This is a genomic window from Chryseobacterium lathyri, assembly GCF_003290185.1.
GTDB classification, from domain to species: domain Bacteria; phylum Bacteroidota; class Bacteroidia; order Flavobacteriales; family Weeksellaceae; genus Chryseobacterium; species Chryseobacterium lathyri.
Genome location: NZ_QNFY01000018.1, coordinates 1 through 57671, shown reverse-complemented (window position 1 = coordinate 57671; position 57671 = coordinate 1). Strand labels below are relative to the sequence as shown.

Here is a 57671-nt window from a genome sequence, read left to right as displayed (position 1 = left end):
CGATTTCAGAAGTATGCTTTTAGCCGTAGGAGGAGCACTTATCGTTCTCTGGATTTACGGAATGGCTACTAGGAAAGGCTAATACGAGTAGATAAAAAATAAAATCCCGGAACTGAATTCAGTCCCGGGATTTTTTGTACAATATAATTTAGTTTAGTTGATTTTGATCTGGTAAGGCATTTCCATTTTCACCTCAGACTGCAGTTTTTGATCTGTAATCTGCTGAAGAATTTCATAGTTGGCTTTACCTATTTTATTTTTAATGATTCTTGCAGAAATATCTTCCTCATTCAGATCTTTGAAAAATTGCTCAAATGGAGACATTCTTTTAGGATAAGAAGACACATGATAAGATTTCAATCCTGCTTTCTGTGCTGCAAACTTTACCGCATCATTCAGAGTTCCAAGCTCATCGACAAGACCGATCTCCTTAGCACGTGCCCCACTCCATACTCTTCCTCCGCCAACATTGTCAATCTGCTCGAAAGTCTGCTTTCTGTTCTGCGTTACAAAATATACAAACCTTTTATAGGTTCCTTCCACACTTCTGGTGATCAGATTTACTCCGTAAGGGGTAACGCCGTTCAGAGGTGAATAATATTGAGAATTGGCATTGGTAGCAACAATATCAGAACGGATACCATTTTTGTTTGCAATATCCTTATAATAAGGTATCACTCCGAAAACTCCGATAGACCCTGTCAGCGTATTAGGCTCTGAATAAATTTTATCTGCAGCCATCGCAATATAATATCCTCCTGAAGCTGCATAGTCTCCAAAAGAAACTACCAATGGCTTTTTCTTTTTAAGCTGCTGTAATTCAAATAAAATTTCATCTGAAGCATTAGCACTTCCCCCCGGAGAATTAATTCTGAAAACAACCGCTTTTACTTTATCATCATTCTGAAGATCTTTGATGTATTTTATATATTTTTCAGAATAGATCTCGTTATAACCATCACCATTGTTAATTCCTCCTGACGCATACAATACAGCTACTTTCTCTCCGGACTTATCTTCATCTGCATAAGAACTGATATAGCCCGCTAATGATACTTTATTCAGCTTTTCCTTTTCTTTAAGGCTAAGTTTTGATTTTATCATCTGATCATACTCTGTTTTCTGGATCAGTTTGTCGGCAAGCTTGTACTTTAATCCTAATTCAGGGATCATCCCGTATAAGCTGTCAACAACCATTTTAAACTGTGCAGTATCAATTTTTCTTGAAACTGCCATTTTAGTGGATGTATTTTTCCAGATATCATTTAAAAGAGTACCCAGCTGTTCTTTATTTTCAGGAGAAATATCATTTCTTAAAAAAGGTTCAACCGCTGATTTAAATTTCCCATGTCTTATCACTTCTATACCAATTCCATATTTATCAGCAAAGTCTTTAAAGAATGTCACCTCAGTAGCCAGCCCTTTCAGTTCTATCATTCCTGATGGGTTAAGATAATACTTGTCGGCAACAGAACCTAAATAATAAGAGGCCTGGGAAACAGCATTTCCATAGGCATATACAAATTTTCCGCTCTTTTTAAAGTCTTCAATAGCATTTCTTATATCATCAATCTGGGTCATGCCTGCATGAAAGTTATCAGCTTCAATACTTATCCCTTTAATATGATCATCTGTCTTAGCCTTTTTAATAGCTTCCAGCACATCATAAAGCATTACGCTCTTGCTTTTGTCACTGATATTGAAGAGGCCCATTTCCTCTTCAGTAGGACTGTCTATTATATTAGTCTTTAAATTAATCGTAAGAACAGAATTATTTTTCACCACAACAGATTTGTCATTCCCCATAGAACTGAACACAAGCATCATAATGAAAAAGACGAAAAATAAGGCACATAATAGGACAATAGCCACTATATTTGCCAATACGTTTTTAAAGAAACTTCTCATAAAATCAATCAATTTTCCAATATGTCGCAGCATAAGGTAGTTTTGTTACTAGGAAGTAACCTAGGAGATCAAAAAAAAAATTTAGAACTGGCTTTAAAAAAAATCAGTGAGGGCGGTAATTACATTTCACAAACAAGCGAATTTTTAATAACCGAACCTGTAGAATTTGTTAGTTCCAATATTTTTTGTAATATTGCATCAGAAATATTCACGTCTTTCTCGCCAATACAACTGCTTGATTTTATTAAAAATATAGAAGTTGAGATGGGAAGAACTAAAGATTCATCTGCATCTGGCGGTTATAGCGATAGAATAATAGATATTGATATCATTAAATATAACGATCTGAAATTCAGATCAGAGAAATTAGAGATACCCCATCAAAAGCATTTATATGAAAGGGAATTTTCTAAAATATTATTGAAAGATTTTATCTAAAATAAAACATAAAAAACATATATGAAATTAGGTTTATTATTATTGGCCACACTACCTATCGCGGCTTATGCCCAGGATAGTACCACAGTAAACTCATCTAGTGAGTACCCTAATACCTTCTCTTCAGGTTCCGCTAATGTACAGCGTTTTGACAACAAAGCCAGACGTTTCAACGACTGGTCTATTTCCGTTGGTGGAGGTGCTGCATTCATGGCGCATTCTGATCTTAGATCTTTTTATGACAAAAAGGTAAACTGGGGGTATAATGCTTACGTAAGTATTGATAAGCAGATCACTCATGTTTTTGGATTAAGCCTTATCTATCAGAGAGGTGAAACAAAGCAGAAAGCAATGTTACCGGGTTCAGCAGGTGCTGCAGCCGGAGTAGGTACGGCAACTACCAAGTTTGATCAGGTTGCTTTAATGGGAGATGTTAATTTTTCCAATTTATTGAGAAGAGTTGATAATCATTCTCCTTACAGATGGGCACTACACGGTTATGCAGGAATAGGATTCCAAGGTTACAACACTTCTTTGCATGACGGGAATGAATTCAGATGGAGCGAAAATCCGAAGAGAATTCCTTTATTTATTAATAAGGAGTTCGACATTAACTCTTTATACTATCAGTTTGGAGCAGGATTAAAATACAAAGTATCTAAACTTATCGACATTGAAGCAAGAACAATGTATATCATAAGTGGTGATGATGAATTCGACGGAGGCGGATGGGCTGATCCCAACGACTACGATCCGGCAACTCCAGGTTCAAAGTATAATATGATCAGTGATTCAAGATCTGATAATGCCTGGACTGTGACTTTAGGAGTTTCTTTCAAATTAGGAAACAAATTATCACACTTGGCATGGCATGACCCACTTCAGGAAGCATACTACAGAACAAGCGTTTTAGAAAATGCAGCTACAGAACTTGTAGTATGCGAAAAAGGAGACGCGGATAATGACGGTGTATGTGATGACTGGGACAGACAGCTTGATACTCCTGCAGGAGCAAGAGTAGATGGCGCCGGTGTAGCATTGGATATGGATCTTGACGGAGTGATTGATCTGTATGATAAATGCGTAACGGTTCCCGGACCTGTTGAAAACAACGGTTGTCCTACAAAATAAGAAACAACTGTTTTTATTACAATAAAATCATTTAATTAACTAAAATAAAAAAATACACTATGAAATTAAGTTTAGCAATTGTAGCATTAGCAATGGCAATTCCAGCCGCTAGCTATGCGCAAGACTCAACAGCAGTTTCAAATGGAGAATATCCAAACACATTTTCTTCTGGTTCTGCGAATGTTTCTCCGTTTACCAATCAGTCAAAAAGATTCAATGACTGGTCTATTTCAGCCGGTGCAGGTGTACCCCTGTTACAGTCAGGTGATTTAACATCTATCAAGAATGGTAACGGTAAAAACCTTTTCGGTTACTCTGCTTATGTAAGTATTGATAAAGCGATCACTCATGCGTTCGGTTTAAAATTACAATATGACAGAGGTGAAACAAGACAAGGATGGTTCAACACTAAAGATGCTGCTCCAGATGCAACAGCTGTAGGTGCAAGAACTCAGTATGATGCGATCTCTTTATTGGGAGACATCAACTTCTCTAATCTATTGAGAAGAGTTGATAATCATTCACCTTTCAGATGGGCGCTTCACGGGTATGCAGGTATAGGTACTATTGCTTACAGAGCTTATCAGAAAGATATTAACGGGCAAAGACTTGCTACTGAAGTTAAACCTTTCAAATTAGGTTCAATGTTCATGCAGGCTGGTACCGGTTTAAAATACAAAATCAACAACAGACTTGATCTTGAAGGTAGAGTAATGTATGTAGTAACTGGTGATGATGAATTCGATGGAGGAGGTGACAAATACAGTGCGATCAACAAACGTGAAGAGCAGGTATCAGATAACTTCTTTAATGCTACTTTAGGTCTTACCTTGAAATTAGGAAAACACGAATCTCACCTAATGTGGCATGATCCGTTGCAGGAAATCTATTACAAACTTGATGTTTTGGCTAACAAAAACCAGGATATTGAAGTATGTAAAAAAGGTGATGCTGATAACGACGGAGTTTGTGACGATTGGGACAGACAGCTTGATACTCCTGCTGGTGCAAGAGTGGATGGTGCTGGTGTTGCTCTTGATACTGACCTTGACGGTGTAATTGACCTTTACGACAAGTGTGTAACTGTTCCTGGACCTGTTGAAAACAACGGATGTCCTACAACAACTGCAGGACCTGTAGTAGAAACAGAAACTAAGCTTGAAGGAATTGAGTTTGATTTAAATTCTGACAGAATTTTACCTTCAAACACTCCGATCTTAAATAATGCTGTTTCATATATCAACTCTTCAAACGGTGCGTATAACGTAATCGGAGCTACAGATACAAGAGCTTCTGATGCTTATAACCAAAAGCTATCTGAAAGAAGAGCGAATAGCGTTAAAAACTATTTGATCAAAAACGGAGTAGAATCTTCTAAACTGAACGCAATCGGTAGAGGTGAAAAAGACCTTAAATACCCTGAGTGCGAACCAGCTACTAAATGTCCTGAATGGAAAAACAGAGCTAACAGAAGAGTATATTTCGAAGCTAAATAATACAATTATTAGTAAATATATCAAAGCCGTGCCATGCACGGCTTTTTTTGTTGTAATAGTTTTATTACTTTTACCTTATGATTTCTCAGCAGGATTTCCAAAAATTAAAATACGATACCCTAAAATATTTTTGGGGCTACGATGCTTTCAGAGATTCTCAGGAAGGAATTATCGATGCTGTCATTAATGAAAAAGACTGTCTCGTCCTTCTGCCTACGGGAGCAGGAAAATCTCTTTGCTACCAGCTTCCAGCCTTATTGAAAGAAGGAACCTGCCTTGTGATCTCTCCCCTTCTTGCATTGATGAAAGATCAGGTAAGCCAGCTTAAACATCGGGGTATCGAAGCAGAATACCTGTCCTCCGAGCTTGATGAATATGACGCAGAAGCTGTCTACGACCGCTGTAAAGACGGGCTTACCAAACTTCTTTATGTATCTCCGGAAAGACTGACCAATATACAGTTTCTTCAAAATATTGACGAAATTAAGTTATCATTTATAGCTGTAGATGAAGCCCACTGTATTTCAGAATGGGGACAGGATTTTCGTCCCAGTTATCAGAATATCAAAGAATTCAGAAAAAATCATCCTAAAATTCCCTGTCTTGCCTTAACAGCCACTGCAACTCCCAAAGTTTTGGAAGAAATCAAGAATAAACTGGAACTTAAAAATCCGTTTGTTTTTCAGAAAAGCTTTAGGAGAGAAAATATCAGGATATTTTTGGATGAAGTTTCTGACAAATTTCAGCGTGTTTTTGATATTTTAAAGCATAATAACGATTCCGGAATTGTTTATGTAAGAACCCGAAAGGATGCAGAAATGCTGGCCGAATTTCTCAAAAAAAACCAGATAAAAAATGTAAATTATTTTCATGCCGGTTTAACGACGAAAGAGAAAAACGCCAAACAAACTCACTGGAATAACAGTGACAACCAAGTTCTTATCTCAACCAATGCTTTCGGGATGGGAATAGACAAAGACAATGTCCGCTTTGTGATTCACTTCTCTCCTGCTCCGTCACTGGAAAATTATTATCAGGAGATCGGAAGGGCAGGGAGAGATGGTAAAGACAGTTTTGCGTTTCTTCTTTGGAATAAACAGGAATTACTTAATTTTGATGAAATCCTAAAAAACCAGACCCCCAGCAAAGCTGAATTTTTAAAAATCACCACCTATCTCTACTCTATTTTCCAGGTTGCAGAATTTGAACTTCCGGAAAAAGTTTTTCAACTGAACATTCAGGGGATACAGAATTTTACCAGGCTGTCGAAAGCCAAGATCAGCAATGTCCTTAATTTTCTGCATAATCAGGAAATCATCTATCATAATGACAACAAAAGCCTGTCTTCATTGGAACTTCTCTTCAATGCTGAGGAAATAGACCAGCTGCCTCAGAAAGATGCTTACTTCATAGAACTTCTGCTGCGTACGATATCAGGAATTACTACGCATAAAGTAATGTTCAGTGAACTACAGGTCAGCAATAAGATTGGGGTAAGTGTTCCTCTTATTAAAGAAAGACTTAAAGAACTCCAACAAAAAAATTATCTGGAATATGTAGACGGTGCCCTCTCAAGTATTAAATTCCTGAAACCACGTGATGAAAGAGCTATTAATGCAGCTTATTGGAAACTTTTTGAACATATTCAAAAAAACAAAATTCAGAAGTGGGAAGAAATTAAGTTTTTTATAGAAAATAATGATTACTGTAAGATGAAACTTATTCTCGCTTATTTTGGAGAAAAGAATACAAAGAACTGCGGCCAATGCTCAGTCTGTGAAAAAAACAAGCAATCCATTTTCGGGAAAAATATTTCCCAACAGATCATTAATCTGCTAGCTAAAAAACCTTCCACCATTGAAGACCTTTCGGTACAGCTTAATTATCATTCTAAAAACAACATTTTAGAAAACCTGATTTTTCTTTTAGATTCAGGGAAGGTAAAGATGTTGAATTTCAGGACATATGCGCTGAACATGGGCAATGGTGAATCGTGAATTTTACTTCGCAAGTGAATAGTAAATTTTAGACCTCAGATATCATACATGAGATTCCAGACTCTTTAACTCTTACTTATTCACCGTAAAATTCTCAAACCCTATCCTATTACTCTCCAACTCCCAAAAACCCTTATCTTTGCAGTATGAAATCATTGAAAGTCGTTTTTTTAGGAACCCCGGAATTTGCAAAAACTTCTTTGGAAGCTATCCATCAGTCGAATCATGAAGTTGTAGGTGTTGTCACTGTTGCCGATAAAGCCAGTGGCCGCGGACAAAAAATCAATCAGTCACCTGTAAAGATCTATGCTTCAGAAAATAACATTCCTGTTTTTCAGCCGGAAAAATTGAGAAATCCTGAATTTTTAGAAGAACTCAGAAAACTGGATGCTGATGTTTTTGTGGTGGTAGCTTTCAGAATGATGCCCAAGGTTCTTTTTGAAATGCCTAAAATGGGAACTTTTAACCTTCATGCGTCTCTGCTTCCTGATTACCGGGGTGCGGCTCCTATTAATTATGCAGTGATCAACGGTGAAGAAAAAACCGGTGCAACGACATTTTTTATTAACGAAAAAATAGATGAGGGAAATATCCTTCTTCAGGAAGAGATGGAAATTTTACCAAATGAAAACGCGGGAAGTCTTCACGACAGATTAATGGTAATGGGCTCAAAGCTGGTCGTAAAAACACTTGACGGTTTAGCTGAAAACTCAATTGTAGAAAAGCCTCAACCGCATGTTGAACATCCTAAAAATGCTTTCAAAATTTTCAAAGAAGATACCAGAATCGATTGGACAAAAGCGTCAAAAAAGGTTCATCAATTTATCTTGGGAATGTCGCCCTATCCAGCTGCTTTTACAACTTTAAAAATCGGAGAAGAAGAAAAAGGATTAAAAATATTCGGTGGGAAATTTGAAATTTCAGATCATGGAAAACCTTCCGGAACTTTGGATATTTCTAAGAATGAGTTTAAAATCTATACAGAAGACGGCGCTTACTTTCCACAGGAGCTTCAGCTTGAAGGCAAAAAAAGGATGAACGTGAAGGATTTCCTTAATGGATTTAGAAATTTTGAAGATATAAGTTTGTAGGAGTTTCTGAGTTGGAGAGGATTAGGGTTGGAGAGTTTTAGAGTATGTGAGTGGGGTACTTGCTGGTTGTCAGTTTGGATTTTGAAACCTGTAACTCGGTCTTTGTTTTGCTAAAATCCACCATTTACTTGCGAAGCAAAATTCACCATTGACGTAAGGGTTAAACCTCTCAATTCCCACTTACAATTTTCCGGCGGCTTCTGCTGATAAATTCAGGAGTTACTCCTAAATAGGCAGCGATCTGGATATTTGTCAAGCGGTGAGCCGTTTTAGGATATTCTTTCAGGAAGTCCTGATAACGTTCATCGGAAGGTTTGCTTAAATTATCAACAATCCTTCGTTGCAGGGCAATGATTGACATCTGAAACTTCAGCCTCATCAGCCTTTCAATTTCAGGAATTTCCCGGTAGAGTCTTTCTTTGTCTTCTTTAGAAATCAAGAGGATCTCACTGTTCTCAATAGCCTGGATATTGAGCTGGGACGGGATCTGATTAATGAAGCTGTCTATATCAGAAATCCACCAGTCTTCCACTCCAAAATATAAGATCTGTTCATCTGCATTCTTATCTGTACGGAACACTTTAAAACATCCGCTCAATACAAATCCTTCCGCTTCGCAGATGTCTCCTTCTTTTAAAAGAAAATCTTTTTTCTTTATTTTCTGAATACGGAATGCACTGCAGTATTTTTCAAGCTTTTCATCTGAAATCTCAATATACGTTCTGATGTGTTTCTTTAAAGACTCTGTCATAGTTTAAAAATAAAAAAAGGTTTAGAAAAATCCTAAACCTTTTTATTAATTTTATTTCTATAAATGATCAGTAATGTTCATTCACAACCGACCATTCACAATTCACTTTTACAGCTGAACCAACTCCGTCACCTCTACATCATATCCACCAACCTGTGGCTTGATATTAGGGTTTTGTGTGATCACTTTGAACTTATTGATTCCCAGATTTTTCAGGATCTGTGTTCCGATCCCATAATCTCTGTAATTGTATGCTAAAGTAGGATGCTGCTCCTGTCCGTCCTGGTAATTCAGGAACTGCTGAAGTTTTCTCAATGTATTTTCGGAATTTGAAACGTTATTGATGAAAATAACAGCTCCTTTTCCTGCTTCATTTACCATATTCGTTACTTTCTCCAGTAAAGGTTTTTCACCGTTATTCAGTCTTGTCAGTACATCAAAATATGAATCTGAAGACTGAACTCTTACCAAAACAGGCTCATCAACCGTCCATGAACCTTTTGTCAGGGCAAAATGAATCTGGTCATTGGATGTTTCTCTGAATGCAAAAAAGTCAAACTCTCCATAAGCAGTTTTTACTTTTCTTTCTTCCAGCCTTTCGATAAGGTTTCCTTTTTTAAGCTGATAATGGATCAGATCTTCAATGGAAACGATCTTCATATCATGTTTTTGAGCGAAAGCATGAAGTTCAGGCAAACGTGACATGGTACCGTCATCATTCATAATCTCACAGATTACCCCACCTTCTTTCAATCCTGCTAAATTGGTAAGATCAATAGCAGCTTCTGTATGTCCTGCTCTTTTTAAAACCCCTCCTTTTCTTGCACGAAGCGGGAAAATATGGCCAGGTCTCATAAAATCTGTAGGCTTGGATTTTTCATCCATCAAAGCTAAAATTGTTTTGGCTCTGTCACCTGCAGAAATTCCTGTAGATGTTCCGTTACCAAGAAGGTCAACAGAAACGGTAAAAGCGGTTTCCTTAGGATCACTGCTTCTGCTTACCATGACCTCAAGGCCAAGCTCATCGCATCTTTTTTCAGGAAGCGGCATACAGATCAGCCCTCTTCCGTGAAATGCCATAAAATTGATAATTTCCGGCGTTGTCAGTTCTGCAGCACAAAGAAAATCGCCTTCGTTCTCTCTGTCTTCATCATCTACTACTATGATTATTTTACCATTTTTAAGGTCTTCAATAGCCTCTGGAATGGTATTCAATTTAATATCAGACATGTTTACTTTTTATTTGTGCAAAGATACTTATAAAAATGAGCATCTGCCAATTAATATGGATGGTTTGTTAGGCTTTGGATAAAGAGTTTACTGCCTCTCTGAAAATCTCATAAGATCTCAGCCTCTTCTGGTGATCGTAGATATGTGAGTTGATAATTAATTCATCTACATTGAATTTTTCCTGAAAATTTTTCAGTTTTTCTTCAATTTCTGCCTGATCTCCTATCAATGTATATTTTAACTTCTGAAGCACCATCGATTTCTCCATGGGCGACCAGATGCCATCCATATCCTCCACGGGAGGAGCAAAAGGTTTCCTGTCATTTCTTATGATATTGATGAATGCCTGGAATAAAGTAGTGGAAATTTTATGCGCTTCCTCGGAAGTTTCTGCTGCCACTCCATTAACACACGCCATCACGTAGGGTTTATCTAATTGTTCTGAAGGCTGAAAATGTTCTCTGTAAATTTTAAAAGCCATTTCCATCTGTTCAGGAGCAAAATGTCCCGCAAAAGCATATGGAAGCCCAAGTTCCGCAGCCAGCCACGCACTGTCTGTACTGGATCCCAAGATGTAAAGCGGAATATCCAGACCTTCACCGGGAATGGCACGAACCAGAGCATCAGAATTTTCTTTCGAGAAATACGTCTGTAGTTCTAAGATCTGTCTCGGAAACTGCTGATTGATGATCGCTGGGTTTCTTCCTAAAGCCTGGGCAGTAAGACCATCGGTACCGGGAGCTCTTCCCAAACCAAGATCTATCCTTCCCGGAAAAAGAGATTCCAGGGTACCGAACTGTTCTGCAATGATCAACGAACTGTGGTTCGGGAGCATGATTCCGCCGGATCCCACTCTTATTGTTTTTGTTCCGTTGGCAATAAAACCGATCAGAACTGTGGTAGCCGAGCTGGCAATACTTTCCATATTGTGATGCTCAGCCAGCCAGAATCTTTTATAGTTTAAATTTTCAGTATGGTTTGCTAAAGACAAACTGTCCTGAAAGGTATCGTGAATACTTTTTCCCTGCTTTACGGGAGCAAGATCAAGTACCGATATTTCAAAATTTTTCATATTTTAAATTTTAGGTTTAAAACCAGACAAATTTAAACCTAATAAATCGCATTAGTTACTTTTTGTAATTGATAGGATGGATTAGCTAGTTCAGGAAAAAACTATTGGAAAAATTTTTATTTGAATAATTTCAATTACTCAATTTATTTAGTTTTATGTAGATTTATAAAAATCGAATATAAAAAATGGGAATAATTGTAAGCTATCGAATAGTTTCAGATGAAAATGCAATTAAAGCAATTGAAAAGAATATAAATACAGAAGTTGATATTGAAAGTATTCTTAACCAATACGCTCATTGCATAAAGTCATTTACTTCATTTGTAAAAACTTGGGATCCTTTATATTGTCTTCTCAACAAAATATCTGGTAATAGTATTTTTACTAAATTAAGAGAAAATAAGCAAAGTGAAAACATCAATGAATATTCTAAAATTTTTCATAAAGACGAAATAAAAATATTATATGAAGAGCTTCAAAAGATCTCCATCGAAGTTCTAAATAATAAGTTGAGTAATGAATCTTTAAAATTGGATATCTCCCAACAGCAAGGATATTCTATGATATCTATTTATGATGCAGACTGCATTATCATTGAATTTCAAGAACTAAAAAAGGCCGTAAATACAGCATTTAATAATAATTCTAAGATTGTTCAAATATTATTTCCTTAAAATATTTTTATTATCTCTCTTTTTCTTTCTTAAAATTATAATGATTAATTAAAATCCTGATTTCATTAAATTCAAAATCATTAGGCAAAGCATTCTTCCATTCCGTTAAGGTTTCATGAGGATTTTCATAGAATTCTTTTTCAAAAGCTTTGATTTTATCCGAAGTGATCACTCTTGAAATATCCAGTAAGCCCTGCTCTGCAAATTTTGCTAAATGGCCGATCACGGTTTCTTTTACCAGGCCTCTTTCCATAGCAATTTCACCAATGGTTTTTCCTTGTTCAAATAATTGGAAGGTCAGAACCTGGGAAGGAACTTTTGCGATCTTTAAATTGATTTCCTTGTCATTTTTTTCATCTAAAAGCTTCGTTTCCAACAGATGGATCTCTTTCAGGCTGTTCAGGTATTCTTCAGTATCTTCCAGCCAGTTTCTGAATTCCTCATTATACTGTTTCAGTCCTTTTGCCCCTTTAATTTCAGCATAGAACTCCTTCAGCGGATTAAATACTTTGTCTCTGATTTCTGTGAAAAAGAAATTAACTGCTCCTTTGGTTTTGCTTTCAATCTCAGACCATTCTTCTTTATTTTCAATAAAATTATTAACCTTCTGGGAAATTACCCTTTCCAATTTTTCAAAGATCTTTCCAAGATTGACAATTTCGTGTTTCAGCTGAAGATACAGCTGATTTGTTTTTACATGATCAATACTTTTTGTGGTAATGGACAGTTTGTTCCACTCTTCCACTTCATTCAGGAACCACAAACAGTTGACGGTACGGAGTACTTTTTTGATGCTGTAGTCATATTTTTCGCGGTTCAGAATGGCTTCTACATTATCATTAGCAAGGGTGCTTCCCTGGAACTGCAGAATTCTGTTGTCTTTAAAAATAACTTCAGGAGTAATTTTAGATTTCAAAACAATCCCTTCCAGCGTACGGCATCTTGACAACGCTACATAAACCTGTCCGGCCGTAAAACTTTTACCTGCATCAATGATTACATTATCGAAGGTCAAACCTTGGCTTTTGTGAATGGTAACTGCCCAGGCAAGCTTTATAGGAAACTGCTCAAAGCTCCCTAAAACTTCTTCTTTGATATTTTTTTCGGTATCCAGAAAATATTTTTTCTGTTCCCAGACTTCTCTTTTCACCGTAATTTCTCTTTCACTGCCATTAAGAACAACTTTGATCTCATTATCATCTAAAGCAGAAATTTCACCCAGCTTTCCGTTGAAATATTTTTTCTCACCGGTAATATCATTCCTGATGAACATGACCTGTGCCCCGACTTTCAATTCTAAAAACTGCTCGTTCGGAAACTGGTTTTCTTTGAAATCGCCAAAGAGTTTGGCTTCATAGGTTTTAACGGTCAGATCAATTTCTTCCAATTTTTCCTGGTTGATCTCATCCGCCATCTTATTGTGTGAACACAGATAAACGTAAGATTCAGTTCCTGCCTTAAAATCAGGATCATATCTTTTATTAAGCTCGTCAAAATTGATATTGGCAACATCGCCGTCACGGATTGCATTCAGAATATCCAGGAACTTTTCATCCGATTGTCTGTAAACTTTAGTTAATTCAATGGTCAGAAGCGGAATATCTTTAATGGCAAGACTGTCGAAAAAGAATGGTGACTGGTAGCACATCTTTAAAATATGTTCATCTCTTACCACCGGCGGAAGCTGGTAAAGATCTCCAATGAACAGCATCTGCACCCCACCGAACCGCTGATTATTTCTTCTGATAAATCTCAGCGAGAAATCCATCATATCGAGAACATCAGCTCTCAACATGGAAACCTCATCAATGATAAGAACCTCCACTTCTCTTAAAAGTTTAAGCTTATCTTTTCTGTATTTGAAATGAGGCATTAGGTCGGCAATATTATTTGCCAAGCTCCCATCAATACGGTCCGTGGTCGGTAAAAAAGTCCTTAAAGGCAATCCAAACATAGAATGGATAGTCACTCCTCCTGCATTAATCGCAGCAATTCCGGTAGGGGCAACCACAATATACTTCTTCCTTGTTTTCTTTACAAAATCATTAAGGAAAGTCGTTTTACCTGTTCCTGCCTTTCCTGTAAGAAAAACGCTTCTGTTCGTGTGCTCTATTAAGTCAAAAAAATGATTGTTCATTGTGCTTCAAAATTACGGAAATGAATTTGATTTTCTTACCTTGGCATAACTTTTGAAAATTCTTTAACAGAAAAGAAATTATAATGAAAAAAAATTTCATATATACTCCACTATTAGCATTATGCACTATGTTTACCTTGGTTTCATGCAATACATCCAAGAACGCGAATACCAATCTTCCAAAAGATATTTCTGAAAGACCTGCTGATGAGGACAGTCAAAAATATGAGCAGGCCCAGCTGGATAAGTTGAAAGCATCCATTCAATCTGAAGTATCCAAAGAAAAATGTACGGCCGCTTCGGAATGGACGTTTGCTCCAATGGGAGCCAAAGCCTGTGGCGGGCCTCAGCAATACATTGCTTATCCTAAAAAAATAGAGACCATCATTCTTCCAAGAATTGAGGAATATACACAGAAAGTAAAAGCTTTCAATGAAAAATATAATATCACTTCTGATTGTATGATGGTGATGCCACCAACATCTGTGAAATGTATCAATGGAAAAGCACAGCTTATAACGGCAGAACAATAAGAAGAAAAAATCAAAGCAAAGGTTATATATCCTGTTGAAAAATCAACATAAAAACTCGTTCAGGAGTTTATACTAAGGATTGAAAAAAGCTCTATCAGTATGATGGAGCTTTTGTTTATTTGTGTTTGCTTCAAGATTTGAGAACCAAGATGCAAGAGCCAAAAATCAAGATTTTAGATTACAGGCATGAGACTTTTTCCCAGTGAAGTTTAGCAAGTAAAAAAGTTTCGGCATGACGGATTCGCGGTTCGAACCAGCAACTATCAACCAGAAAATCAACTACATAAACTCTCAAACCCGAAAACTCTCCAACTCGAAAACTCTAAACTAGCTCCCCACTTTCAGGTTTTCTTTATACCATGAAGAGTATTTCACGTAATTATCTGCGATCCTGTTGACTTCTCCTTCTAATAACTGAGCAGAAATATCTTTAATTTTCTTTGCAGGGACTCCGCCCCAGACTTCTCCTGATTTAATATGGGTTCCCTGTATCACTACAGAACCTGCTCCTACAATGGAGTTTTCTTCTACCAGGCAGTCATCCATAACGATAGCTCCCATACCGATTAGTACGTTATCTTTGATGGTACAGCCATGAACAATCGCATTATGTCCGATGGAAACGTTGTTTCCAATATTTAAAGGGTGTTTCTGATACGTACAGTGCAACATAGCATTGTCCTGAACATTTACTTTATCGCCCATCCTGATGTAATGTACATCTCCCCTGATCACTGCATTATACCAGATACTGCAGTCTTTTCCCATGGTAACGTCACCGATAATGGTTGCCGTTTCTGCCAAAAATGTACCCTCTCCTATCTGAGGTGTTTTCCCTAAAAGTTCTTTTACAATTGCCATAGTTTTAATTTGATAATTTGAAAATGAGTCAATTCGAAAATAATAATTCTAAAACGGCTGCTTCTATTCTCTGTCTTCTAATTTTAAATAACCGTGATAGCAAAAATCTAATTTCTAATCTCTAACTTCTAATTTCTAATTGCGTATTTTTGTATCTCAAATTTAACGAAAAAATGCGTACGATACTTATAGAACCAACTGAAAACCCGAAAGTGATGAAATTTGTCGCGGATTATAACCTGATCCCGGGCTCATTAGAGTTGGACAGAAGTTCAGATATTACAGAAATTCCTTTAGCTCAGGAACTTTTCAACTATCCTTTTGTGGAAAGAGTTTTTATTACAGCTAATTTTGTGGCTGTGGCAAAACAGGATACTGTTGAATGGGAACATGTAGCAGACAGCCTGAAAAATGTCATTGAGGATGAATTACTGGCCAATCCAAGAATTTATCTTCAGAAAAGAAAGGAAATGTATCAGATCTATGCTGAAATGACTCCTAACCCTAATGCGATGAAGTTTGTTTCCAATAAACTACTTATGGAGGGTTTTGTGGAAGTAAAATCGAGAGAAAAATCTGAGGGTGTTCCTTTGGCCCAGGCTATCTTTAATGAATTTGATTTTGCAAAAGAAATTTTTATTTCTGACAATTTTGTGGCTGTAACAAGAGACGATTCCGTGGAATGGCATCAGGTGATGATGGCTGTACGTGGTTTTATTGCTGAATATCTTCAGAGTGGAGGCGAAATTTCAAATCTTGAACCTCAGAAGCATGAAAATCCCGTTGAAAAAATCATCAACAGAGATTATACCGATGACGAGCAGAAAATTTCAGACATTTTAAATGAATATGTAGCTCCTGCAGTGGAAAATGACGGCGGAAAAATTTCCCTGATGGAGTACGATCAGGAAAGTAAAACAGCCAAAATGCTGTTACAGGGAGCCTGCTCGGGATGCCCAAGCTCAACTGCTACTTTGAAAAACGGAATTGAAAATATTTTAAAACAATTCGTTCCGGATTTAGTGGAAAAAGTAGAAGCTGTAAACGGATAACTGCTCTTAAATGGTAGCCGGAAAGAAAATATTGGTCATTATTGGAAGTGCCACAAAAAATTCCAGCAACCTAAAATTAATAGAACAGGTTCTGGAAAAACATCCGGCAGCCAATTTCCACATCTATGATGATCTTTCTGCTCTTCCGCATTTTGACACTTCATTAACGGATACTGATACACCAGACGAAGTACTAAAGATCAGGGAAGAAATTGAAAATTCGGCAGGTGTCTTGTTTTCTACTCCGGAATATATTTTCAGCATTCCCGGCAGGTTGAAAAACTTATTGGAATGGTGTGTCTCCACGACTGTTTTTTCTGAAAAACCGGTTGCTGTCATTACGGCATCTGCCAATGGAGAAAAAGGGCATGAAGAATTGGTAATGATTCTGAAAACACTCGGAGCCCAAGCAGAAGATCAGCATCAGCTTTTAATAAGAGGTATAAAAGGAAAATTTAACGATAAAGGCTTGGTTGAAAATAATACCTTTGCCCAAGTATCAACATTGATAACAGATTTCGAAAATACTGTTTCTTAATAAAAATTAAAATATTGGATAAAAAAGGAATTTTACTGGTAAATCTTGGTTCTCCAAAATCTACAGCTGTAAATGATGTAAAGGAATATCTTGATGAATTTTTGATGGATGAAAGGGTCATCGATTACCGCTGGATATTCCGCGCTCTTTTAGTTCAGGGGATTATTCTTAAAACAAGACCTGCAAAATCTGCAGAAGCCTATAAAACAGTATGGACAGATGAGGGTTCTCCTTTAATTGTCATTACTGAAAAAATCCAAAAGAAACTGCAGAAAGTAGTTGATGTGCCGGTAGAAATCGGAATGAGATATGCTGAACCAAGCATTGAAACAGGTATTCAAAAGCTAGTTGATCAGGGGGTTTCTGAGATCGTCCTATTCCCATTGTACCCGCAATATGCAATGAGTACAACGGAAACGGTAATTGAAAAAGCAGAGGAGGTACGGAAAAAGAAGTTTCCGAAGGTAAAGATTAATTATATACAGCCTTTTTATAACCGGGAAATTTATATCAACTGTCTTGCGGAAAGCATAAAGGAAAAGCTTCCTGAAAACTTTGATGTTTTGCAGTTCTCTTATCATGGTGTGCCGGAAAGACATATTTATAAAACAGATCCTACAAAGACATGCAATCTTAATGACTGCTGCTCACGGGATAATAACCCAAGCCACCAGTTCTGCTACCGCCATCAGTGCTATAAAACGACGGAAGCTGTTATTGCTAAGATAGGACTCCCAAAAGAAAAAACAATTGTTTCTTTCCAGTCGAGATTAGGAAAAGACAAGTGGATAGAGCCTTATACGGATGAAACTTTAGAGACGATTCCTAAAAAAGGAGTAAAAAACCTGGCTATTGTCTGTCCGGCTTTTGTTTCCGACTGTCTGGAAACCCTAGAAGAAATTTCAGTGGAAGGAAAGGAACAGTTCCAGCATGGAGGTGGAGAAAACTTCCACTACATTCCGTGCCTGAATGATGAAGACCGCTGGATCGATGTAGTAAAGATACTCTGTGAGGAAAAACTGAATGATTTTTATTTGGTATAAAACATATCGGTACATAAAATAATAAAAGGCCACAAAATAAATTTTGCGGCCTTTCTTAGAAATATATTAAAATTTATTTTTTGATCAGGTTTCCTGCTTTCTGTCCGTTAACCGTTACTACATATACTCCTGAAAGTATATTAGAAGGTAACCGAACATCTACTTTATTGTTACCGTTGGTAATTTTGATCTTTTCAGAAAGTTCTCTTTTTCCTGTAAGACTTACTAATTCAACAATTCCGTTTCCTTCTTTTCCTTCAAATTCAACAGTAAATTTGTCGGTAGCCGGATTCGGGCTGATGGTGTAAAGCAAAGCTTCCGTTGCTGCCACTTTTCCAGCTACAGAAGTTCCTCCGCCAACGCCTACTGCATTCCATGCATTGGTTACCTGAGTAACTTCAACTCCACCAGCTCCGTATAGATCTGCCGCTGCCTGAAGAGAAGAAGTTCTTGCGTTGGCATAGGTAGAAGAAGACGTAAGATAAGTCGTTAGTGTTCTATAAGCAATCGCTGCTGCCTTATCTAAGCCGATTCCCGTAACATTATAAGCAAAACCATTATCATTTGTGCCAGAACCTCCGGTTACTAATAGATAATACCAGAAATTAAGTACTCCCGAGTTAGTATGAACTCCACAATAATCATTGGTAGTTTGTCCCGGTACTGCACAGCCTGTAGTAGTTGCATCTTTCCAGTATGTTCCTTTATAAGTATCGGGCTGGCTGTAAGCATTAGGATTAGCCATATCTCTGATCACATAACTAAAGTCTTCACCCAGCTTCCAGCTTGCCTGAGTAGGTCTTGCCCAACGTTCTATGCTGTTTCCGAAAATATCAGAAAAACCTTCATTCAATGCTCCTGATTCTCTTTGATAAGCCAGATTGGCTGTTTTTGAGGTCATACCATGGGTAATTTCGTGACCACAAACATCTAATGCAGTTAACGGTTTATTTCCATTTGTTGAGCTTCCGTCTCCATAAGTCATTCTGGAACCGTCCCAAAAAGCATTAAAATAGTTGGTTGAGTAATGTACGTAAGATTTTATGGCAAAATTATTATTGTCTATACTCTTTCTGCCAAATTTCGTATAAAGATAATCTAAAGTCATTTCAGCTCCCCAGTGAGCATCAGTAGCATATTGATCTTTATTGGTGTTTACGTTGTTCCAGTTGTTATCGGTATCTGTAAAGTCTACTGCACTCGAATAATTGGTACCTTTTCTCAGGTTGTAAGTTTCTACGGCTGTGCCGGTATTTCTTCCTGTTTCTCTTAATCTATAGCTTCCATTGTATGAATCTGCCACGATAGATCTGCTTCCGCTGTAAACAGTTGTAGCGGTTCCTGGAGCATTGGTTTCGTGAATCAACGCATCAGTTCCTAAAACTGCGCCATTTTTAGCATCTACGAAAACGTATTGTCTGCTTAATGGTTTTTCTGCATAGATATCAAATTTGTAAGCAAGCTTCAGATCAGTCAGCTTTTCATCAGAAGGATCTGAATAGTACACCAATTCTCCTTTTGGAGCAAAAGTTGCATTAGGATTTTTAGATTCGTTTTTAAGGAATTCCTCTTCTTCCTTGTTCTGCCATTTATAAGAATCGGCCCCTACAAAAGATAAAGCACTCTGTAATGCAATACTTTCAGAAATAGCAGGTTTTTTTTCTGCAGATGCAGGTGCTTTAAGGATCCATTTTCCGGTTTCCCCTACTACTTTGCCCCCTTTTGTTTGCACTGCCATCATTCCGTATTCTACAGGAATATCATTAATGGTCTGCTGGAATCTGTGGGTTTCAAAACCAAGTGCATCTTTTTCTGAACCTAGTCTTAAACCTTGTCCCTGTGAAACTCTTTTAGTTGTTTCATCAAATAAAACAGGCTGTCCCTTAAAATCCGGTCCGTTTTTGTCGAACCTGATAAGTTCTGCATGAAGTCCGTTTTTACCAGAGATTAATTTTGATGGATTTTCCTGCCCAAAAACAAAGGCAGAGGCTGCAATACTAAATGCAAAGATAAATTTTGTTTTCATAAAAATATTATTTTGTTTGAACGTGAGAACGAATTTATATATTTTTCGCAAAGAAACAATGATACCAATAAATAAAACACAATAAATAAATAGAACAATTGTTTTAAATTTAAAATATTTTTAAAAACATTATAATTAATTTAAAACAATTTTATTCCTACAAAAATTATAGACTAATATTTTTTACACAATTCAACATTTTATGAAATATTTTTTTCAATATGCTATGCATAATAAATAATTACATTTAAAACTCTTAATTCCCTCTTCAAATTATTTATTCATCATAGGTTCAAAAAAAAAACCATCTCTTATGAGACAGTTCCCTAAATGGTGTTTTTACTTTAAGTAAATTGCTATTGTATAGAATATTTGATAAAAAAGGGACAGTTTACCCCGAAATTATTTCCCGATAGGTGTTCTGAATTCTCCATATCCCATCAGTCCGTCATAATTACGTCCGAAAGGTGCGTAATATAGAAATGCCTGATACAAGTTTTCGGTCTGCCAGAAATTACCATTAATTTCTCCAAAGTTCAGAGATCCGTCACTTTCTTTCGTGGCAAGAATATAGTTGTAAAATCCTTGCTTCAGGAATATTTTAGCAACATATTTTTTATTGGCAGCATCATACTGCATCTGATTTTCTTTGCTTGGCTTAAAATTATTAAAACCTCCCAGTACATAAATCTCTTTATCCACAGGATCAGAATCCAGAGAAAAATACACCCATGAATAGTCTGCCTCTCTTTCAGCATTTCTTTCCAGCCCCAGATCATTTCTCCTATAGAACCATGCTCCGTTCACGTCAGGCTGGTACTGATAGTTCAGGGGAAAGGCCCATACCGGATGCAAATAGGTGTGATTTACACCGTCCTTCAATTCCGTAGTACTCACCATATCGGCAGCCATATTCATATTCTTGTTATCAAAATAATAGAATTCGTTATTGCCGGGAAATGTTAAACTCATCTGCTGAAAAAGCAGCTGGTTTCCTAATGTTGCGCTTGGCTTCAAATTATTAACCACTTCATTAGGGTTGTTGTTCTGCATCACGTTCAAAGTCATGGAATTGACATTAGAAGAAAGGTCTCCCGCTTTTGAAGTCGCTTTTACCTCTATCCTTTGGTTGATGTTCGGTTTTTTGGCATCTGCAATTCTTGAGACATTCAAAGCAACCGTTGCAGCATCTTCCACCAGATAAAAACGTTTTTTGAAAAGAGGTCTGTCAGCTGAATCTTTATAAACAATCAGCTCAAAATTTCCAGAAATCTTCGGCTGCATCTTATCATTCGGGAAGGTAAGCTTGTAATGGGTATAAGCCTGAATGGTATTAAAAGAATACTCAAACTTATCTAAGAGTCCATTTAAACTTCCATTGGCAATCTCTGTAAAAAATAAATTGTCATCATTCCAGTTCCGGTCATAATGTTTGATCGTATACCTATAGATTTCGCTGGAATTAGTAAGATCGTCAAAGCTTAAAACAAGCTGTTCACCAAATCTTATGACAGGTGTCTCATCATTCGTCTGAGGATTGAATAATTGTATACTTTGGATATTTTGTCCAAAAACCAGTCCACCTAAAGAAAGTAAAAGTATTCGCAAAGTTTTCATTATGACGAAGATAACGAAAAATCGGGATTTTCTTAATAATATCGTATTTTTGAAATAAAAAAATATCAGTTATGCTTCAGATTCAAGGCTTCGTTTTCAATTTTGCCAGCGAAAATACTTATATCCTTTACAATGAAAATAAAAATGCTTGGCTGATTGACCCGGGAAACATGAATGAGCAGGAAACTAAAGCTATAGAAGGCTTTATTTCTGAAAACAGTCTTAGGATCGAAAAAATCCTTCTTACCCATGCTCATATTGACCATGTTCTGGGCCTGCAGTGGGCTTTTGATACTTTCAAAGTTCCTGTTCATATGCATAAAGAAGATCAGGAAGTACTGGACATGCTTCAGGCCAGTGGCATGAGGTTCGGATTCTCTGTTGAACCCGTAAAAGCAGATATCAAATATATTAATGAAGGCGAAATTCTTGACCTGGACGGAGAAAAATTCAAAATTTATCATGTTCCGGGACATTCTCCGGGAAGCGTAGTTTATCATAATGAAGACCAAAAATTCATGATCTCTGGTGATGTTCTTTTTGAAGGCAGTATCGGAAGGACCGACCTTTACAAAGGAAACTATGACCAACTTATCGACGGCATCACTCATAAACTATTTATTCTGGATGATGAAACAAAAGTTTTTTCAGGCCATGGGAATCCTACGACAATAGGGTTTGAGAAGCAGTATAATCCGTTTTTTAAATAGTTTCGAGATACGGGTTTTTCGAGTTGAAGAGTTTTAGAGTATATGGGTGGGGAGTTTGGTTGCTGGTTGGCAGTTGCTAGTTCGAACCGCGAAACCCGCATCCCGTAACCATCATCCCACATCCCGAAACTTTATGAGTTGCTAAAATTCACCATTCACTTGCGAAGCAAAATTCACCATTGACATTTTACCCCACAAAAAATCAAAACCGCCAGGAAAATTTCCCGGCGGTTTTTTTTATAAAGAAAATATAAGTTTAGAAATCTAGTGTGATGGATGCTCTTGCCGCGGCTCCCATGATCGGTCTTGCCATTCTGATATTCGTTCCCGGTGTAATCTGGGATCTTGGATCTCCTTCTGTAATTCCAATCGTATTAAAGATATTGGTTCCGTCTACTGCAAAACGTATTTTCCCTAACTGGTAAGACATTCCTGCACCAACTTCGGTGAATGAAGGCAGAATGTTATCATCCGTATTTCCTTCGTTCTGAAAACGTTTTCCATAATAATTCATGCTTACGTAAGCTCTCCATTCTTTTGTGATGTTCACTGCAGGAGAAATATTAAAATAGAACTTAGGCATTCTTCTTACGGTGTTTCCATCATAATCAAAGGTAGTTCCATCCGCATTTTTACCTACAAAATCTTTGTATTTCGGATTTTGGATCGTCCCATTGAACGTCACTTCAAGAATATTATTGAAAAGTCTTGTGTATCCTTCTATTTCTACCCCAAAGTTCGTGGTGTTGGCGAATTTATTTTCTGAAGTTCCGTCTGAGAATACATCAGTAAATGAAAGGTTTTTAAGCGTAGAATAGAAAGGAATAATTCCGATATCAAAAGTACGTGAATAGTATTTATATCCAACTTCCAACTGATTGGTATCAACGGCCTTGATGGCGCTCAGATCTGACATATTATTATAGTAAGCTTCTTCATTTGGCGATCTGAAACCGTGAGAAAAACGGGCGTACACCGCATTTTCCTTGTTGATCTTATAATTAGCGGCCAATGTATAAGATACTTTGTTGATATCATAATACCAGTAGGTATACTTATTACCTAACACTGCCATATTATCATCTGCCGTAGTCGTCGCAAAGCTGTGTGTTCCATCAGTCGTTAAACCTGAATTATTCAGATTCGCGGTTGTTGTATTGACTCCATATCCTTTATAATAGTCACGGCTGTAACGCATTCCTCCATTAAGGCTTAAAGCATCTGTTACGTTATAATCTAAATTCAGATAAACATCATTAAGACTTCCCTGGATCTGTGAATCTCTGATCAGAAAAGACATATCCTTTACCCCATTGTAAGTCTGGGAATATCCTAAATCTGAAGGGCTCATAGATGGATTCACCAGATTTAAAAGCTGCGGCCTGTCTGTGGCTGTTGTTAAAATATTGCTCCAGTTCCAGTATTGATGAGACTTCCAGTTTGATTTGTAGAAACCAGCTGTTACATTTCCTTTATCAAATTTATAATTCACCTGAAGGTCATTTACAAAATTATTCATCTGCTTATCAATAGCCCAGAATCCTAGTTTCTGTATATATTGAGGATTCACAACAGAGCCATTGCTCACCAACGAGTATTGGTAATTACTCATTCCTAAACCGCCTTCACTAACAGGTTTAGTTGCATAATCAGAAGCCAGTTTCGGAGCTCCGGCAGGAAACATTCCAGTATATTCCATATTGATATTGGTATATCGCGTCTTATTCAGAACACTGAAATTATTTCCAAGATCATATTTAAATTCTGCACCTACCACATCTACTTTTGGGTGAATTCCGTTTTCAAGATCTCTTTTGAAAAAGCCTCCTCCAGCCTGTGGAATACTTAACTGGCTGATCGTTCTGTAGCTGTATGTTCCATAATTGGCATCGAAACCGGCAAATTCTTTAAGATCATTTCCGTCTTGAATCAAAGGAATCGGAAGGAAAAATGTATTCCTGTCATCCAGTTTTTTGTAATATACTTTAGCATAGCCTTTATCAAACACATACTTAAGGTTCATTCTGATTTGTCCGCCGTTATTAGCTCTGAAACCTGTTTTTCTGATTCCGTTATCTGTTCTGTAGAATCCGCCAACGTTAAAGAAAAGCTTATCCTGAACCAATGCGCCGCCTACATTCACATCTGTACGCATCAGTCCATAAGTACTGGTTTCAAGTTTTGCTGTCCCCTTAAAATCATTACTTCCTTCTTTAGTAATAAAGTTGATCAGACCTCCTGGAGAATTGTTCGCATAAATAGAACCTGAACCTCCTCTTAATGCTTCCAGCCTACTTACAGAGTTATCTACACGGAAAAAATTATCCGCATTCGCAAATTGAAGTGCTCCGTCTTCAAAAACCGGAAGTCCGTCTTCCTGCACCTGTACGAATTCATAAGCTCCTGCAGAAGGAATCCCTCTTGCGAAAAGATTATTTCCTACTTCACCACCGGAAGTCTCCACAGCAAATCCCGGAACCCTCTGTAAAAGAGCGGCAGCACTGATAGGATTTTGTTTCTGGATCTCTTTTGCTGTAAAAGTAGAAATAGCGGTACTGGATTCTATTTTCTTTTTCGGGCCGGAGTTTCCGGTGATAACGATCTGGTCTATGGATGACGTCTTGATGGAATCCTGAGGGGTTTCCTGGGCATACGCATTGTTAAAGTAAAGCGTAGCGGTGGCAGCCATTAAAAATATCGATCTTTTTTTCATAGCATGATTTTTATATAGTTAGTTTTGTTTTAATTTAAGATAGACCCCGTTCGTCCATCCGAATCCGTCCTGATTCGGGTATTCTCCGCCTCCTGCAATTGTTTCAGTGTCTAATGCGTTGTATTTTTCCATTAATTTTCCGGTGTTGCCGTACACCCTTTCTACATTCCCGCACCAGTTATTTTTTATTTTTTCAGCCAGATCATCAAAGCCGTAGTTTCTCATTGCTTTAAAGCCTAGCCATTGATAGGGCGCCCATGCATTCGGAAGATCCCATTGCTGGCCGGATTTCTTTGTGGTAGTTACAAGACCTCCCTGATAAAGAAATTTTTCAGCAATATGCTTAGCAACCGATTCTGCCTGTTTCTGATCTGCCAATCCGAGAAATAAAGGGTAAAGAGCAGCAATATGTTCAGACGGTGTGTTTTTGTGTTTTTTTAAGTGATAATCTTTATAACATTCAGTGTTTTCATCCCAAAAGTAAGTATCGATCATCTGTCTGCGTCTTGCTGCTCTTTCAGTAAAATAATTTTCTTTATCTGCCTGGTTCAGAAGTACCGAAGATTTTGCCAATGTTTTCTCCAAATGCCATAAAAGACTGTTCAGGTCTACTTCAGCAATGTTCAGTGTTTCTATCGTCTGTATATGTTCTCCGTCTGCAAACCATCTGCTGGAAAAATCCCAGCCGGATTCGCAGGCACTTCGTATATTTCTGTAAAATTCTGTTTCTGCATTTTCGCTGTCTTCAATATCAATAAGATAGCTTTCAGGGCGTGGTGCATTTTCTGCATCATAATAACGGTTCAAAATATCTCCGTTCTGTGTTTTTGCCACCCTTTTCACACTTGAATTATTCTCCAGCCACTCTTCTCCATTCATCCAGAAAGCATATTCCTTTTCTAAAGTATCATGATATTGAATATAAATTTTTTCATCATTTGTAGTTTCAAAAAGCAGGTCCAGCATCAGCGAAAAATATGGAGGCTGTGAACGGCTCAGGAAATGAGTTCTGCTCGCATTCGGCACAAATCCTACACTCTGAATTAAATAAGAACAGTTTTCTACAATATTTTCCATCATTTCGGTTCTTCCTGAAACCTGAAGCCCAAGCATAATAAAGTAACTGTCCCAATAGAAAAATTCATTGAAACGGCCTCCCGGGACAATATATGGCTTCGGAAGTTTTAATAATGTTCCTTTTTCTTCATACGCAGTACGGGTAAGTTGATCCCAAAGCTTTTCGATATGCTGCTCAATGGGTAACTGATCTTCTCTCTGGATTGATATTCTTGCTCCCAGAAAATCAAAATTCGCCATCACAAAATCTTTCAGATCAAACCCTTCACTCCCCTTTTTCTTTTCATACTCCGCATTGATCTCCGAAACAGGAAACATCGGAACAGCATCTGTCATCATCTTCTGGTCCTCAAAAATCTGAGCTCTCTGTACATCATCAAAAAGAGTTTGAATTTCTTTTATGTAAAGCTGCTTATTCATTATTATTTCTTAGGGTTTATTTTTAATTTATTCATGAAAATAGCTGAAATGATCAGCAGTGAAAGCGGAATCAGTGAAAGGTAAAATGCCTGTTGCCCACTGAACTCCTGAAAGACAAAACCAGTGATCATTGAGCCAATCGTTCCGCCGATCGCAGAAAAAACCACAATCAGTCCGGACATGGCACTGTGTAAATATTTTGGAATGGATGCCAGAATTACAGAGTTGATACTTGGATATATTGGTGCCAGCAAACCTCCCATCAGTGGAAACAAATACACTACAAGAGGCGCGTTGAACCATCCCGTTTTATTATCAATCTGAATGTTATGAGTCAGCGGCAGAACCAAAATAATACTGATGGCAAAACCGATCACGCAGAAAGAAACTACGTAGATCCAGCTGAATTTTTTAGAGAAAAAGCCTGATAAGAATCTTCCCAAAGCAAAAGCTCCTGCAAGAACGGCCCCCGCCTGGATACTCATAGAAGTAGGAAGCTTCAATATTTCTTTATAAAAAGTAGGGGTCCATGTCTGGAAGCTCTGTTCTACCAATACAAAAAGGAAAGCACATAAAAGAAAAAACAATACTTTTTTATAGCTGAATAAACTTATGCTGTTCTTCAGATCTCCCAACAAATCGGTTTTCTCACTTCTCGCCTCTTTTTCATTTAATTTTGAAAAGAATAAAAACAGAAATGACAACGCTGAAACAGCTCCCAGGACCCAATATACATTCAACCACCGGGTAGATTTCGGATTGTGGTCATCAATAAACAAACTGAAAAGTACGTTTCCTGCCAATACACCAATCATGAAGAATCCCTCCAGAAAGCCCATGAAGCTCGAATGTTCTTTGTCGGTATCGGTCACAAGACCAATAGATGTGAACACTGAGATCTTTATTAAGGCAAATGAAACGCCTACAATGGTAAACAATAATTTGAAAAACCAGAAATCATTGGCGAAAGGCATGACAAAACACATACAGCTTACCAGGAAAAGGGCGATCAACATTGAATTTTTGATCCCTATTTTTGGAAGGAATGATGCCAGGATAAATGAACATATGGCGATCGGGAGATCTTTAAAACCCTCAAGGATACTCGCTGAAGATTTTGAGATTCCGAAGTTCTGCTGTACCTGCAGAATAACTGTTCCCACGGAATTCAGAAGAATGGCGAAAACAAAATAATTCAAAAATAATACAGCTTTAATATTGAAATTTTTCATGGAGATCATTTCTTGTCGGCTAAGATAGAAGCATTTGGGTTAACATTAATTTAACACAATAAATCAATATTTGAACTATATTAATATAATTAGTATTTTTATTGGATAAATACGATTAATCAAATGAAAGTCAGTTTCGAAAGAATAATTCCGAACGAAAAGAGTTCCTTCCGTACCCTGCACAACAATTCGCCGATCTCAGAATTCAAATGGGAATATCATTACCATCCCGAAATTGAGCTTGTATGTATTGTTTCCGGGAACGGAACCCGCCATGTTGGCTATCATAAAAGCAATTATACGAACGGCGATCTGGTATTGATCGGCTCCAATATTCCACATTCAGGATTTGGATTAAATTCTACAGATCCTCATGAAGAAATTGTTCTTCAGTTCAGGGAGGAAATACTTCAGTTTCCACAACAGGAAATAGAGGCCCGATCGATTAAAAATCTGCTGGAACTTTCTAAATACGGGATCCAATTTCATCATAAGATCAAAAAACTCATGCTTCCCAAGCTGAAACTGATGCTGGAATCGGAAGGCTACAAAAGGTATCTTCTCCTGCTTGAAATTCTGTTTGAACTTTCAAAATGTAAGGATTATGATCTTTTGAACAAGGAAATCATGCCATACACCATTATTTCAAAAAACAAGGCAAGGCTGGAAAACATCTTTACTTATGTAGAACACAACTACGATAAGGAAATCAATATTGATGATGTAGCAAAACTCGCCAACCTTACACTTCCTGCTTTTTGTAATTTTTTCAAAAAGGCTACCCAGATCACGTTTACGGAATTTGTAAACCGCTACCGTATTAATAAGGCCTGCCTGTTGATGGCTCAGGATAATAGTATCTCAGAATGCAGCTACAGCTGCGGGTTTAATAATGTTACGTATTTTAACAGGATGTTTAAAAAATATACGGAGAAAACACCTTCCGAGTTTATAAAGAATTTCTCGCATAATAAAGTGAATGTGGATTTAAAGGTTGAGAATGAAGCTAAGGTTAAGGCTAGTTTTTAAAAAATAGTTCAAAATGCTTCGACTCCACTCAGCATGACAGTTCTAATACTAATTGTTTTATTTTAACGATGTCATACTGAGCGGAGTCGAAGCATATTTTATAGAATATTTCCCCACAAATCCGCAGAGGTTTATACATAAAAAAAACTGCTCTTGAAAAAGAACAGCTTTATACTTATATATAATGGTTAAAAATTTCAACCATTCACTATAAATTACTTCCATTTAATATTACAACCCATGCTTGGTCTCTGGATCTCTTCCTGAGGTTCCCCCAACAAAAGATTTTCGAAAGCAATGATCAGATCTTCTCCGGTTACATCTTTATTATTCCCAGGCCTTGAATCATCCATCTGTCCTCTGTAGATAAGGTCCAGTTTATCATCAAAGAAATAGAAATCCGGTGTGCAGGCTGCATCGTAAGCTTTAGCAACCGCCTGGCTTTCATCATACAGATATGGAAAATCAAACTTTCTTTCAATCTGGAATTCTATCATTTTTTCCGGAGCATCGGCCGGGTATTTTTCAACATCATTGGCATTGATCGCAATGAATTCAATCCCTTTATCATTATAATCTTCATACAATTCGTTGATCTTGTCGATCACGTGAAGAACAAACGGGCAATGGTTGCACATAAAGATCACCAGTGTACCTTTTTCACCTTTCAGATCTTCCAGAGATTGGATCTCGTTAGTTTTTGAAGGGTTCGGAAGCTCGAAAAACGGAGCCTTGGTTCCTAAAGCCAGCATATTAGAGGGAGTATTCATATCCTTTATTTTCTTTATCCGCAAAGATAAAGTTTCTTTTAATATAAAGCCAATTCAGCAATTTATAAACTTGAGTTAAATGTTAATTATTAAATATTATTTGGAAGTTATGCCTAAAAGTTTGTAGTTTTGCTAACACTGTTAGTAAATAAAAAATCATGGGCCTACATGAACGTCGTCAAAGAGAGAAAGAATCCATTCGTGCAAATATTTTGCAGGCGGCTTTCGGTTTGGCTAAAACAGAAGGCTGGGCTTCACTTTCGATGCGGAAGATTGCAGATGCTATTGAGTACAGTGCTCCTGTAGTCTATGATTATTTTGAAAACAAAGAGGCAATTTTGTATGAAATTTCTTTGAACGGTTTTCACTGCCTTCACATAGAACTGTTAAAGGCACAGAGAAAATTCGACACTCCGGAAGAGCAGCTTATTGCCATAGTAGATGCTTACTGGAATTTTGCTTTCAAAAATAAAGAATACTACCAGCTGATGTTTGGGTTAGGAATGCAATGCAGCGGAAAGGGCCAGATGAAAGAAGAGTTTTCGTCATTCCAGGACCTTATTTATGAATGTACCTATAATATTATTAAAAAGAACGGATCTAATCCGGACAATGCCTGCCATATGTCGCACGCTTTATTTTCGGCGGTGCACGGGCTGATCTCTATTATGATGATGCGGAATACAGATATTCCTTCTACAATGAATAAAACGACTTTAGACGAAACGGTTTCTGCTTTTGTTAAGTCTTTGTAATTTTTTTTTGAACCAAAGATTAACGCTGTTAGGAAATATAACATTTGAATATCAATAAATATTCACTTAAAACTAAAAATTTAACCATGAAAACAAGCATTCAAATTTCGGGACAGTTTTTCCTTTAAACTTAACACCGTTAGATAAATTAACACATACTTAATACACCTCACTTATATATAAAATTCAACATTAAAAACAGCCAGCTATTATGAAAATGACGATCTGACCTTTATTAAAAATTTTGAAATTTTTTTTGAACTAATCATTAACACCGTTAGGAAAAATAACAGAATTTATTTAAAAGAACATTATTACTTAAATCTAACACTTCATTAAAAAAATTAAACCAACAATGAAAATACCTGGAAAAATAAGGTTTATTGTACTTATATCAAGTATTATCCTTTTGCAGAACTGTACCCAAGCAGCAGAAGGTTCCAATGCAGCACCGCCTGCTCCGGAGCTTCCGGTTTACACCGTGATCACCTCTCCAGCTACAACATATCAGGAATTTCCTACCGCACTGGAGGGTAAAAATAACGTGGAAATCAGGTCTCAGGTAGATGGGTACCTGGATAGAATCTACGTAGAAGAAGGCTCATATGTAAGAGCCGGACAGCCTTTATTTAAAATAGATTCAAGAGCCTATGGCGAGCAAATGAATATGGCCCAGGCCAATTTACAGGTGGCCAATGCCAATATTCAAAAGGCCAAAGTGGAGGTTGACAGACTTCAGCCACTGGTAGAAGCAAAAGTTGTCTCTGATGTACAGATGAAAACGGCTAAAGCCAATTATGCAGCAGCCGTAGCCGCCGCATCACAGGCAAAAGCATCTGTAGGAGGTGCCAGAATAAATGTAGGATTCACCACCATTACAGCACCTGTAAGCGGATATATCGGAAGAATTCCTTACAAAAAAGGAAGCCTGATCTCAAGAACAGATGTTAATCCGTTGACACTATTATCGGATATCAGCGAAATTTATGCCTATTTCTCTTTAAGTGAACTGGATTTTATCGCATTTCAGAATAAATACCCGGGAGCGAGCTTAGACGAAAAGCTAAAGAACATGCCAATGGTAGACCTGGTGATCGCAGACAACAGTACGTATCCTGAAAAAGGGAAAATGAGTATTGTAGACGGGCAGTTTGATAAAACCACCGGAGCCATTACCGTTCGTGCAGTTTTCCCTAATGAAAAAGGCGCTTTAAGAACAGGAAATACAGGAAGAGTGCGTATGCCTCAGATGCTTTCCAATGCTGTGGTAATCCCGCAGGAATCTACTTTTGAAATTCAGGACAAAACTTATGTCTATATTTTAGGTAAAGACAACAAAGTAACCAGCAAACCGGTAAAAATCTCAGGAAAAACCGAAAGCTATTACTTTATTTCTGAAGGACTTTCTCCGGGTGAGAAAATCGTATACACCGGAATCGGAAACCTAAAGGACGGAGCTTCTATCAAGCCGAAAGTAATTTCATCTGACAGCTTATTGAGAGCTAAACCTTTGTAATCTATTCCGAATACAGAAGACTTAAAAAAATAAACTTCTTATGTTAAAACAATTTATAGAAAGACCCGTACTATCAACGGTCATCTCCATTATACTGCTATTGCTGGGGGCACTTTCGGTTTTCAATCTGCCGATTACGCTGTTTCCGGATATTGCGCCTCCCAGTGTTCAGGTAACGGCATTTTATCCGGGAGCGAACGCTGAAGTTGTAGCCCGCTCCGTTGCTGTTCCTATTGAAGAAGCAGTAAATGGAGTTGAGAATATGACCTATATGACCTCCAACTCAAGTAACGACGGTACCATGACCCTGAGCGTATTTTTCAAACAGGGCTCAGATGCGGATAATGCTGCAGTCAATGTTCAGAACCGTGTATCTAAAGCGATGAGCCAGCTTCCTCAGGAAGTAGTTCAGGCCGGAATTTCCACACAGAAGGTACAGAACAGTATGATTATGTTCATGGGACTGTCCAGTGATGACCCTAAGCAATATGACGAGCTGTTTCTTCAAAACTATCTGAAGATCAATATTATTCCGCAGATCCAGCGTATTCCGGGTGTTGCTCAGGCTCAGGTTTTCGGAACAAGAGATTACTCGATGAGAATCTGGTTAAAACCAGATAGACTAGCAGCCAATAGCCTTTCTCCACAGGAAGTAATGGCCGCTATCAAAGATCATAACCTTGAAGCTGCACCGGGACGTCTCGGCCAGGGAAGTAAGGAAACTTACGAATATATTTTAAAGTATAAAGGTAAACTAAGCAAAAATGAAGACTATGAAAATATTGCTATCAAAGCCAATAACGATGGTTCATTTTTGAGATTAAAAGATGTAGCCAGAGTAGAATTCGGTTCTTATACTTACACAGCAGCCAACAGAGTGGACGGTAAACCTGTAGCAGGTTTCGCGATCCTTCAGACTGCAGGTTCCAATGCGAATGAAATTCTTACTGAAATTGAAAAGCAGGTTGATCAGTTTTCCCCTACCCTTCCAAAAGGAGTAAAGCCAATCATCATGTACAATTCCAAAGACTTCCTGGATGCGTCTATACATCAGGTGGTTGAGACTTTGGTGATTGCATTTATCCTGGTATTTATTGTGGTGTATATTTTCCTTCAGGATTTCAGATCTACATTGATTCCTGCGATTGCAGTTCCGGTAGCCATTATCGGTACCTTCTTCTTCCTGCAACTGTTTGGATTCAGTATCAATATGTTGACATTGTTCGCACTGGTACTCGCCATCGGTATTGTGGTGGATGATGCTATTGTGGTGGTAGAAGCCGTCCATTCCAAAATGGAACAGACAGGAATGCCGGTAGAGCAAGCCACTACAAACTCTATGAGTGAAATTTCCGGTGCCATTATTTCCATTACATTGGTGATGTGTGCCGTATTTATTCCGGTTGGTTTCATGCAGGGTCCTGCGGGAGTTTTCTACAGACAGTTTGCCTTTACTTTGGTAATAGCAATCATGATCTCAGCAGTCAATGCATTAACATTGAGTCCTGCTTTATGTGCATTATTCTTAAATGATCCTCAGGGAGAACATGGTGAGCACGGTCATAAAAAAGGTTTTGGAGCGAAATTCTTCAATGCATTCAATGTAGCCTTCAATAATATGACCAGAAAATATATCTACAGCCTTAAGTTTTTAATTAAAAACAAATGGGTAGCCGTTGGAGGTCTTGCACTTATCATTGCTTCAAGTATTTTCTTAATCAATAAAGCTCCGACAGGGTTTATCCCAACAGAAGATCAAGGATTCGTTTTATATGCTGTAAATACCCCTCCGGGAAGTTCACTGGACAGAACGAACAGAGCTACTGAGCAGATTGATAAAATTGTAAATGCTGAAAAAGCCATGAATCACCTTTGGGTAGCTGATGGGATGAACTTTATCAGTAATGCCAACGCATCCCCTTATTCTGCAGGTTTCATTAAGCTGAAAGATTATAAAGACCGTGGTGAAATGAAAGACCCGGATCAGATTGCAGCAGCGCTGACAGGGAAAGTATCACAGGTGAAAGATGCCAACGCGTTCTTCTTCAATTTCCCGACAGTACAGGGATTTGGTAACGTTTCCGGATTTGAATTTATGCTTCAGGATAAAACAAACGGCTCTTTTGAGCAGTTGGGAACAACCACTCAGGCCTTTATCGGTGAACTGATGAAACGGCCGGAAATAGCATTCGCCTTTACAACTTATGCTGCCGGAAATCCTCAGTACACAATAGATGTAGATTCGGATAAAGCGAATCAGCTGGGTGTCTCCATAACAGAATTGATGCAGACCATGCAGATCTATTACGGAAGTAGCTTTGTTTCGGATTTCAACAGGTTCGGGAAATATTACAGAGTAATGGCCCAGGCAGATATTCCTTACCGTACGGATGCGAATTCTCTGGAAGGGATTTATGTTAAAAACAATTTAGGTGAAATGGTTCCTGTAAAGACTTTGGTTACTTTAAAAAGAACTTTCGGACCTGAAACGGTAACAAGAAATAACCTGTTCAATGCAGTAACCATCAATGGAACTCCAAAACCTGGTTACAGTACCGGAGATGCCATTAAAGCTGTAGAAGAAGTGGCTCAGAAATCTCTTCCGAGAGGTTTCGGATATGAATGGACGGGAATTACCCGTGAGGAGATCAAAACAGGTGGCCAGACCGCATTTGTATTCATGTTAAGTATACTATTTGTGTATTTCTTATTGGCTGCCCAGTATGAAAGTTATATTCTTCCGTTCGCTGTTATTTTAACAGTTCCTACAGGGATTTTCGGAGTATTTGCTTTCACCGGGTTAGCAGGAATTGACAATAATATTTACGTTCAGGTAGGTTTGATCATGCTTGTAGGACTGTTAGCGAAAAATGCGATCCTGATTGTAGAGTTTGCAGTTCAGAGAAGAAAAGCAGGAAAAACACTGATTGAATCAGCCCTTCAGGCTTCAAGATTACGTTTGAGACCTATTTTGATGACCTCATTTGCCTTCATCATCGGTATGCTTCCGCTGGTTTGGACACAGGGAGCCGCTGCAAAGGGTAACCATTCTATCGGTATCAGTACCGTAGGAGGAATGTTTACAGGAGTAGTATTCGGGATTTTCATCATTCCGGTAATGTATGTAATCTTCCAGTACCTGCATGAAAAAATGCCGAGCAGAAAAAAGAGAAGACTTCAAAAACAAAAATTGGAGGAAGAACTTTTAGCCACTGCTCATTAATAAAAAATGATTTACAAAACTTTGAGAGATTAAAATCACATTTTTTATGAACCATTAAGTTGTATTAAGATGTTAAGAATATTAAGATGAGCTCCGCTTGAAGCATATACTTATAAATCTATTTGATTTTCTTAACTAAACTTAACTCCTTAAATGTTCTTAATGGTTCGGTAAAAGCAAAGTATTCTCCTACTAAAGACCTCTTTGCATCAACAAAATCCTCTCAAAGTTTTGTTTTCAAATAAAAGTCTATTTAAAACTATGAAAAGAATTAAGAATTTTATTCTGACCCTTATATTGGCTTTAGGCGCGGTTTCGTGTGTGTCCAAACTGGCATATACGGAGCCGGACCTTCAGCTCCCGGAAAAATTTCAGTACACAGCTACTGCTGATACAGCAAGCATCGCCAACCTGGAATGGAAACAGTTTTTCAGCGATCCTATTTTACAGGGACTGATTGAAAAAGGAATAAAAAATAACTATGATCTACAGATTGCTCTAAAACAGGTAGCTTCTTCACAGGAAAAACTGAAACAGGCAAAATATCTTCAGTATCCTGATGTAGGCTTTGGTGTGTCAGCACAAATTTCAAAACCTTCGGAAAACAGCATGAACGGGAAAAGCTTAAATTCATTTTTAGGCCAGAACCACGTTGAAGATTACAACGCAGCATTCAATCTTTCCTGGGAGGCCGACATCTGGGGCAAGATCAAAAATCAGCAGGAAGTTTCAAGAATGCAGTACCTGCAAACTTACGAAGCTACAAAAGCAGTACAGACCCAGGTAGTTGCAGCGATTGCCCAGGGATATTATAACCTGTTGATGCTTGACAAGCAATTAAATATTGCAAAATCAAATCTTGAATTAAGCAACAATACGCTTTCGATTACTGAAAAAATGTGGCAGAGCGGTGATACAACTTCTTTAGGCGTTCAGCAGGCTACGGCACAGAAACAGGCTACGGAGCTCTTGATCACTCAGCTGGAACAAAATATTGCAATCCAGGAAAATGCTTTAAGTATTCTTGTAGGTGAAAATCCAACTAAAATCAGCAGAACAATTGAAATGTCTGACACTTCTCTTCCGCAGGATATCTCAGCAGGCCTTCCGGCAGCTATGGTGAGCCGTCGTCCGGATGTGCGTCAGCAGGAACTGGTTCTGTTAGAATCCAATTCAATGGTGGGAATTGCTCAGGCTAATATGTACCCTGCCTTGAAAATAACGGCAAGCGGAGGTGTTAATTCATTTAAAATCGATAACTGGTTCCAGATTCCGGCTTCATTGTTCGGATCTGTATTAGGGGGAATTACCCAGCCAATTTTCCAGAAAAGACAGTTAAAAACCGACCTGAATGTAGCTAAAATCCAGAGAGAGAAAAATGTATTGGCCTTCCGTCAATCTGTTTTAAATGCTGTGGGTGAAGTTTCCGATGCTTTGGTGTCTAACGAAAGTTTAAAAGTTCAGGAACAGAAAGCGGCAGAACAGGTATCAACGTTGAAAAACGGAATAAAAAGTGCAGAAATGCTTTACAAAGGCGGAATGGCCAATTACTTAGAAGTGATAACAGCTCAGGGAAATTCTTTACAGGCTGAACTGAATCTTGCGTCCGTAAAAAGACAGAGACTGAGCAGCATTGTAGATCTTTACAGAGCTCTTGGCGGCGGTTGGAAGTAGTAAATTTAATTATATTGTTTGAAGTGCGGTCTCTCGGGATCGTACTTTTTCTATTTCAAAATTAAATAATTTTATTTGCATCAACTTCAAATCCGGCAGCTCTTAATTCTTTAACTAAGTCATACTGCCATTTTCCATATTTATCAAATGGAACAAATAATACCCCCATGTAATCAGATGGAATTTCTAATGCTGAGTTTTCTTCATATAAAGCGAGAACCTTTTCTCTACCTAATTTTCCTAAAAAATAACCAAGTTCTAATATTACATTTTGCCTTGCTCTATGTTTGGGGTTTGAACCATCTGAACTTTTTGGATAAGCAATATCATCAGCCGACAATATAACAACTGCAAATCCTACATCAGAGTACTCTGTAAATTTTTCAATAATTGTTCTACCTTTACTCGGTTGCTCATGTAAAATTGTAGGAATAAGTTCTAATTTTTCTAATGTTCGTGCAACTGACAATTTCATTTCTTCATTGTGCCCGTGAACCACAAAAATATTTTTGTTCATTTCTTTTTTAGTTTCTTCATTCATAATTCGAAAAACTCCATTAGCAACAGTATCATGTACTTTTCTTGATAATTTTAAATCTAAAGATAAATCTTCTAACATTACATTTAATAAATTAAGCAATTCCTGCTTACCATTATAAAATGACCTTTCAAAAGTTCTATCTGGCGTATTGCTTGTGAAAACAAATGGTGAATACAAAATACCTTTCAAATCTTTAAGATATTCGGAGTTTTCTCCAAAAGATTTTCTAATTATCATTTTAGTACGCTTCGTTACCTCGTCTAGTTTGCCATCCTTATATTTAAGATTTTGCGCTTGCTCAATTAAATTTTCTACTAATTCGATATTATTCATTTATTGCTTTTCCTCTAATATAAAAATTATAATTTAAAATATACTTTGAATTTCCTGATTAATATACTCAATCAAACTATCAAAATCTTTTTGTGAATATCCCAAGGGTAAATAGTGAATATCATCCGCTTTTCTGTACCATGTCAGCTGACGTTTTGCATATCTGCGGCTGTTTTTTTTGATCTCGGAAACAGCAAAATCCAGATCCCATTCTCCGTCAAAATATTTGAATAATTCTGCATATCCAACAGTTTTCAAAGCAGTAAGATCTTTAAACTTTTCTAAACTTTCCGCTTCCGCCAAAAGTCCTTTTTCCATCATGATATCTACTCTTCTGTTGATCCTGTCATACAAATCCTCTCTTGGAGCTTCAATTCCGATACGGATCACATTAAAGTCTCTGGAATCCTGGGAAACAGCAATCTGTTCAGAATATTTTTTATCCGTCTGCCAAATTACGTCAATAGCCCGTAAAAGTCTTCTGTGATTGTGAAAATCCACCACTTCAAAATACTCGGGATCAAGTTTTTTTAATATTTCCTGAAGCTTTTCGATTCCTTCGGTATCAAGGATTTCCTGTAATTTTTTCTGATTGTTTTCATCAGCTTCAGGTAAGTCATTCAAACCTTCAATAACTGCTTTTTCATACATCATACTTCCGCCGACCAAAATAACGGTGTCATGATTGACAAAAAGTTCATTGATTTTTTTTAAAGCGTCTTCCTCATACTGCCCGATAGAATAGTACTCCTGAACCGAAAGATTCCCGATAAAATGATGAGGTGCTTCCGCCAGTTCTTCTTCCGAAGGCGATGCTGTCCCTATTTTCATTTCTTTAAAAAACTGGCGGGAATCGCAGGAAATAATTTCCGTATTAAAATGCCTGGCCAGATCAATTGCCAGCCTCGTTTTGCCTATTCCAGTGGGTCCTACAACTGAAATCAAGTTTTTTATATGTAGTTTATCTATTTGTTTATTAAAAGTCATATGGAATCTTAAATCTTCATCATTAATTGTGGTTTCCAAATCACTGCGATTTCACAGTGCTAATTTAAATGTTTATCTTTGTACAACAATAAAAAACTATGATTTTATCAATGACCGGATTCGGCAGAGCCGAAGGTGTTTTTGAAGGAAAAAAGATTTCAATAGATATTAAATCTCTGAACAGCAAAAGCTTTGATTTGAATATTAAAGTCCCTTTACGTTATAAAGAGAAAGAATTTGAGATCAGAAAAATCCTTAATGACAGAATTATCCGTGGAAAGGTAGATTGCTACATTAATTTGGAGAACCTTGAAGAGACGAATGACGTAAAGATCAACAGGAGTTTAATTGACTCTTATATGAATGAGCTTCGTACCATCGCTTCTGACGGTCCAGACTTTGAATATCTGAAAATGGCAGTAAGACTTCCTGATGCCATTACTTCAAGGCCTGATGAACTTACAGACGGTGAATGGGAGGCTTTGGCAAAGATCGTTCATGCAGCTGTAGACCGCTTTATGGAATTCAGAAAGACAGAAGGATCTATTTTACATGAAGAACTCGAAAGAAACATCCAGAATATTGATAAATATCTTTCTGAAGTAGTTCCTTATGAAGAAGAAAGAATCATTGCTGTAAAAGAGCGTTATCAGAAATCTTTAAAAGAATTCGAGAATGTAGACGAAACACGTTTCTACCAGGAAATGGCTTACTTCACGGAGAAACTTGATATTGCAGAAGAGAAAGTAAGGCTGACCCAGCATTTGAAATACTACAAAGAAGTAATGGATAACGAAGATTTCAACGGAAAAAAACTGGGCTTTATTTCCCAGGAAATCGGAAGAGAGATCAATACTTTAGGTTCAAAGGCCAATCATGCAGAGATCCAGAAGCTGGTAGTCATGATGAAAGATGATCTGGAAAAAATAAAAGAACAGACGTTAAACGTATTGTAGACCATAGACCTATAGACAAGAGATCAAAGAGTTTATTCTCATATCTCTAATCTAAAAATCTCTAATCTAAATGAATAAAGTAATCATATTTTCAGCACCATCGGGGAGCGGAAAAACTACATTAGTAAAGCATTCTCTGGAAACGTTTCCTGAACTGGCGTTCTCCATCTCATGTACCACAAGACAGCCGAGGGGAAGTGAGATCCATGCAGTGGATTATCATTTTTTGAGTCCTGATGAATTCAGACAGAAAATAGCGGAAGATGCTTTTGTAGAATATGAAGAAGTATATACTGACAAATATTACGGTACTTTAAAATCTGAAGTGGAAAAAATCTGGAATCAGGGAAAAGTAGTTATTTTTGATGTAGATGTAAAAGGGGGGATTTCCTTAAAAAAATATTTTGGAGAGCAAGCCCTGTCCATTTTCATTGAACCGCCTTCCATAGAAGAATTGGAACGAAGATTGATCTCCAGAAATACGGACGATGCAGAAACCATCAAAACACGTGTAGCAAAGGCAGAAGAAGAAATGACCTTTGCGAAAGAGTTTGACAGGATCGTTATTAATACCGATCTTGATGTAGCAAAAAAAGAAATAGAAAGTTTAATAAAAAATTTTATTGGGAATTAAGAGATGGATGATGGAAGTCGAATCATGGAAGTTTGAAAGAGTAATTACAATTCAAACTACAACATTCTAACTTCTAATTTCTAGCTTCTAACTTCCAGAATCAAAAAACATTAAGGTGGATATGAGTACCGAAACATTAGAAAAAGCTAAATCTGCGATTCCTGTAAGAGGATTTCTGGATATAAAAGACATAGCAATCCCTCAAGGAGAAGAACTGGTGAAAGCTATTCTGAAACTTAAGGAAGAAAAAAATGCGGTGATCCTTGCCCATTATTACCAGCCGGGAGAAATTCAGGATATTGCTGATTTCCTGGGAGATTCTCTGCAGCTGGCAAGACAGGCCAAAGACACCAATGCAGATATGATCGTATTCTGTGGAGTACATTTCATGGCTGAAGCCGCTAAAATTCTGAACCCGACTAAAAAAGTAGTTCTTCCTGACACCATGGCCGGATGTTCTTTGGCAGACGGATGTTCAGGAGAAGGATTGAGAAAAATGCGCGAACAGCATCCTAATGCTCTGATCGCTACGTATATTAACTGCAACGCAGAAACTAAAGCAGAAAGTGATATCATCGTAACCAGCTCAAATGCTGAAACTGTGATTGAAGCCCTTCCAAAAGACAGACCGATCATTTTTGCTCCGGATAAAAATTTGGGAAGATATTTATCTAAAAAAACCGGTCGTGATATGATTCTTTGGGACGGAAGCTGCATCGTACACGAAGCATTTTCTATGGAAAGAATTGCCCAGCAGATGGCAGACAATCCTGATGCGAAGTTAATTGCACATCCTGAAAGCGAGGAAGCCGTTTTAAAATTGGCTCACTTTATAGGTTCTACTTCTGCTCTGCTGAATTTTGTAGAGCAAGACGATTGCCAGAAATTCATTATCGCCACTGAGGAAGGAATTCTTCACGAAATGAAAAAACGTGCCCCGCATAAGGAACTGATTCCAGCGCTGGTTTTTGATGAAAGCTGCAACTGTTCGGAATGTTTCTATATGAAACGTAATACCATGGAAAAATTGTATCTGTGTATGAAATACGAGCTCCCGGAAATCCTTATCGACGAAGAGCTTCGTTTAAAGGCTCTCAAGCCAATCGAGGCCATGCTGGATCTTTCAAAAAGTATAAAATAATAATAAAGCACTGTTTCACAGTGCTTATTTTTTTATATATTTAAGATTCAAACCAAAATCTTTACATATGAAAAATTTAAAAAAATTAGACAAAGAATGTCTAAAAAGCATCAATGGCGGAACATCAACAGAATGTGCCACTTATTGTAAACCCGATGAAGTATGTATTCCGGGAGTATGTGGTAGTCCTCCAAAATGTTTAGCCACTTCTTAAAAAGTTGATGAGTTAATCAATTCTAGTAAATTAAAAAGCACTGTTTTATAACAGTGCTTTACTTTTTAAATAGGTCCGAAGCAGAAATAATCTACTTTCACCCTTAATTTGCAACATTCAGGCAAAGCATTAAAATCTTCACATGATTTTGGATAATCCGGACCTACTCCATAAGGTCCCGGAGGGCAGTACTCAAAACAGGTATTTCCTCCGTTAATCGATTTCAAATTTTCTCTGCCTAACTTTTTAAGATTTTTCATATTGATTTGTTTTGGTTTCTAAATATAGCATTTTAAACCTCATCTATGAAAATGTACTAATAAAAAGAGACTCTAAATTAATTACACCATCGGAGCATAGCACGTACCTCCCGGAGTCCTCCAGCAGCCCCATGCGCCGCCACCGCGAAAACATACATACGCAGCCCCGCCACATGTTTCAATTTGAAAGTCGGTAAATCCACCGCTGATTTTACTCTTTCCTTCTCTTGAAAGTTTTTTTAAATTTTTCATATTAATTTTAATTTTGTTTCATAAATACAATACTTTAAACATCATTTGTGAAAAAACATCACAACATGAAGAATAAAGTTTTAATTGACCACTGGACCTACGCAGCTCATCATCACAAGATATTGTCCTTTACAACAATCCGTCAAAGCAGCATACTGCTGACAGCTGCGTGTTGCTCCGGATCCCGGGGGCCCAAAAGTAGTTCCTGCAGGATAGGGACAACCTCCAGGACACGCTGCACCATTTACTTTTTTCAACTGTTGTTTCGATAATTTTTTCATAATACTTTTTTTATTGTTAATAACTATTTACAGTTCTATTATAACTGAATTTTTCACATACTGTTGATATGCTTAACAAAGATGGAACTCAAAAACATCAAAGCCAAACCAGAATTAGCAGGTGTAGCTGAATATTGAATAAGTGATACAATTTGGAAGATTTCTGTAATCAACATTTCTAACAAAATAATTTTGATATTTCCGAATAATTTGTACATTTGTTTGGTAAAGAATGAACATTCTAAGAAACATATCAGATATTTTTGTACCGGAATCACCTGTTTCGGGGCTATCTTCTGTTTCTACATTCACAACTACAACAACTACCCCTTAGCGGGGTAAATTTTCACATATTATTTCCTGCACCCGTACTCTTTTTTTAAAGAGTAAACATTTCGTTTTACCTAACCTTAAATATTAATTGGATGAAAGTCTTAAAATTCGGCGGTACATCTGTCGCCAATGCCGGAAATATTCTTCTGGCAGAAAATATTATTAAAAAAGAATCTTTACAGAGCAGAGTAATTGTTGTAGTTTCAGCCCTTCACAGTGTTACTGATACCCTGATAAAAGCAGCTGAATACGCTTCTCTTAAAAATGAAAAATATATTCCCATCATTAAAAATCTGGAAGAAAGGCATTTGGAACTTGTTAAAGAACTGATTCCTGTTTTATCCCAGAGCTCATGGCTAAGCTTCGTTAAAAAGCATTTTAATGATATGGAAGATATCTACAGCGGAATATTTGTATTAGGTGAGTTTACAGATAAAATCCGGGACAGGATTACTTCATATGGAGAGTTTCTGTCCTCAAACCTTATTGCAGCCAGGCTTCAGTATGAGGGATTGGACTGTATATGGATGAATTCGGCTGACCAGATCAGAACAGACGGCAGTTTTACCAATGCGAAGGTAGATTTTGAGATCACTGAAGAAAATGTAAAGAATTTTGCAGCTGAGCATAAAAATCAGATTATCGTTGCACCCGGCTTTATAGCTAGAGATCAGAGCGGAAATGCCACCACATTAGGCAGAGGCGGCTCCGATTATACAGCAGCCATTATTGCGGCGGCAGTTTCTGCTGAAGAACTTCAGATCTGGAGCGATGTAAACGGGATGATGACTGCAGACCCAAGATTGGCTTCCAATGCTAAACCCATTCCTGAGATTTCTTATCATGAAGCCATGGAACTTTCCCATTTTGGGGCCAAGGTTCTATATCCGCCATCCATACAACCTGTTATGGCAAAAAATATTGATCTTAAGATTAAAAATACTTTTGATCCGGAGGCACGTGGAACACTAGTTTCCCATAAATTAAGCAAACCGGCTGTTGAAAAGCAACAGATCGCTGCAGGAGTTTCCAATATGAGCCATATTGCCCTTCTTACGCTGGAAGGCAGTGGAATGGTAGGAATTCCCGGAACTTCAGCAAAACTTTTCCAATGTCTCAGCCTTGAAAAGATTAATGTTATTCTTATTACCCAGGGTTCTTCGGAACATTCTATTACCATTGCTGTCAATGAAAAAGATGTGTTTCATGCAGAAAATGTTGTGAACTCCTCTTTTGAAGATGACATAAAACTTCAGAGAGTGACTCCTGTAAAAATAGAAACCGGACTTTCAATTGTGGCTCTGGTAGGAGAAAACATGAAAAACAGAAGTGGAATCAGCGCTAAAATGTTCGGATGCCTGGGGAACAACGGGATTAATATCAGAGCTATTGCACAGGGATCCTCGGAAAGGAATATCAGTATCGTTATTTCAGAAAAGGATATTAAAAAAGCAGTTAACGTTCTTCATGAAGAATTTTTTGAATCTGAAATTAAGCAGGTACACCTTTATCTGTGTGGAGTCGGAAATGTAGGATCAAAACTGGTAGAGCAGATCTTTGAACAAAATGAATATCTTAGGGAAAACAATTTAATTAATCTAAGAATTGCAGGCATTTCCAACAGCCGGAAAATGTTTTTTTCTGATCAGGGAATTTCTGAAAGCGAATACAGCAATTGGAGTGAAAAAGGTGCCGAAGCATCTATCCATGGCTTTGCAGAGGAGATCATTTCCCGAAACCTTAGGAATTCAGTATTTGTTGATGTAACAGCCAGCTCCTCAGTACCGGAAATCTATGACAATTTATTAAAAAGAAGCATCAATATTGTGGCCTGTAATAAAATTGCAGCCTCTTCAGATTTTGAAGTGTATAAAAACTTAAAAAGTACTGCCCGGAATCACAACTGCAAATTCTACTTTGAAACCAATGTAGGAGCCGGGCTTCCCGTTATCGGAACCATTAATGATCTTATGAAAAGCGGCGATAAAATCACGTCAATCCAGGCTGTATTAAGCGGAACCTTGAATTTCGTTTTTAACAATTATGACGGAAGCAGAACCTTTTCAGAAGTTGTTGCCCAGGCACAGAAAGAAGGTTTTACTGAACCGGACCCACGGCTGGATCTGACTGGAACTGATGTAGCCCGAAAAATCTTAATTCTTGCCAGAGAAGCCGGATACCCCCTCCAGTTTGAAGATATAGAAAATGAAAGCTTCCTGCCTGAAGAATGCCTTCATGGAAGTGTAGAAAACTTCTATAAGAAGCTTACTGAATATGAAAGTCATTTTAAAAATTTAGTCAGTGAGGCTCAGAAAAATGGCAAAATATTGAAATATACCGCTGAATTTAAAGATGGCAAAGCTAAGGTTGGCCTTCAGCATGTTGCTCCGGACAGTGATCTGTACCATCTGTATGGCAAAGACAATATTGTCATTTTCAAAACTTTAAGATACTCCGAGCAGCCTCTTGTTGTAAAAGGCGCCGGTGCAGGGGCTGAAGTAACTGCCAGCGGTGTTTTTGCAGATATTATCCGATCAGTTTAAAATAAATAATATGAAAAAGATAAAAATAAAAGTTCCGGCTACCATTGCCAATCTCGTTTGCGGATTTGATATCCTGGGAATGGCTATCCATGAGCCTTATGACGAAATGGAACTGAAATTACTGGACAGTCCTGAGATCATTATCAGGCATGAAGATCATTTCGGGCTTCCGGAAGATCCGTCAAAAAATGTAGCGGGCGTTGTTCTCCAAAACATCATGGAGCATCTGAAGCTGACAAAAGGTTTTGAAGTCACAATCCGTAAACATATAAAGCCGGGCAGCGGGCTCGGCTCCAGTGCAGCAAGTGCCGCCGGAGCCGCTTTTGGGGCCAATGCCTTATTAGGAAATATTTTATCCCGTGAAGAAATGGTTCATTTCGCTATGTTCGGTGAAGAGCTTGCTTCCGGAGTACGCCATGCAGACAATATTGCCCCGTGCATTTATGGAGGTATCACATTGGTGAAATCCTCCTCTCCTATTGATATTATTCCGTTGAGTACCCCCAACCTGTTTGTGGCAGCAGTACATCCGCAGGTCGAAGTAAAAACTTCTGATGCACGGCAGATTTTAAAGAAAAATATTCTTCTGAAAGATGCTGTAGAACAGTGGGGAAATATAGCAGGACTCGTGACAGGAATCCTCAAAAACGATATTCCGCTCATCGGACGAAGTCTGAATGATGTGATTATAGAACCTGTCAGGAGCATCCTAATTCCGAAATTTGATGAGATTAAAACAAGAAGTTTGGAGGCCGGTGCACTTGGAGGCGGAATTTCAGGTTCAGGACCTTCAATTTTTATGCTGGCAGAGAAAAAAGAAACGGCAGAAAAGATTGCCCAGCTGATGAAATCTATTTATGATGAAATTAAAATTGAGAGTTTTGTGTATGTCTCAAAAATAAACCCTTCAGGAATTGAGATTGTTGAAGAAGATCATGATGATAACCAATAAATTAAAGACAATGAATTATTATAATTTAAAAGATAAGCCGGAAACCGCTAATTTCAAAACAGCTGCTATAAAAAGCCAGGGTAATCAAAAAGGATTGTTTTTTCCCGAAAAAATTCCTCAGTTTAATGAAGAATTTATTCAAAATTTGCATCTGTATTCCAATGAAGAAATTGCGTTCAGATGCATGAAAGATTTTATCGGGGACGAAATTCCTTCGGAAATATTAAAGAAAATTACTACAGAAACCATCAGCTTTGAGATTCCTTTAAAAAAGATCAGTGAGCGTATATCTATTCTGGAGCTTTTCCATGGACCAACGTTAGCATTTAAAGATGTGGGAGCGAGGTTTATGAGTCGTTGCCTGTCGTATTTTCTAAAAGATCAGGATAAAAGAGTAACAGTTCTTGTGGCCACTTCCGGTGATACGGGCGGAGCTGTTGCCCATGGATTTTATAATGTCCCGGGGATCAATGTGGTTATTCTTTACCCCAAAAACAGGGTGAGTGCTGTTCAGGAAAAACAGCTTACAGCACTGGGAGGAAATATTTTGGCACTGGAAGTCAACGGAAATTTTGATGACTGTCAGAATCTTGTCAAGCAAGCTTTTTCAGATGAAAGTATTAACTCAGAATTGTTTTTAACCTCAGCTAATTCTATTAATGTTGCAAGATGGCTTCCTCAGCAGATTTATTATTTATTAGCTTTAAAACAATGGAAACAGCACGAAAATCAGGATCCGGTCATTGGCGTTCCGAGTGGAAATTTCGGAAATATCTGTGCTGGACTTCTTGCCTACTTCCGTGGGCTTTCTGCAGAGCATTTTATTGCTGCATGCAACAAAAATGATGTAGTTCCTGATTATCTGAAAAGTCATCAGTATCATCCTAAAAAAGCTGTAGCCACCTTATCCAACGCCATGGATGTTGGAGATCCAAGTAATTTCACCAGAATTCTGGAACTTTTCGGACATCAGTTTGATCATCTGAAGAATGTAATTTCGGGATATTCAGTAGATGATGAATCCACACTGCATACCATTAAAGAGGTCTATGAAAAATATGGATACATCCTCGATCCTCACAGTGCGGTTGCATTTGCTGCTATGGAACGGTACCTGAATGAAAATCCAAGCAAAAAGGGACTTATATTGGGAACTGCACATCCTGTAAAATTCCCTGAAGCAGTAGAAAAAGCAGCCCATATCACCATTGATATCCCCGAAGCACTGAATGATCTCATGAAAAAGGAGAAAAAAACTGTAGAAATAAATGCAGATTTTGAAGAATTAAAACGATTTTTGCTGAATAAAAATCAGGACAATGAGCAAGATCTTTCTTGAAGATGTAAAAATATATGCCTACCACGGCGTGCTTCCCGAAGAAAATATCATCGGGACCTATTATATTTTAAATGCAGAACTGCACACGGATCTTTGGAAAGCTGCGGAAACAGATGACCTGAATGATACGATAAGCTATGCTGAAATCAACGGGATCATTCATCAGGAAATGGCCATTAAATCCAAATTACTGGAACATGTGGCAGGAAAAATTATCCTGAAGATTCATGAAAGTTTCCCCCAGATTTCCTACATTAAACTGAAGATTACAAAAACTTCACCACCGATGCAGGGCGAAATGAAAGGCGCAAGTATTGAACTGGAAAGAAGCTTCAAACCTGATGATTTTTAATTTTATCTACACAAAAAACATACTGAATTGAAATCCATCAAATTATTATTTTTATTAAGTTTCGCCATGGTTTTTGGCCAGACTGCTGTTGATAATCAATCCGCTGTTTACAATTTCCCGAAAATAAAATCCAGCATTACTATGCCGGTAACCATTCCGCTTTCTGAAATCAGCAATATGATTAATGCTTCGGTAAAAGAGCTGGTATTTCAGGATGATTCTTATACAGATAACAATAACGATCAGTTTAAGGTCAAAGTATGGAAAACCCGGCCTATCCGTCTTGTGGGCGGAACAAGCCAAAACCTTCTGATAGAAGTTCCTTTAAAAATATGGGCCGAAAAAGGGATTGGTACCCTGGGAGTTTATTCGTATCAGAATACGACTTTTGAAACAGTTATGTCCTTCAATACCACGATTAATTTTAATAACAACTGGACAATTTCTACCAATACACAGCCCAACGGTTTCAGATGGGTGACAAAGCCTGTTCTGGATTATGGCAGAATACAGATTCCTATCACTTCACTGGTAGAAAAAAGCCTGAAGGAACAGCAGGGGAAATTTGCCAAGACTATTGATCAGCAGATGGCTACCCAGCTGAATTTCCAACAGTATGCAGTAATGGCATGGAATGTTTTCTCGCAGCCTTTTAATATTTCGGAGGAATATAATACGTGGCTGAAAATAAGCCCGGTAGGCGTGAATATCACCCCACTGAAATTCTATGGGAATGAGATCACTACGAATATAGGAATGGATATTTACTCGGAAACGTTTACAGGAAGCAAGCCTGCTGCATCACCAACGGTAAAATCAGCCGGGAACTTTAATGTCGTTCCTGTTCTGGCAGATAAATTCCTCTTGCAGACCACAGCTAATGTTCCTTTTTCTGAAGCTACCAATATTGCCAGAAATATGTTCATGAACAAGGAATATGATGTCCGAGGCTCAAAGGTAAAGATCAAAGATATCCGAGTTTATGGTGCTGAAGGAAGAGTGATCATTGAAGCTGAAACAGAAGGCTACGTAAATGGAAAAGCCATTATTTCCGGGATCCCTGTATATGACGAAACGAAAAAGAAAATTGTTCTCTCCAATACAAAATTCAATTTAAGGACAGCCAATATTCTGCAGAAAACCGCTACCCTGCTTTTCAAAGGGAAAATTGTAAAGATGATCGAAGAGGAATACGGAATTCCAACACAGGAACTGGAACTCGCCTCCAAGAAAAGTATAGAAGAGGCATTTAACAAAGAATATTATAAAGGCTTAAAAATGAACGGAAGGGTTTTCAACCTGAAACCCGGCAGTGTCCTGGTCAACCAATCCGGCATCACAGCAGTCATTGAAACGAATGCCACTTTAAAACTAATACTTAACGGAATTTAAATTAATAAAAAAAACAAAAATTAACCATGAGAAAATATTTACAAATTGTAGACAGACACCGGGCATCCAAAGGAGCAAGGTTTGCTAATTATCTAATTGACCTTGTTGCTTTTTATATTGTGTTTTTTATCATTCTTATGATACTTATGCCTATCAGTCCGGCTTTCAGAGAATGGATTGCCAATACCAGCGATATTGCCCAAAGATTGCTAGGCATTATTTCTTATATATTATTTTCTTTCTTCATGGAAGCCATAACCGGCGGAAGAAGCCTGGGAAAACTGATTACAGGAACCAAAGTAATTATGATTGATGGGGAAAAACCTTCTATCGGAAATTATTTTGTAAGAAATATTATAAGAGGAATTATATTGGTTGACCAACTATCATTTTTGGGTGAAAATGGCTTTCATGATAATTGGAGCAGCACACGTGTGGTGAACATAAAAGATTATGAAGCTGAAAGACAGCTGAAAAGCGATATCAACAGCATTGGAGCGAAAGAAATGATTTAAAAATTTTTGTTCATTAATTTTTTTTTGCTATATTTGCACACCTCAAAAATGGTAAAAATGGTACTTTGGCCGAGCGGCTAGGCAGTGGTCTGCAACACCATCTACAGCGGTTCGAATCCGCTAGGTACCTCTTCAAAAACCTCTAATTATCTTGTTAACAGATCTTTAGAGGTTTTTTGTTTTTATTTATTCCAACCTAATTCCAACCTATCAAAAAAATCTTTACATCTTTCACTATTCTCATTTTTTTAATCGTCAAGTTTGAGAATAAATTATTAGGAAAAATTTGGTTTTTTTTCAGAAAGTAAAGTATTTAGGAATTGTTCATAATTTAATTCATCCCCTCCCTATGAGCGTTTGGAGTTATTTTATATTTAAAATATTATTTTTTGTTCATAAATTTATATATCATAAACGAAAAATACATGAACAATCAATTAAGAATAATCGAAGACAATGCTGTAGCAAATATTAACCATCACATTTACAATAATCCCATTTTCAATATTAAGAATAAAAACAAAACTTTATATATTGAAAATGATAACTACAAGTATAGAATAGAAAAGATGAGTGATATAACTCCAATACTTGTTGTAATCCAAGACAATAAAGAATATAAATTTAATGGATATTCTTCTAATCGTAATTATAGCATAATAGCTGTTAAGTTATTAAATGAAATAGATAAAAAAACAATTAAAGACTTTTAATGCCCATTAGGAAGAGGTCAAGTGGGTCACAATAAAAAACCGCCTAACTTCTAAAGATTATATACTAATTTATAAGGCAGTAAAGTTTTTGTTTGTAGTGTTATAATCTTTTTTTTATATTAACGTTTAATAAAATGTATTATGGGGAAAGAAAATTTATTTCAATTAATTAGTCGAGGAGAAGTAGTTTTGTGGATAGGAGCAGGACTATCCCTTTATGCAGGCTTACCTTCCGGAAATCAGTTGTCCCAATTTTTGTTCGATGGATTATCTAAAGAGGAAAAAGACAACATAAATAAAAACCTTCTTCTTCCTGACTTGGTAGAAGAGATTTATAGGATTAAAGGAAATAATAGAAATTATATTATTCAGAGACTAAAAGAAAGAATTCTATTAAAAAATTTCCCATCAATATCAACTCATGAAATCATAGCCAAAATTCCTCATTTTAGAGATATTATAACAACAAATTATGATCGGCTATTTGAAGAAGCATTTAAGTCCAGCTTAAATGTAATTTATTCAGATCAACAAATTCCATATTTAGATAACAAAAAAATAAATCTTTTTAAAATTCATGGCGATTTATCTGTTCCTGACTCAGTAATAATTACTAAATCCGATTATGACAATTTCTTCGGTAACAGAAAAGGAGATGATGTTTTGTGGACCGTGATTAAGGAAAAAATAGCAACAAAGAATATATTATTTATCGGATACAATCTTGAAGATTCTAATATTGCCGTAATTTTTGACGGCATTGCTAAAAAATTGGGAGAAAACCGCAAAGAATGTTTTTTTGTCTCTCCAAAAGTACCACCCCAGAAATTATATCATTTAAGCGGCAAAAATATTCATTATATTGACTCTACGGGGGAACAGTTATTTTCAGAATTGATTCAGTATCTAAAAGACAATATTAAGAAGGACTGTGAGAACAAACTTATTTCAACAGAAATATATGCAGAATTTATTAGAAATTTTAATTTGAAATCAGATATTGAAATAAATGAGTCTAAAAACATAATAAAAAGTTTTAGCGGAATAAATAATGATCCGGAAACGAAAGCAAAGTTTACAATAAAATCAGATTATCCGGACTTTGACAAAATTATTGACTTATCTAAAGGTGAATATCTGGACGAATTGGTCATTGATAAGTCAGCCTTTAGCAACTGGGATTTTAGAATAGAAGGAATTAAAATTGCCGATATTGATGATATTAAAAATTTGACAGTAATACCTATGCCGTCTTTTGACAAAAAAGTTGACTTGGTATTTGAAAATGGTATTGAAATAAATGATGTTCATATTAAAATTTTTCGGGGAGGAAACAAAAATAAGTTGCTTGTTGAGTTTTACAATAATGAATTTGAAATTTTATTTTATTTAAAAGAAGACAGCTCCTTAAATTTTAAGTTTGATTATAAAAATTCGCTTGAGATCAACAGTGTTTCAAAACAATTACAATTTTATACAGCAATGAATTCTTTTGCTTTAGGGAAAATTTTTAATGTATATTCAGAAGGAAATTTGATATATACTTCAAAAGATAGGTTTGAGTCAAGTATATTGGATGGATTAAAAGGACTGTATGAATATAATATTTTTTACTATAAGTATTTTAATAAACTTAGAGAAATAGAGCAAGCTTTCAAAATTAAGTTCTCCAATATTGATATAAATGATGTATCTGATGAAAACTATTCTTATTTAGAAAAAATAATTGCAAAATTTAAAAAGGAACCGATAGAGCAGGCATTTAAAGGAATATCGTTTAAAGTACCATTAACACAAAATAATATTGAATTATTTGAAGATTCTGTAGATAAAATTGTTCCTATAAAATTGGAGGGTCATATGGGTAATGTAATAGTGCACAATCATGAGTTTGAACTAGGTAATTATGAAATTCGTATTATAGAGCCGCTCATTGCAAATGTTCAAAATATTCTTCAAGGTGCAAATGAGAAATTGAAGATAGAAAGTAGTAAAGAAAAAGCATTGTTTTTATTCAAAGAATAGGTAAATCCATGTTGGTAATTATATAAGTTAAGAAATCGTGAACTCATTTTAGATTTTGGTATCCCGTTCTTCCATCCTTTTTTAGGAATAGTAAAGCGCAAATTATAAAAAATCCAAATAATCCAAGTACTGATAAAAAAAATCCGTATCCTTCACTTAAATTATAAATGAACATTACAATTGTATTCATTGCAAGCCCATATAATGCCCATTTTTTCCATTTTAAAAACATGATCATAAAGAGAATATCTAAAAGATCAACCATTAACAAGGCTATATTCTTTGAGCTAATTTCATTTGCAACATTTTGTATAGTATATTTCAAGACGAAAATGCTTGCAATTAAAGTAAAGAGAACATAAATAATTAGCAAAATATGCATTTTATTTTTATTTTGTATCGACATAAACTTTCAATATATTATTTTATTATATAACCATATATACTCATAAATCCTTTGAATCTTTACAAATATTCTATATCTGCATGATTTATGCTATATTTTTTTAACAAAAAATAAGCTTTTTCTGAGATAGCTAAAGTGTTTTGTTCAGTAATAAAAAAATCATCTTTGTAAGGCTCTCCACTAATTTTTGCCCAAAAAAAATTGGGAAGATCTCTGTTAGAATAAAGTTCCAAAAAGGTCTCAGATTTAGAAATTAAAACTTCACTAAAGTAAATTCCTGTTAAACCTTCAGCTTCTACTCCTTTTCGTAATACTTCAGTCATTATATAACAAGGAAAAGATTCAAGAATATCATCTCCTAACCATCCATCAAATTCGTAATTTAGAGTTTTTATTAAAGGTGGAAAAAATGAATTATCCATTTCCGTTTTGTCTCCTAGGCCACCTGCTACTTCGGGTTCTATTAGCTTATACATAAATTTATAATCTATTTAAAAATGAAAACCATGTCGGGTTAAAATTAACCTTCTTCACTGTAATTAAAATTAGCGTATAAAAATCAATACCCTAATTATTTATAACACATTTTCAAATTTGAGAGTATAAGAAGTATAAATTTCTTGTCGTAAAAAAGATAGCAACTCCAATTGCCAATACATCTTAATTATTGTTCATTATTATTGCTCGTTCTTACGTATTTCAATATTTCCTCCCTTCATTATGAATCTATATCCAAACGGTAAAGCTAGATATTTCAAAATATCAGGACGAGCAAAAGCAACATGATAAAAATGTACCATCTTTAACGTCTTAATATCTTCATTATAGTCATCTGCAATAAGATACCAACCACTTTCATCCTGAGGTGCATCATACCTAATTCCTTCTATATCTTTTCCATCGTAAACACCATCTGATATAACAACTGACTGATTGAAATTTGGAAAAAGAGGAATAAGATTTTGTTGCCAACACATTTCACTTTGTTCCCTAACGGCTGAAATTGCTACATCACAACCTTTATTAAAGTCACTACCATTAGAATTTACTTCATAAATATCAAAATAATTATCTTCACTTAATCTAAATTGTAAGAGCCATGAATAATATCCGATATTTTGATTTTCGGAAATGATAGGTTTATTATCTACAATATAATCTATAATGTACTTAATGACATCTATATAGCTTTCAGCTTGATTTTTACCGATAGTTATTCTGATTTCTTTAGTTATATAAGAATTTAATTCTTTTGTTTCTACATAAAGATTATCTATTACATTTAATTGAATTCCTTTGTATGTTATCATATAATTTATTTACTTATTTTTGGTAATATACCTTGTCTTTTCATTCCTGAAATTATCCCTCCTTGGCTAGCGCTGCAATATTTACACTGTGGATAGAAAATTTGTGGCCAGCCATTTGGAACCAAAGTATTTGCTGGTTGGTGATCTAAAATAAAAAAGCCAGATTTAGTTCCTGGACTCGTTTGGCCACAAGTATGACACCCAAGTGTATGCTCTCTAATTGCTTGTTTTTCCGCAACAGTAAAATTTCTACTATGCCCGTTTACAGCAGGATAACCTTCTCCTGCAAATGGACCAGCTGTTAAAGTCCCATTTGTTGCAACGGCTTCTTTTGAAATTGTTTTGGCTTCACATATTATATTTTACGATCATTCCTTTCAGAAGGATTGTTAATCGGACATTGCTTCTCGCCAGTTTTTTTAAAATTATCAATATTTAAAAAAACCTGTCTTTTATAAGACAGGTTTTGATTAACTCTATTATGCATCGTTTATTGCATAACTGTAAAGAAGTTTTGTAAGCTTTTCATTGGATAAAGATTGATTTTCATCATTATTAGATTCTTCTATTGCATCCAAAAAATAGTAGAAATCAAATAAATTAGAATATTCTTTACCATTGGCAGAATATTCAATGTTACCTTCTGTTTTTTCAATTTCGAAAAATGCCAAATCTTTGTCAATTTCCCAAGGTTGCTCCATATAGATTTCTATTACTTCAGATTCAGTATTTAAATCTTGTAATTGACAAAACTCTGTATAAGAGCCTCCATTTCTGAAATATTGAACTAATTCTAAAAGTTTCATATATTATAATTTTATTTAATTTTTCCCCAAATTGAAAATCCTCCTTTTTTTCCTGGATGCATAGTCTCCCAAAAGATTCCACCAGGAACATTAGGATGTTGACTTTTAGGGACCAATTGCATTAATCCCTTTTCAGTATTGTGATGCCATACCCAGTCCTTTGGAGATTTTCCTATTATTGACCCTGATGCAGATTTTGGTATAACTATTCCCAGTTTATTCAATAATGGATTAGATTTCATAGCAGATTCTAACGCAATATTAGCTTCTTTAAAATGCATATATCTGGTTACACCTGGATAAGAGGTTTCCGCAAGCTTCATTTGAAAAGCAATTGAATAAAACGATCCATCCGCAGTTTTAATCAAGTTTTTCAATCCTCCGCTACTAAGAGGAAGATCACCCATTAAAGGGGCTAAATTAGTAATTCTCCCAGCAGAATTTACTTGATATGATAGTCCATCAGAATCTTTCCATTCACGCGGGCTCATAAATGACCATAACTTACCTAAAACACTCTCTTTTGCGGGCAGTACCTGATCACCAATTCTATTTTGGAAACTATAAATATTAGCAGACTGACTCTGAGAGTTCCACCATTCCATGTACTTATTGACATGGCTTCGGATTCGTGATGCCCAAAAGAAACTGCTTCCAGAAAGCTTAATTTCAGGAATATTAATAACGGCATCTCCAATACCTCCTTCTGCATAATTGGTGTTAAGACTTTGATAACCTCCGTCATATCCCAAGCTTACATGATCTCCATTTGCAAAACCAGATCCCGTATTATCCCAGCTTCCGCCTACGCCAAACGCGGTGTTAATTAATCCCTGGGCAGAGCCACCACTGTTTCCTTCACCTCCTGATGGGCTTAGAGAACCAAAGCCATAACTATCCCCAAGGTTTCCACCTCCTAAGCCCAGCCAGTTTGGATTGGTCCAGCTTGAACCACCACCTCCTCCTTCGCTTTCATCGGCAATCTTCAGCTGATGCATCGGAGCCATTCCATCAGGATCGGTAAAGCTTATGGGGTTATTAAAGACATAGTTATAAGGCGAATACCTTCTCATCATTTCAGCCAGCGGGTCTATTACACCCCATCGGCCAATGTCAGCCATGTACATTCTAGCGCCGTAATCACTCCAGCCTGTTTCTTTCTGTAGTTCTTTACCGTTATACTGGTAATTATAAGCAGGGTTGCCTACTAAAACATTGTAACCTTCATGCTTTAAACCAAAAGGATAGTAGTTGTTTTCTTCAAGAACTTCTGCGCTGCCATTCAGGTTCTTGGAGTAGCTTAAACGCACACTTCCCAAATGGTCTGTATAGCTGTAAATATACTTATTATTTTCAAAATTGTAATAGCCTTCAGCGGTAGGAACAAATTTTAAGATAAGATTTGTCCCTCCCTTTTTGCCTGCAGGTGTTTCGTACTGAAAACCATCTACATATTCTGTAATTTTGGTTGATAGCGTGGTGGTGGTACCTAAAGGATCAACAATAAGAGGAGTATAGTTATAAATTTTCTTAAGTTTAGTTCCATCTGCACGATAGGTATAAGATGTATTTTCATTAATCATTCCCGTTCGTGTTGATAACCCCTTATCAAACTTTAGATAATTAGGAAGATCAAGATGATTGTAATAGATCTGTAAGATTCCTTTATCTTTATGATCCGTCATATTCCCATTATCATCATAGGAAATAATGTTCCCGGAGGTATCAGGATAGCCACTGTAGTTTCCTGAAGTGTCAGTAACCGTATTAAGCTTATTCCCTGTATAATTATAGGTAAGATCATCAATAAGCTGCGCTGTTCCTGAACTGCTTTTCCCATTTCTCTGCAATGAAGTCATATTTCCGTTCAGATCATAAGCTAAGGTTTCATTAAAGAATCCGTTCTGCGGAACAGAAGCCCCCGGTTCAGAATATATTCCTTTTTTAAGCCTGTTCAGTCCATCATACTGGTAATTATACTGTCTTAAAACCTGGTCTAAAGCCGTTTTCCAGGTCACTTCTGTAATATTACCATCGTATTTTCCCCCAGAAACAGTTGTATTCTGAGGATTAAAATACTTTAGTTCATAGCCGAAAAGTTTGGTTCCGAGTGCAGCCGGATCATTAATTTTGATAAGCGCACCACGGATGTCATATTGGTAATCGATGCTTTGAAGTCCGCCCCCCACTTTCTTATTGGAAAGCTGTGAAAGCTCATTATAGGTATTTTCCGTTAACAGTTCCACAGGACCGCTGTCTACCTGATGGCGATGTTTTAAGACCCGGTATTGATTGTCGTAATCAAAGCTTTGGGAGATTACCTTTTCGGTATCGGTACTGAGTCTTTTATGGTATACTTTAGATTGTTTTGCTACTCCCGAAAAATCCAGTTCTGATTCTGTTCTGGTAGTTCCTCCAAGATGGTTAATGGTATACGTGCCTATTGCTCTTCCTTTTTTATCATAGTAGACATAATTTTTAGTCCAGTTATCATCTTCTATATTCTTTACAAGGCTCAGGGTAGGCATTGCCTGGGTGTTCACCGGAGCATTCTGTGTATCGGTAATCACAGCCTCTCCCAATATGGTGGAAGGAAAAGCAGGATTGAAGCTGTAGGAAGGGTATGTGTCGTAATAATTGATACTTAAAATTGATTGAGTATCTGATGGAAA

The 57671-nt window shown here is 36.9% G+C and carries 50 protein-coding genes and 1 tRNA gene (1 of these 51 running past the window's edge); 30 read left to right on the top strand and 21 right to left on the bottom strand.

Annotation, left to right across the window (positions count from 1 at the left end):
- Positions 1-82, top strand: partial view of a GlsB/YeaQ/YmgE family stress response membrane protein gene (locus DRF61_RS20410; protein WP_111960539.1) — the 3' portion only. The gene continues 173 nt to the left of window position 1, outside the view; 82 of the gene's 255 nt are visible here — the last part of the coding sequence; the start codon falls outside the window, past its left edge; the stop codon is at positions 80-82.
- Between the two features lie 71 nt (positions 83-153).
- On the opposite strand, the gene sppA is transcribed toward DRF61_RS20410, so the two are convergent.
- On the bottom strand, positions 154-1908 hold the full coding sequence (sppA, locus tag DRF61_RS20405; RefSeq protein WP_111960573.1) for a signal peptide peptidase SppA: 1755 nt from the start codon (positions 1906-1908) through the stop codon (positions 154-156).
- 21 nt (positions 1909-1929) lie between these two features.
- On the opposite strand from sppA, the gene folK reads away from it, so the two are divergent.
- From folK to fmt, 5 genes are all read left to right on the top strand, one after another.
- Complete coding sequence (gene folK, locus DRF61_RS20400; protein ID WP_111960537.1) at positions 1930-2346, top strand: 2-amino-4-hydroxy-6-hydroxymethyldihydropteridine diphosphokinase; 417 nt, start codon at positions 1930-1932, stop codon at positions 2344-2346.
- Between the two features lie 21 nt (positions 2347-2367).
- Positions 2368-3477, top strand: a complete 1110-nt coding sequence (locus DRF61_RS20395) for an outer membrane beta-barrel protein (protein ID WP_111960535.1) — start codon at positions 2368-2370, stop codon at positions 3475-3477.
- A 59-nt stretch (positions 3478-3536) separates the two neighbouring features.
- Entirely contained in the window at positions 3537-4973 is a 1437-nt protein-coding gene (locus DRF61_RS20390; RefSeq protein ID WP_111960533.1) for an OmpA family protein, read from the top strand.
- A gap of 77 nt (positions 4974-5050) precedes the next feature.
- Positions 5051-6970: a RecQ family ATP-dependent DNA helicase gene (locus tag DRF61_RS20385; protein WP_111960531.1), complete on the top strand. Its 1920-nt coding sequence runs from the start codon at positions 5051-5053 to the stop codon at positions 6968-6970.
- 146 nt (positions 6971-7116) lie between these two features.
- Complete coding sequence (fmt, locus tag DRF61_RS20380) at positions 7117-8061, top strand: methionyl-tRNA formyltransferase (RefSeq protein WP_111960529.1); 945 nt, start codon at positions 7117-7119, stop codon at positions 8059-8061.
- Positions 8062-8230: 169 nt separating this feature from the next.
- On the opposite strand, the gene DRF61_RS20375 is transcribed toward fmt, so the two are convergent.
- The 3 genes from DRF61_RS20375 to DRF61_RS20365 all read right to left on the bottom strand — a co-directional run bounded on the left by DRF61_RS20375 (position 8231) and on the right by DRF61_RS20365 (position 11114).
- Entirely contained in the window at positions 8231-8812 is a 582-nt protein-coding gene (locus tag DRF61_RS20375; protein WP_111960527.1) for a Crp/Fnr family transcriptional regulator, read from the bottom strand.
- 108 nt (positions 8813-8920) lie between these two features.
- Positions 8921-10042, bottom strand: coding sequence for a 3,4-dihydroxy-2-butanone-4-phosphate synthase (gene ribB, locus DRF61_RS20370; protein ID WP_111960525.1), 1122 nt, complete (start codon positions 10040-10042; stop codon positions 8921-8923).
- Between the two features lie 67 nt (positions 10043-10109).
- Positions 10110-11114, bottom strand: a complete 1005-nt coding sequence (locus DRF61_RS20365; RefSeq protein ID WP_111960523.1) for an LLM class flavin-dependent oxidoreductase — start codon at positions 11112-11114, stop codon at positions 10110-10112.
- 185 nt (positions 11115-11299) lie between these two features.
- Between DRF61_RS20365 and DRF61_RS20360 the strand changes: the two genes are divergently transcribed.
- The gene (locus DRF61_RS20360) at positions 11300-11788 is read left to right on the top strand and encodes a DUF1877 family protein (RefSeq protein WP_111960521.1); all 489 of its coding nucleotides are present in this window, start codon (positions 11300-11302) and stop codon (positions 11786-11788) included.
- 10 nt (positions 11789-11798) lie between these two features.
- Here the strand turns inward: DRF61_RS20360 and DRF61_RS20355 are convergent, their stop codons facing one another.
- The gene (locus DRF61_RS20355) at positions 11799-13925 is read right to left on the bottom strand and encodes a helix-turn-helix domain-containing protein (protein WP_111960519.1); all 2127 of its coding nucleotides are present in this window, start codon (positions 13923-13925) and stop codon (positions 11799-11801) included.
- Between the two features lie 83 nt (positions 13926-14008).
- Here DRF61_RS20355 and DRF61_RS20350 point away from each other — a divergent pair, with 83 nt between their 5' ends.
- Positions 14009-14458 carry a hypothetical protein gene (locus tag DRF61_RS20350; RefSeq protein WP_111960517.1) on the top strand — a complete coding sequence of 150 codons (450 nt, stop codon included), beginning with the start codon at positions 14009-14011 and terminating at the stop codon, positions 14456-14458.
- A 327-nt stretch (positions 14459-14785) separates the two neighbouring features.
- On the opposite strand, the gene DRF61_RS20345 is transcribed toward DRF61_RS20350, so the two are convergent.
- On the bottom strand, positions 14786-15319 hold the full coding sequence (locus DRF61_RS20345) for a gamma carbonic anhydrase family protein (RefSeq protein WP_111960515.1): 534 nt from the start codon (positions 15317-15319) through the stop codon (positions 14786-14788).
- A gap of 173 nt (positions 15320-15492) precedes the next feature.
- Here DRF61_RS20345 and DRF61_RS20340 point away from each other — a divergent pair, with 173 nt between their 5' ends.
- Genes DRF61_RS20340 through hemH form a run of 3 tightly spaced genes read left to right on the top strand, consistent with a single transcriptional unit; the run spans position 15493 to position 17952 of the window.
- The gene (locus DRF61_RS20340) at positions 15493-16371 is read left to right on the top strand and encodes a NifU family protein (protein WP_111960513.1); all 879 of its coding nucleotides are present in this window, start codon (positions 15493-15495) and stop codon (positions 16369-16371) included.
- Positions 16372-16381: 10 nt separating this feature from the next.
- Positions 16382-16909, top strand: coding sequence for an NADPH-dependent FMN reductase (locus tag DRF61_RS20335; protein WP_111960511.1), 528 nt, complete (start codon positions 16382-16384; stop codon positions 16907-16909).
- Positions 16910-16923: 14 nt separating this feature from the next.
- Positions 16924-17952, top strand: a complete 1029-nt coding sequence (hemH, locus tag DRF61_RS20330) for a ferrochelatase (protein ID WP_111960509.1) — start codon at positions 16924-16926, stop codon at positions 17950-17952.
- 73 nt (positions 17953-18025) lie between these two features.
- Here the strand turns inward: hemH and DRF61_RS20325 are convergent, their stop codons facing one another.
- Together DRF61_RS20325 and DRF61_RS20320 are read right to left on the bottom strand one after the other, a co-directional pair.
- Positions 18026-19978: a M4 family metallopeptidase gene (locus DRF61_RS20325; RefSeq protein ID WP_111960507.1), complete on the bottom strand. Its 1953-nt coding sequence runs from the start codon at positions 19976-19978 to the stop codon at positions 18026-18028.
- Between the two features lie 402 nt (positions 19979-20380).
- Positions 20381-21595, bottom strand: coding sequence for a type IX secretion system plug protein (locus DRF61_RS20320; protein ID WP_111960505.1), 1215 nt, complete (start codon positions 21593-21595; stop codon positions 20381-20383).
- A 71-nt stretch (positions 21596-21666) separates the two neighbouring features.
- Here DRF61_RS20320 and DRF61_RS20315 point away from each other — a divergent pair, with 71 nt between their 5' ends.
- A complete protein-coding gene (locus DRF61_RS20315) occupies positions 21667-22305 on the top strand; it encodes an MBL fold metallo-hydrolase (RefSeq protein ID WP_111960503.1) in 639 nt (212 codons plus the stop codon).
- Positions 22306-22561: 256 nt separating this feature from the next.
- Here DRF61_RS20315 and DRF61_RS20310 read toward each other — a convergent pair whose 3' ends face one another.
- From DRF61_RS20310 to DRF61_RS20300, 3 genes are read right to left on the bottom strand one after another with little or no spacing between them, the layout of a single operon-like run.
- Positions 22562-25018, bottom strand: coding sequence for a TonB-dependent receptor (locus DRF61_RS20310; RefSeq protein WP_111960501.1), 2457 nt, complete (start codon positions 25016-25018; stop codon positions 22562-22564).
- 18 nt (positions 25019-25036) lie between these two features.
- The gene (locus tag DRF61_RS20305; RefSeq protein WP_111960499.1) at positions 25037-26515 is read right to left on the bottom strand and encodes a trehalase family glycosidase; all 1479 of its coding nucleotides are present in this window, start codon (positions 26513-26515) and stop codon (positions 25037-25039) included.
- A gap of 2 nt (positions 26516-26517) precedes the next feature.
- On the bottom strand, positions 26518-27747 hold the full coding sequence (locus DRF61_RS20300) for an MFS transporter (protein ID WP_111960497.1): 1230 nt from the start codon (positions 27745-27747) through the stop codon (positions 26518-26520).
- Between the two features lie 123 nt (positions 27748-27870).
- Here DRF61_RS20300 and DRF61_RS20295 point away from each other — a divergent pair, with 123 nt between their 5' ends.
- Positions 27871-28776: an AraC family transcriptional regulator gene (locus DRF61_RS20295; protein WP_111960495.1), complete on the top strand. Its 906-nt coding sequence runs from the start codon at positions 27871-27873 to the stop codon at positions 28774-28776.
- Between the two features lie 215 nt (positions 28777-28991).
- Here the strand turns inward: DRF61_RS20295 and DRF61_RS20290 are convergent, their stop codons facing one another.
- On the bottom strand, positions 28992-29546 hold the full coding sequence (locus DRF61_RS20290; protein WP_111960493.1) for a thioredoxin family protein: 555 nt from the start codon (positions 29544-29546) through the stop codon (positions 28992-28994).
- A gap of 158 nt (positions 29547-29704) precedes the next feature.
- Here DRF61_RS20290 and DRF61_RS20285 point away from each other — a divergent pair, with 158 nt between their 5' ends.
- From DRF61_RS20285 to DRF61_RS20270, 4 genes are all read left to right on the top strand, one after another.
- Entirely contained in the window at positions 29705-30301 is a 597-nt protein-coding gene (locus DRF61_RS20285; RefSeq protein ID WP_111960491.1) for a TetR/AcrR family transcriptional regulator, read from the top strand.
- A 355-nt stretch (positions 30302-30656) separates the two neighbouring features.
- Positions 30657-31817 carry an efflux RND transporter periplasmic adaptor subunit gene (locus DRF61_RS20280; protein ID WP_111960489.1) on the top strand — a complete coding sequence of 387 codons (1161 nt, stop codon included), beginning with the start codon at positions 30657-30659 and terminating at the stop codon, positions 31815-31817.
- Between the two features lie 40 nt (positions 31818-31857).
- Positions 31858-35040 (top strand): efflux RND transporter permease subunit, encoded by a 3183-nt coding sequence (locus tag DRF61_RS20275; protein ID WP_111960487.1) that lies wholly within the window; start codon positions 31858-31860, stop codon positions 35038-35040.
- A gap of 261 nt (positions 35041-35301) precedes the next feature.
- The gene (locus DRF61_RS20270; RefSeq protein WP_111960485.1) at positions 35302-36714 is read left to right on the top strand and encodes an efflux transporter outer membrane subunit; all 1413 of its coding nucleotides are present in this window, start codon (positions 35302-35304) and stop codon (positions 36712-36714) included.
- 61 nt (positions 36715-36775) lie between these two features.
- Here DRF61_RS20270 and DRF61_RS20265 read toward each other — a convergent pair whose 3' ends face one another.
- Positions 36776-37588: a TIR domain-containing protein gene (locus DRF61_RS20265; RefSeq protein WP_111960483.1), complete on the bottom strand. Its 813-nt coding sequence runs from the start codon at positions 37586-37588 to the stop codon at positions 36776-36778.
- A 33-nt stretch (positions 37589-37621) separates the two neighbouring features.
- Entirely contained in the window at positions 37622-38575 is a 954-nt protein-coding gene (miaA, locus tag DRF61_RS20260; protein ID WP_174772337.1) for a tRNA (adenosine(37)-N6)-dimethylallyltransferase MiaA, read from the bottom strand.
- Positions 38576-38673: 98 nt separating this feature from the next.
- Here miaA and DRF61_RS20255 point away from each other — a divergent pair, with 98 nt between their 5' ends.
- From DRF61_RS20255 to DRF61_RS22740, 4 genes are all read left to right on the top strand, one after another.
- Positions 38674-39531 (top strand): YicC family protein, encoded by an 858-nt coding sequence (locus DRF61_RS20255; RefSeq protein WP_111960481.1) that lies wholly within the window; start codon positions 38674-38676, stop codon positions 39529-39531.
- A 70-nt stretch (positions 39532-39601) separates the two neighbouring features.
- The gene (gmk, locus tag DRF61_RS20250; protein WP_111960479.1) at positions 39602-40165 is read left to right on the top strand and encodes a guanylate kinase; all 564 of its coding nucleotides are present in this window, start codon (positions 39602-39604) and stop codon (positions 40163-40165) included.
- 121 nt (positions 40166-40286) lie between these two features.
- Positions 40287-41306: a quinolinate synthase NadA gene (nadA, locus tag DRF61_RS20245; protein ID WP_111960477.1), complete on the top strand. Its 1020-nt coding sequence runs from the start codon at positions 40287-40289 to the stop codon at positions 41304-41306.
- Positions 41307-41373: 67 nt separating this feature from the next.
- Positions 41374-41520, top strand: a complete 147-nt coding sequence (locus DRF61_RS22740) for a bacteriocin-like protein (protein ID WP_157963414.1) — start codon at positions 41374-41376, stop codon at positions 41518-41520.
- 65 nt (positions 41521-41585) lie between these two features.
- Here DRF61_RS22740 and DRF61_RS20240 read toward each other — a convergent pair whose 3' ends face one another.
- Entirely contained in the window at positions 41586-41780 is a 195-nt protein-coding gene (locus DRF61_RS20240) for a bacteriocin-like protein (RefSeq protein ID WP_111960475.1), read from the bottom strand.
- 332 nt (positions 41781-42112) lie between these two features.
- Entirely contained in the window at positions 42113-42313 is a 201-nt protein-coding gene (locus DRF61_RS20235; RefSeq protein WP_111960473.1) for a hypothetical protein, read from the bottom strand.
- A 425-nt stretch (positions 42314-42738) separates the two neighbouring features.
- Between DRF61_RS20235 and thrA the strand changes: the two genes are divergently transcribed.
- From thrA to DRF61_RS20190, 9 genes are all read left to right on the top strand, one after another.
- Complete coding sequence (gene thrA, locus DRF61_RS20230; protein WP_111960471.1) at positions 42739-45189, top strand: bifunctional aspartate kinase/homoserine dehydrogenase I; 2451 nt, start codon at positions 42739-42741, stop codon at positions 45187-45189.
- Positions 45190-45199: 10 nt separating this feature from the next.
- A complete protein-coding gene (locus DRF61_RS20225; protein ID WP_111960469.1) occupies positions 45200-46141 on the top strand; it encodes a homoserine kinase in 942 nt (313 codons plus the stop codon).
- A gap of 10 nt (positions 46142-46151) precedes the next feature.
- Positions 46152-47480 (top strand): threonine synthase, encoded by a 1329-nt coding sequence (gene thrC, locus DRF61_RS20220; protein WP_111960569.1) that lies wholly within the window; start codon positions 46152-46154, stop codon positions 47478-47480.
- Complete coding sequence (folB, locus tag DRF61_RS20215) at positions 47461-47832, top strand: dihydroneopterin aldolase (RefSeq protein WP_111960467.1); 372 nt, start codon at positions 47461-47463, stop codon at positions 47830-47832. Before thrC ends, folB begins: the two co-directional genes overlap by 20 nt.
- Before the next feature lie 27 nt (positions 47833-47859).
- Positions 47860-49224: a DUF4403 family protein gene (locus DRF61_RS20210; protein WP_111960465.1), complete on the top strand. Its 1365-nt coding sequence runs from the start codon at positions 47860-47862 to the stop codon at positions 49222-49224.
- Positions 49225-49250: 26 nt separating this feature from the next.
- Entirely contained in the window at positions 49251-49739 is a 489-nt protein-coding gene (locus DRF61_RS20205; protein WP_111960463.1) for an RDD family protein, read from the top strand.
- A 59-nt stretch (positions 49740-49798) separates the two neighbouring features.
- Positions 49799-49869, top strand: a tRNA-Cys gene (locus DRF61_RS20200).
- 295 nt (positions 49870-50164) lie between these two features.
- Complete coding sequence (locus DRF61_RS20195) at positions 50165-50452, top strand: hypothetical protein (RefSeq protein WP_111960461.1); 288 nt, start codon at positions 50165-50167, stop codon at positions 50450-50452.
- A 141-nt stretch (positions 50453-50593) separates the two neighbouring features.
- The gene (locus DRF61_RS20190) at positions 50594-52477 is read left to right on the top strand and encodes an SIR2 family NAD-dependent protein deacylase (RefSeq protein WP_111960459.1); all 1884 of its coding nucleotides are present in this window, start codon (positions 50594-50596) and stop codon (positions 52475-52477) included.
- A 43-nt stretch (positions 52478-52520) separates the two neighbouring features.
- Here the strand turns inward: DRF61_RS20190 and DRF61_RS20185 are convergent, their stop codons facing one another.
- The 5 genes from DRF61_RS20185 to DRF61_RS22735 all read right to left on the bottom strand — a co-directional run.
- Entirely contained in the window at positions 52521-52802 is a 282-nt protein-coding gene (locus tag DRF61_RS20185; protein WP_146897215.1) for a hypothetical protein, read from the bottom strand.
- A 140-nt stretch (positions 52803-52942) separates the two neighbouring features.
- The gene (locus tag DRF61_RS20180) at positions 52943-53359 is read right to left on the bottom strand and encodes a hypothetical protein (RefSeq protein ID WP_111960455.1); all 417 of its coding nucleotides are present in this window, start codon (positions 53357-53359) and stop codon (positions 52943-52945) included.
- Positions 53360-53560: 201 nt separating this feature from the next.
- A complete protein-coding gene (locus DRF61_RS20175) occupies positions 53561-54193 on the bottom strand; it encodes an immunity protein Imm33 domain-containing protein (protein ID WP_111960453.1) in 633 nt (210 codons plus the stop codon).
- 479 nt (positions 54194-54672) lie between these two features.
- Entirely contained in the window at positions 54673-54999 is a 327-nt protein-coding gene (locus DRF61_RS20170) for a hypothetical protein (protein ID WP_111960451.1), read from the bottom strand.
- 11 nt (positions 55000-55010) lie between these two features.
- Positions 55011-57671 (bottom strand): RHS repeat-associated core domain-containing protein (locus DRF61_RS22735; protein ID WP_185144813.1); only part of this gene is annotated, 2661 nt, incomplete at its 5' end.

What these genes read in the sequence shown, in the direction of transcription:
- DRF61_RS22740 (WP_157963414.1), top strand. Translation starts at nt 41,374, where the DNA reads ATGAAAAATTTAAAAAAATTAGACAAAGAATGTCTAAAAAGCATCAAT.
- DRF61_RS20285 (WP_111960491.1), top strand. Translation starts at nt 29,705, where the DNA reads ATGGGCCTACATGAACGTCGTCAAAGAGAGAAAGAATCCATTCGTGCA.
- nadA (WP_111960477.1), top strand. Translation starts at nt 40,287, where the DNA reads ATGAGTACCGAAACATTAGAAAAAGCTAAATCTGCGATTCCTGTAAGA.
- DRF61_RS20290 (WP_111960493.1), bottom strand. Translation starts at nt 29,546, where the DNA reads ATGAATACTCCCTCTAATATGCTGGCTTTAGGAACCAAGGCTCCGTTT.
- ribB (WP_111960525.1), bottom strand. Translation starts at nt 10,042, where the DNA reads ATGTCTGATATTAAATTGAATACCATTCCAGAGGCTATTGAAGACCTT.
- DRF61_RS20340 (WP_111960513.1), top strand. Translation starts at nt 15,493, where the DNA reads ATGCGTACGATACTTATAGAACCAACTGAAAACCCGAAAGTGATGAAA.
- DRF61_RS20195 (WP_111960461.1), top strand. Translation starts at nt 50,165, where the DNA reads ATGAACAATCAATTAAGAATAATCGAAGACAATGCTGTAGCAAATATT.
- DRF61_RS20300 (WP_111960497.1), bottom strand. Translation starts at nt 27,747, where the DNA reads ATGAAAAATTTCAATATTAAAGCTGTATTATTTTTGAATTATTTTGTT.
- gmk (WP_111960479.1), top strand. Translation starts at nt 39,602, where the DNA reads ATGAATAAAGTAATCATATTTTCAGCACCATCGGGGAGCGGAAAAACT.
- DRF61_RS20360 (WP_111960521.1), top strand. Translation starts at nt 11,300, where the DNA reads ATGGGAATAATTGTAAGCTATCGAATAGTTTCAGATGAAAATGCAATT.
- fmt (WP_111960529.1), top strand. Translation starts at nt 7,117, where the DNA reads ATGAAATCATTGAAAGTCGTTTTTTTAGGAACCCCGGAATTTGCAAAA.
- DRF61_RS20205 (WP_111960463.1), top strand. Translation starts at nt 49,251, where the DNA reads ATGAGAAAATATTTACAAATTGTAGACAGACACCGGGCATCCAAAGGA.
- DRF61_RS20310 (WP_111960501.1), bottom strand. Translation starts at nt 25,018, where the DNA reads ATGAAAAAAAGATCGATATTTTTAATGGCTGCCACCGCTACGCTTTAC.
- DRF61_RS20325 (WP_111960507.1), bottom strand. Translation starts at nt 19,978, where the DNA reads ATGAAAACAAAATTTATCTTTGCATTTAGTATTGCAGCCTCTGCCTTT.
- DRF61_RS20350 (WP_111960517.1), top strand. Translation starts at nt 14,009, where the DNA reads ATGAAAAAAAATTTCATATATACTCCACTATTAGCATTATGCACTATG.
- folB (WP_111960467.1), top strand. Translation starts at nt 47,461, where the DNA reads ATGAGCAAGATCTTTCTTGAAGATGTAAAAATATATGCCTACCACGGC.
- miaA (WP_174772337.1), bottom strand. Translation starts at nt 38,575, where the DNA reads ATGACTTTTAATAAACAAATAGATAAACTACATATAAAAAACTTGATT.
- DRF61_RS20315 (WP_111960503.1), top strand. Translation starts at nt 21,667, where the DNA reads ATGCTTCAGATTCAAGGCTTCGTTTTCAATTTTGCCAGCGAAAATACT.
- DRF61_RS20320 (WP_111960505.1), bottom strand. Translation starts at nt 21,595, where the DNA reads ATGAAAACTTTGCGAATACTTTTACTTTCTTTAGGTGGACTGGTTTTT.
- DRF61_RS20305 (WP_111960499.1), bottom strand. Translation starts at nt 26,515, where the DNA reads ATGAATAAGCAGCTTTACATAAAAGAAATTCAAACTCTTTTTGATGAT.
- folK (WP_111960537.1), top strand. Translation starts at nt 1,930, where the DNA reads ATGTCGCAGCATAAGGTAGTTTTGTTACTAGGAAGTAACCTAGGAGAT.
- DRF61_RS20395 (WP_111960535.1), top strand. Translation starts at nt 2,368, where the DNA reads ATGAAATTAGGTTTATTATTATTGGCCACACTACCTATCGCGGCTTAT.
- DRF61_RS20355 (WP_111960519.1), bottom strand. Translation starts at nt 13,925, where the DNA reads ATGAACAATCATTTTTTTGACTTAATAGAGCACACGAACAGAAGCGTT.
- DRF61_RS20280 (WP_111960489.1), top strand. Translation starts at nt 30,657, where the DNA reads ATGAAAATACCTGGAAAAATAAGGTTTATTGTACTTATATCAAGTATT.
- DRF61_RS20385 (WP_111960531.1), top strand. Translation starts at nt 5,051, where the DNA reads ATGATTTCTCAGCAGGATTTCCAAAAATTAAAATACGATACCCTAAAA.
- DRF61_RS20345 (WP_111960515.1), bottom strand. Translation starts at nt 15,319, where the DNA reads ATGGCAATTGTAAAAGAACTTTTAGGGAAAACACCTCAGATAGGAGAG.
- DRF61_RS20375 (WP_111960527.1), bottom strand. Translation starts at nt 8,812, where the DNA reads ATGACAGAGTCTTTAAAGAAACACATCAGAACGTATATTGAGATTTCA.
- DRF61_RS20335 (WP_111960511.1), top strand. Translation starts at nt 16,382, where the DNA reads ATGGTAGCCGGAAAGAAAATATTGGTCATTATTGGAAGTGCCACAAAA.
- sppA (WP_111960573.1), bottom strand. Translation starts at nt 1,908, where the DNA reads ATGAGAAGTTTCTTTAAAAACGTATTGGCAAATATAGTGGCTATTGTC.
- DRF61_RS20235 (WP_111960473.1), bottom strand. Translation starts at nt 42,313, where the DNA reads ATGAAAAAATTATCGAAACAACAGTTGAAAAAAGTAAATGGTGCAGCG.
- thrC (WP_111960569.1), top strand. Translation starts at nt 46,152, where the DNA reads ATGAATTATTATAATTTAAAAGATAAGCCGGAAACCGCTAATTTCAAA.
- DRF61_RS20365 (WP_111960523.1), bottom strand. Translation starts at nt 11,114, where the DNA reads ATGAAAAATTTTGAAATATCGGTACTTGATCTTGCTCCCGTAAAGCAG.
- DRF61_RS20270 (WP_111960485.1), top strand. Translation starts at nt 35,302, where the DNA reads ATGAAAAGAATTAAGAATTTTATTCTGACCCTTATATTGGCTTTAGGC.
- thrA (WP_111960471.1), top strand. Translation starts at nt 42,739, where the DNA reads ATGAAAGTCTTAAAATTCGGCGGTACATCTGTCGCCAATGCCGGAAAT.
- DRF61_RS20225 (WP_111960469.1), top strand. Translation starts at nt 45,200, where the DNA reads ATGAAAAAGATAAAAATAAAAGTTCCGGCTACCATTGCCAATCTCGTT.
- DRF61_RS20190 (WP_111960459.1), top strand. Translation starts at nt 50,594, where the DNA reads ATGGGGAAAGAAAATTTATTTCAATTAATTAGTCGAGGAGAAGTAGTT.
- DRF61_RS20240 (WP_111960475.1), bottom strand. Translation starts at nt 41,780, where the DNA reads ATGAAAAATCTTAAAAAGTTAGGCAGAGAAAATTTGAAATCGATTAAC.
- DRF61_RS20175 (WP_111960453.1), bottom strand. Translation starts at nt 54,193, where the DNA reads ATGATAACATACAAAGGAATTCAATTAAATGTAATAGATAATCTTTAT.
- DRF61_RS20255 (WP_111960481.1), top strand. Translation starts at nt 38,674, where the DNA reads ATGATTTTATCAATGACCGGATTCGGCAGAGCCGAAGGTGTTTTTGAA.
- DRF61_RS20295 (WP_111960495.1), top strand. Translation starts at nt 27,871, where the DNA reads ATGAAAGTCAGTTTCGAAAGAATAATTCCGAACGAAAAGAGTTCCTTC.
- DRF61_RS20170 (WP_111960451.1), bottom strand. Translation starts at nt 54,999, where the DNA reads ATGAAACTTTTAGAATTAGTTCAATATTTCAGAAATGGAGGCTCTTAT.
- DRF61_RS20265 (WP_111960483.1), bottom strand. Translation starts at nt 37,588, where the DNA reads ATGAATAATATCGAATTAGTAGAAAATTTAATTGAGCAAGCGCAAAAT.
- DRF61_RS20390 (WP_111960533.1), top strand. Translation starts at nt 3,537, where the DNA reads ATGAAATTAAGTTTAGCAATTGTAGCATTAGCAATGGCAATTCCAGCC.
- DRF61_RS20180 (WP_111960455.1), bottom strand. Translation starts at nt 53,359, where the DNA reads ATGTATAAGCTAATAGAACCCGAAGTAGCAGGTGGCCTAGGAGACAAA.
- DRF61_RS20275 (WP_111960487.1), top strand. Translation starts at nt 31,858, where the DNA reads ATGTTAAAACAATTTATAGAAAGACCCGTACTATCAACGGTCATCTCC.